The sequence below is a fragment of the Butyrivibrio sp. AD3002 genome, assembly GCF_000420905.1.
In the GTDB taxonomy this organism is placed as follows: Bacteria; Bacillota; Clostridia; order Lachnospirales; family Lachnospiraceae; genus Butyrivibrio.
This window is the reverse complement of the sequence record NZ_ATVV01000028.1, coordinates 1-50,096: the sequence shown is the minus strand read 5'-3', so window position 1 is coordinate 50,096 and position 50,096 is coordinate 1. Positions and strand designations below refer to the sequence as shown.

The window sequence follows — 50,096 nt, the reverse complement described above, 5'->3', positions numbered from 1 at the left end:
GATCTATTTCAGGTAAATACTGCTTTTGAAAGGGATAGCCTCCCAAATAGAAACCTCTGGATAAATCTTTGATTGTGTATTGAGAAAGGTCTTCTTCCAAAATCCCAACCTTTTCTAACACTTCTTTAAGGCATTCTGGAACTGGTTTGGTTTTCCACTTCTCAAACATTTTCACTTTAAACGCAAAAGTAAAATGAATAGTATTCCGGGTAACTTCCTCGACAACTGTATTATTTTTCAATTTTTCGATATTCATTTCCCTGAATATACTCATAGCAAAGCCTCCAATAAAAAAATACCCAGACAATGGGTATTTCAACTGTCATGTTGAAGTCCATCATCTGGGTATCAGTTTAGATGCCGAGTGTTATCAGCACCATTTTTCAATCTCAAATACTATAATCTTTTGACTTCAGAATCGTATAATGCCCGTCAAACACTTCCTTGCAGATCCTGATTTCCAGTTCCTGCCTGTGCCTGAAATGATCAAGTAAAGCCTCAGTACCTGACAGCCCATTTTCTTTTGCATAGGGCGAATTGTCGAAATACCAGGTCATCAACGGGAACCACATCTCATTGCCCTTGTCGTCGGACCTTTCTTTTCTTATAACATCAATATTTGATGCTATGTCGCCAGTCTGAAGATACATTATCTGATATTCCTTTCCGGCAAGAGCTTCTTTCACTTCCCTGTAAAAATCAATAATCTCCTGATCGCTCTTTTTCCGAAACAATATCATATCCTCAACAATGTTTTGGAAAATAGAACACTCAAAGATATTTTTATCACTATCCCAATTTTGAAGCCTTCTCAGAACAATCTCTTTAAAGCTTTCGAAATCCACCCTTCCATTATATATTTCATACTTCTCCAGATCTTTATGAAAGCCCGGAATGTCTGTAAGAATCTTCGTATAGCAGATGATCATGTGGTCATCTTCCGCAAAGCTCTTCTCTTCTATTTCACTGCGGATGTCATTGTACTTTTCAAGAATAGCGATGTAAGTCTCCTTGTCCACATAGGCACACCATGCAAGCTCCACAGGCGAATAATCCCCTTCACATACAGCCGAATAATCCGGATATTTTTCGGAAAGCCTCCTAACAAGCGTACTCTTTCCACTCCCCTGTAATCCTTCAACAAAATAGTTCATGTATAACCTCCTCCCTCAAAAATCATCTATCTTTTTATTATAATTCATTTCAATGATATGCTCATAGCTTTCCTCTTCAGCGGCGGGTGAAAGTCCCTCTTCCGCACTAAAAAACCGGATAGCATTCGCTATCCGGTTTTTAGTGCGGAAGAAGGGACTTGAACCCTCACGATGTAGCCATCACAAGATCCTTAGTCTTGCTCGTCTGCCAATTCCGACACTTCCGCATCTATCTTATTTTCGCTGCCGCTTGTTTATCAGCGACAGCTTTTATATAATATCAAATCTGAAAAATAAGTCAACACCTTTTTTAAATAAATCGTTAATATGATTATATTTGAACTATATTTAGATATGTTCATTTTCAACAAAAACTTCCCATTCAGCTTAGATACTACTGATAATTGTCATTCGGACACTGAACGCGCTATAATAGTTTCGCACTATTTCTTTGAAAGGATTCAAAACAAATGAAACAATTAAAGCCAATCACAAACAAATTACTCTGGATTTTCGCTATGGGACAGTTCGGATGGAGTCTCCTCTCCGGAGTCGTTTCCAACTGGATGGTGTACTACTACACCGGTGCTCCGAGCGAGCAGAACCCCAACACGGGTCTTTTTGCTTCAGGAATCACCCAGTCACCCATACTTTTTAAACTTACTCTCTTCGGTCTCGTTCTTGCAGCCGGCAGAATATTCGACGCTGTAACAGATCCGCTCATCGCAGGATGGTCCGACAGAAGTAATTACAAGGGCGGCCGCAGAATCCCATTCATGCGCGCGATGGCAGTGCCTTTTTCGCTTTGCACTATCGGGCTTTTCGTTCTTCCGCAAACCCAGAACATCACCCTGAATGATACAATACTCTTCATTCTTCTGATGGTATTCTATCTTTTCATGACTATGTTCTGCACACCCTATAACGCACTGATTGCGGAGCTTGGTGACACTCAGCAGCATAGGATTAACGTTTCTACCTTTATATCATTCACGTTCATCCTTGGTCAGAGTATCTCTTTCCTTCTTCCGAATCTGGCAGGTGCGCTTGAGGGGGCAGCAGGTCAACAGGGTTCCATAAGACTTTCGGTAGCAATCATGGCCACTGTCGCATGCCTTGCAATGCTTATTCCCGCATTTTACATAAATGAGCGTGACTACATCGATTCCAAGCCCAGTGATACAAAGCCCTTCCAGTCCCTTGCCAAGACCTTTTCAAACGGACAGTTCAGACGCTTTGTATACAGCGATGTAATCTACTTCTTCGCGCTCACACTTTTCCAGACCGGTCTTGCATTTTATGAGACACAGCTTATGGAAATTGAGGACACCTGGACCTTCGTACTGACAGCTACAATGACAGCAATCAGCGTACTGCTCTATCCCATCATCAACGTTCTTGCGAAGAAGATTGGTAAGAAGAACCTCATCATCACCGGTTTCTTCGCTTACTGCTGCGTATTTGCCATCACAACCATATGTGGAAAGGGACTTCACTGGGGCTTCATAATTGCCGTTACAGCAGCTATTCCAATGGCAATTCTCGGAATTCTCCCTCAGGCCTGCGTTGCAGACGTAGCTGAGCTTACAAGACTCGAGACCGGCGAAGACAGAAGCGGGATGTTCTTTGCTGCAAGAACCTTCGCCTTCAAGATGGGTCAGGCTATCGCCATGGTAACCTTCACCTCTGTAACTGTTTCACAGACAAAGGGGAGCTACCGCACCACCGCCGCAATTGCATTCGTAACATGCTTTATCGGCGCCTGCATCTTCTTTACCTTTAATGAAAAAATGATACTTGGAAAAATCAGAGAGCTTAAAGGAAGCGACGAAATCTAAAGAGTTATTCAATAACAAAAGTAAAGCTGCCCGGGGTATTCACCTCGCGGCAGCTTTTTATTATCCCTATATTTAGTTTTCTTAGTTCTCAGCCTTGAGAGGAAGGAGCTGTAAGTCCTTTGTTCCGAAATACAGACTATTCCTTATCATACCTATACGATAAAGGCTGATAATGTAGTACAAGGATTTTGTAACCATAACAAACCCAAATACCTCCACCAGTTCTTCCACAGTCGGCGGATAGCCCTTTCTTCTCGTATAGTTCCCAACAAATTCTGCTATGTACGTATCGTTAATTTTCATGTCACGACATCTCCTTTAGCAAGTCTGTGACAATCATACCGTTAAAATGTTTCCTATTTGTGAGCCATTTATAAAAATTCTATAAACAATGTTTTGAGCCCCCTCATCCGCCCTTCGGGCACCTTCCCCCCAAGGGGAAGGCAAAAGAAAAAAGCCTTCCCCCTCTGGGGCGCTCGACGTCCGGGGGACGTCGGTTCAGCGCGGACCGTAGCGAAGCGGAGACAGGTGGCACGAAGTGCCGGATGAGGGGCTACTCTGCGTAGCCGATGTATGGCTGTTTGAGCTCCTTAAGATTCGGTATCTGTCCGGGCGGAACTGCCTGAGTCTTAATCTCTGTGGAGTGTTCGAGCTTACCTGCCCAGCGAAGTCTTGATCTGTTCTGCTCTTCCTCTGAGAAGCTGACATCAAGAGCACCGCCCTCTCCAAGCTTGAAAGTTCCTCTGATGCCGCATACAGGGCACTCTATAGCCTTTCTGTCAGGTGAAACAGTAAGCATATTCATGTGGCAAACCGGGCAGATTCCCTGCTCGTCTCCGCGCCACTTCATGCGCTTAACTTCATCATTTTCATCCTGAGCCTTGAGAGCCTCGAGGATGTTTTTACCCATCTGTCTTGATCTCTCCATCTCGGGTTCGTTTCCGAGAACATGCTCGCAAGCCATTGCACCGAAATATTCATGTGCATCGATCACATCGATTCCCATAGACATTGTCATCTGGTACATCGTAGGAAGAGTGAATGCAAGCCAGTTCTTGGTCATTGCTCCGCCTACAGAAATGAATGCGCCAACTCTCTTCTTAAAGCTTCTTGCATCCGGAAGCTCATCTTCACTCTTGCCGGCAGCTTTTCCCTCATCGTAAGTCGCCTTACGGAAGGTGATGTCGTGTGAAGGACCAAGTCTGTCGCAAACCGTCTTAAAGCGGCCTGTGGGCGAGCACTCATAAGTAGGTGTTCCTATGATCACTGCGTCGCACTCCATAATAGCTTCGTCAAGAATATGAAAATCATCCTGAAGCGGGCAGCCGCCTTTTCCGCGTCCCGTAGTCATTCCCACAACGCATGAGATGCAGCCTGTGCAGGGCTTGATATCCATCTCGTCAACTCTGAAAAATTTGACCTCGCAGCCCTCCTTCTCGCACTCCATAAGCGCTGTTTTTACCATAATATCCGTGTTGCTGAGCTTTCTTCCGAACGAAAGCCCCAAAACTTTTTTGTTCATAACTTCCACCATTTCCCAAAATTTCTGTTACGACAAATAATTCTCAATTTGTCCATGTTACGTTACTAATTTACATCTTTTATTGCCCGCGCTCTTTTTCACCGTTTCTTATTCTTTGTCTTCTCTTGCATATGAAAAATGGCTGCACCATATCGTGCAACCATTCGCAATGGGTTATTGCATTAACTTTTCATAATCAGCCCTATCAACTCTTCTATTGCCGGGTTCCGGTGTTTATCCTTATGAACAAATATCTGTGAATAAATCGGAAAATCTGCGCCTGCCCAGTCGATCTTCTTAAGTTTCTTTTCCTTTACCTCCGTGGTGGCCGTCATGGCGGGCATAAAGGCAATTCCAAGTCCATTTATAGCAAAAGCTTTTAGAATCTCCTTGCTGCTCGTTTCAAGTTCAATCTTAGGCGTCACTCCCTGCTCCCTGAAATCCTCAAGAAGCATACGCCTGAAACTGCAGGTATGGGATGTCAGTAAAAGAGGAACATTTTCCAGATCCTTTTCTTTTACCTTCTTCATTTTTGCGATCGGATGGGAAGGGTTTGCAAAAAAGCTAAGGGACTCCTTCTTTTTACAAACCATTTTAAGCTCAGAATTCTCTATCAACGGATTCAGGGTGTAGACCACATCGAGCGCTCCGCTCTTAAGAAGCGCAGGAAAAGTATCATGATCTATAAACTGAATTCGTATATCCATGCCGGGATATTTCTTCTTATACTCCATCAGTTTTTCCGGAAAATTCCTGTAGCACAGTGACTCCGATACACCAAGCTTTATTATCCCCGAAGGAATCTCAGCAGCCGAAACCTCCAGGAGCATCTGCCTCTGAAGCTGCAACATCTGCTCCGCATAGGATATGAGCTTTTCTCCTTCCGCAGTAAGGACAAGCGTCTTCCCAAGCCTTTCAAAAAGAAGGCATCCAAACTCTTCCTCCAACAGCTTAATCTGCGTCGTCACAGTTGACTGAGCGTACCCCAGCATATTGGCTGTGGCTGTAAAGCTCCCTGTTTCAACAATTTTCAAAAAGGTTTCAAGCTGTGTGTTATTCATATCGACCTCTTCTTAATATCAATTTATTTGATGATTATAATCTGTTATTTCAATTTTACTGATGGGTTGTTTAATGATATTTTACATTTAAGGAGATTCAAAATCAAGTCATCGATATCGTCAAATGTTTTATGGAAGCAGCTAAACCGGAGGTAACAGGGATATGAGTATTGAAGTAAATGATCTTACCAAAATATATAAAATGAAGAAGCATCAAAAAAAGATTGCGGTAGACAATATCTCCTTTTCCATTCCAAAAGGAGAAATCATCGGATTCATCGGCCCTAACGGAGCAGGAAAATCCACCACCATAAAAATGATGACCGGAATACTCTCCCCCGATAATGGTTCTATTTCGATAGATGGTCTGAATTTCAAAAAGAACCGAAAGCAGATCATGATGAAAACCGGCGTGGTCTTTGGTCAGAAAAGTGTTCTGTGCTGGGATATCCCGGTCATAGATTCTCTAAAGCTTTTTAAGGATATGTACCGTGTTCCCGATGTCGTTTTCAGAGAGAATATGGATAAATTTTCAGAAATCCTCGGACTTGATGAATTTATCGGACAGCCTCCAAGGCTCTTAAGTCTCGGGCAGCGGATGAAGGCAGACCTAGCATCGTCACTTATCTATAATCCGGATATTCTGTTTTTGGATGAGCCCACCATTGGAATAGACGTACTCTCGAAAGAACGAATCAGGCAGTTTATAAAAAGAATAAATGAAGAGCGGCACACCACCATCATTCTGACCACGCATGATGTTTCGGATATCGAGTCATTATGTGAAAAGATGATCATTATCGATAAGGGATCTCTTATATATGATGGAACGCTTCCACAATTAAAGACTATATACAGGACTACAGATCTTGAAGAGATTATAAAAAGGATCTACCTTGCGGGAGAAGAAAAAAATGCGAAAATATGCTGACCTTGCAATGATTGGAATAAAAGAACATACTGCGTACTTAAACTCTGTATGGGCGAATTTTCTTTCTAAAATCGTATACCTTTACATGCAGTTTTCATTGTGGAATGCGCTGTTTTCATCGAACGCGGGAAGGAGCATCCCGCTTAGCCGGGATGAGACCATCAGGTATATCATTGTAGCCACCCTAATCTCCACATTTATGGAATGTGATGTCATAGCCTGGATCAACGGCCAGATTCAGTCGGGCGATGTAGCAAATCAGCTGATAAGACCGATTGACTATAAGCTCATGATCTTTGCAAAGCATATCGGTACAAGCCTTGCAAGAATTGTGATATATACGCTTCCGCTTGGGATTGTAATCTCCGTCTTTTATCACGGAAAACTATTCTGCGAAGAACAACTTTTATATGGAATCATATCCATCCTTCTGGCGTATATGATTCAGTTTTTATATTCCCTGATAATAGGTCTGATGGCGTTCTGGCTGATTGTGACCTGGCCGCTTAACATGCTGCTTGCGGCAATTTACAAACTGCTCTCCGGTTCGTGGATACCTGCTGCGATGTTCCCGGAATTCCTTGCGGCGATAAACGCATTTCTACCTTTTCGTGCGATATATGCAATACCGGTTACCATCATCACTACACCGATGTCCTTTGAAAATATCTGTGAAAACCTCTGCGTTCAACTGATATGGATGGCTGCCCTATTTTTATTATCCGAAGTCTGCTGGATAGTGGGAAAGAACAAACTTGTAGTTCAGGGAGGATAAGTCATGTATCTGCTAAAAATGTACAGACATTTCGTAATTATATATATGAAGGGAAAACTGGCTTACCATTTTTCTCTGGTCTTTGAGCTCATTGCAAATACGATTCAGATTGGGATCTATTTCGCAGGATTTCTGGTTATATTCCATAACTTTGGTAACATTGCGGGATGGACTCAGAATGAAGTCCTTTTCATGTTTACTACCAGCTGGCTCACCTACAGCCTTAGCTGTTTCTTTTTCTGGAGTCCCATGAAGGATATGGGAGAGCTCATCCGCACCGGCAAATTTGACCTGTATCTTACAAGACCCCTCGGCCCGATGCTGTATATGGTACTGCAGCAGTTCCAGTATACTTTTATCCCGCGCCTTGTTTTGTCTGTGATTTTCTGGATCTACAGCATGCGATCGCTTTCTATTGAGTGGACAGCGGGTTCGCTTATATTTTATGCCGTAAACATGGTTTCTTCATTTGTGATATTCTCCGCGATTACAATATTTACCGGCACCATCAGTATTTGGACAATAAAAAGTGAGGAGATAGTATCTCTCCTCACCAACAACAATTATGGTCTAAAAAACTATACTGATTATCCGATTACCATTTACGGTAAAGGAATCGGATTCCTGCTTACTTTCGTAATCCCATACGCATTTACAGGATATTACCCTGTCGGGCACCTTCTGGGAAAAAGTCTGGCTCATCCGGAATATGCTTATCTGTCACCTTTTGTGGCACTGATTGCTGGCGTAGCGGCTTATCTGCTATGGAACTATGGTCTTAAACATTATAACAGTGCAGGGGCTTAATCTTTCTCGTAGAATACAATGTCCATGCGATCGTTGATCTTATCTATTTTTCCGGTCTGATGATACCCCATCTTCTCGTAAAGATGAAGATTTCCCTTTTCCTGTAATATAGTGTCCAGGCACCAGTTTTCTGATCCGTATATCTTCTCCACTTCCAGCATTGCCTGCTGGGCATATCCTTTATTCCTATGCTCCGGCATAATCCAGATAGGCGATATACGCTTTCTGTTGCCATCCTTTTTATCTATGACGCGAACAGCACCAGCCTTTTCACCTTCTGCCATAATGAAAAAATATGTAGTCCATGGCTGCTCGAATCTGGCCATTACCTTATCCATATTTTCAGCCGCAGGACTCATATCATAATCCTGATATTTTTCCAAAAGCCCCGAGAATGCCTCTACCTGCATCTTCCAGAGTGTTTCAACATCATCCCGTTCTACAGGTTTCAATTCTATACTCATAGTTCCAGTTTCTCTCCAATCACAATGGCTTTTGAATCATGTCCGTGTCCGATTTCTCTTGTTTTTGCGACAGGTAATGAATCAGAAATGTGCATTTTTAAGAGATCATATATTGTCAGTTCCAAATCAGCTTTTTCATAATTGGTAAACGTCCCAAGAAGCACTCCTCTGACCTTATCAAAAACGCCTATCTGCTCAAGCTGCGCAAACAGTGTTGCCATCTGTCCCGAGCCTCCACCCAGGGACTCAAGCAGAAGGATTTTCCCTTCCATATCAGGCCAGTACTTAGTTCCCGCAAGCTTGGTGAAACATCTGATGTTGCCTCCAACCACTATTCCTTCCATGTGATCTCCCTGAAGAAAATCATACTTTAGATCAAACAATGGCGACTTATTCCCTTCCAGATAATCTGCATATCTCTTTCTCTGCAGTTCTGCCTCGGAGTATACCATGTTCTTTACCTGATAAAGAACCGAAGGTTTTCCTGTCATTGTATAAATCGCGTTTATTATCGTGGTCAGATCGCTGTAACCCCAAAACGTCTTATCTGCCCTTGCTATTACATCAAAGTCCAGATATTTTAGAACACCGTTTGCGAGATCACCACCGGAGATATCATATATCGCCTCAATGGAATCATCCTCGTAAAGGCGCATAAGATCAGCGGCTCTTTCCTCATCTGTCCCACTAAAATCATCTACTTTAGCCTTTATGTGCGGGGCAAGAAGGGCTTCGATGCCAAAGCCTTTCAAGACCTGAACCAGTTCATCTACCTGATATTCCCATTCCTTTATATGCCCGTCTGAACAGGCTGATAAGCCAACTTTCATCATACATTCTCCCATTTCATGAAATGATAATTTATTCCGGATGAATTTTATTCTTTATTCTCATGCAAGCCTCGATATGCATAATCCAATGTCTGGAGAAAGGCATCTGTATCAATCCTCTAACATCTTTTCCGCACCAGTAATCAATTAGCCAATATGCCTCTTCAGAAGTGCTGACAACATTTAGCGATTTCAGGCGCTCTTTTCTGTCATCCGAAATCTTGAGCTTTAGATCATCGTAGGAAAGTCCTCTTACTATTCCCTCCGTACTCTTCTTTACATCCATTACATAAGCATACAATTCATCCAAATCAAGTTGCCCGGAAAATTCTGCTATATGCTCTTTTATAAGTTCATTTCCCGTAGTGATGATGGGTGACTTGACCCTTTGCTGATAATTCCCCTTGAAGAATACCTGCTCATCATCAGCAATAAGTGTATGCGCAACTATATCTTCTATACGAAAAATGTGCCATATTGAATACCCGATTGTCTTGCTGTGATATCCATCAGCATTTATAAACGGTATCGCATCAAATTCTTCCCTTGAAAGATTTTTCTTAAAACCATTAAGCGTATCCAGAAGCTGATTCCTCAGTTTTTCTAAGGTCACTACCCCATCCTGCCAGGTGTCACGCTTTTTAAGCTGAAGCTGTATCGTTTTATTCAGTTCCGACCATTCCTTATTCATATAATTTTCCCTCGCCTATGCTTAGTAATTAGTGCAGCACACTGAACGACTCATATGTATGTTCTTTATCTTGCGGATAATAGTATTATATACTACGAAATATCATCAACAAAGATATTTCACAGTATAATTGTCATGAACATAAGCACCACAATTGATCTCGACAAAATCCACAGCCAGCCCCATGTATCCGGCATTCTGAAAGATTGCAAATTCTTCATTGGTGATAACTCCGGCATCATGGGCAGTTTCAGCAAGAAGCTGATTCCATTGTTTAATATCTCCGCGGACAACGAGCCTTCTGCGGTCCTCGTCCAATTGATTAAAGTGATCTGCCAGTTCTTGCCTGTATGTCTGGATTGCAAAATAAGTCTGCCCCAAGGCAATCACTTCCTTACGGGAATCACCATTCTGAACAATAAGGTAGCAAGCATATCTTGTGAGTTCATAATCAACCTTTTCTCGTGGAGCTACACCGCCTACTACCAAATTCCCGACCTCGGGAATTTGGTCTAAAATACTGTGTCCGGCGTTTTCACACGCAATCATTGCTCGCTTTATCACCTTATGAAAATTATCCCATTTTGCGTATTCCAAAACAGGCGCTTATCTGACCTTTTTAAGACGTCTTTGCCAGTCAAAAGGATTCTCTGTGACAAACAATCATGCCCTGAGGGAACCCCTAGGGCCCCCCTGAAAATCGTTCCATTTTTCAAAAGAGAAAACCCAGAACACTTGATTTCTCAAGCTTTCTGAGCTCTCTATCCGCGTGCGGAAGATGGGGTGAGGTGGATAAAGAAAAAGGTCCGGGGGACCTTTTTCCCACCGAACCGACCGACGAAGCAGCTATGCTGCGAGGAGACCTTGAACCCTGGGTTCAAGGGGCTCCTCGGCACGATACGAAAAAGGGATTAGCATTTCTGCTAATCCCTTTTTGTATCGTGCGGAAGATGGGACTTGAACCCACACGATGTAGCCATCACAAGATCCTTAGTCTTGCTCGTCTGCCAATTCCGACACTTCCGCAATTCAAGTATTAAACTGTGTTCTGTGGTTTGACCCCACTCGAACAATAATATAGTAAAAGCTTCTTGTAGTCAAGCAACTTTTTCTATAAATGCAGGAAAAGGGACTTGAACCCTCATGATATTGCTATCACACGGACCTGAACCGTGCGCGTCTGCCAATTCCGCCATTCCTGCAAGCGACAATAGATATTGTAGCTATTTGACGATGTTTTGTCAACAGCATTTATCACTTAAACAGAATATCCGCTGCCTTGTAAAGATCATTGAAAACCTTATACTTCTGGGTATATTGAATAAGAACTGCAATTAGAATAAGCACACCTGCAAGGCACACGAAAAGCATAGGTGCGGAAGGATACGACAAGAGTCCGACCACCGCTATTGTAATCGAAACAATCACTGCCGCGATAATGATAATCCGCCTTAGCAGTTCCTGCTGCATTGCCTCAATCAGAAGCGTTATCTCCTTCTTCTCAGCGAGTATCTCCTCGTCCGATAAAAGGTCCATATCAAGCTTCTCAATACGTTTAATTCTGTCCCTGATTCTCTTTTCCATACCAATCCCCTTAGTCCACTTGCCGCACCAAAGCGCATTCAAAAAACTCAGCACTTCCTACTCGACAAAGATTTTGATAATCATGGAATTAACTTTGTTACTTGCCTCGATACCCCGCTCAGAATAAGCATCTGCGGAATCAGACAGGCTCTCCCCACAGACATCTACTGACAATATACCACTTCCGAACCGCTCCTTCAAATAAATAAGCGATTTTTCAAGCTCGGAGATTGTCATATTTCCCTGATCCCAGTTGGTTGCAAGCTCGTCCTCATCAAGTACATCCTTATCTATCGATAGATAAATATTCGAAGAGGCCGTGTCCGGAAGCTCATTTACACTTTTCAGAAAATGCACTCTTGTCCCGGATGCCAACCGCGGGTTTGATGCATTTTCACCGTCATCCCCGAACAGCTCCGGATTCTCCTCCATAACCTCAGCGCACAGCGAGGGATCTGCACCTATTATGAAAACCTGCCCCAGTTCCTTTCTATCCTTAAGCGCATTAAGCACCCAGCTTCCGCAGGATAAAACCTCGCCGTAGGAAGTCCACTTCATATCGGGATGGTGGTCAAAAAAGATGAGATCAAATTCAGGCGAAGAGTTACTACCTTCAATGCCGGATTTTTCACACAAGACATCCATCAGAAGCTTAGACATATAATGATAATTCCCATTGTCAAAAAAGCTTATTACAGGTTCGCGCGAAGAAGATGCATCCAAAGCCTTCACCTTTTCCCTGATCTCTTTGTAAGCGTAGTCGTCGCATATGCAGTTGGTGCCGCTTATATCTTTTAATGAGCAAAAAAGAGAACGAGCGCCCTCTTTTTTATAAAAGTCAAAGCCCTCGTTCTCGTAGATTCCCGTAAAATCGTATACCGTCACATTCATGTTATTTTGCCAGCATGTCCTTTAAGTGAAGGAGTGCGTCCTCCTTAATAATGCATTTAGCGGTTTCCTCAACGTGTGTCTGCTCAGGGGAGTTCATCATGAGCTCCTCGGCGTACTCAAGTCCGCACCTGCGAAGATCGTATACTGCGTTCTCTCCGTCGGGCTCAAGCACCAGTGTTACGAAGTACTCGTCGTTTTCCTTGTAGAGCTTGGATCCTGTAATAGGAAGACTGTAGGATACCTTCGCGAATCTGGCTGCGGAATTGATGTCCTTGAATCTCGCCATATATTTCTCAGTGTTGACAATGGGCTTAGCCATCGCTTCAATCTGAGGATCCTGCTCCTCATCCTGATCATATATCTGTTCAATGAGCTCTGATACATGTCCGATCATCTCATTGAGTGCCTGTCCCTTATCAAAACCGGTCTTAGCCTTGATGGAGTCTACTCTCTCCTGGGTCATCTCTCTCAAAATGGCCTCTGCCGATCCACGGATCCTGTCTGCGGATTTCTGGATGTCCTCGTTGGACATCTTAATTGCAAAAATGCGCACACTTCCGTCCATCATCATGTTCTTGCTCATCATGAGCACTTCTGTTTCGGGATTATACCCAAGCTGCTCGCCAACTTCCCTGTTCAGCTGCGCCATAAACGGAACGGTCTTCTTCTCTCCGTTCATGATTGCTTCCGGGGTGAGGCCGATTTCACGAAGTTCCGACGCAGCGATACTGCATTCTACTGTCGTATTGTTCATTTTAACGATTACCATATAGCCTCATCTCCTTTCCCTTTGAAAAATGAATTGCTATGTTTAGTGATTGTATCACATGATGTTAGCACTGTCTAGTGTTGAGTGCTAATTGTCGCAAAATTCATCTTCTTCTACCTTTATTGTACTACATATTTCGGCTCAAAGCACCTATTTTATTACATAATTTCCAAACGAATATTTGAAAAATTGGTGAACGCAATTAAAAACAGCCCGCCAGATATCCGGCGGGCGTATTATTACAATCCTTATCTCTTGAGTTGTCTGAGTTCGTCCAGGAGGGTGTCCGATACGGTGATGACACGGCTGTTGGCCTGGAAGCCACGCTGTGTGATGATCATATCAGTGAATTCTGTTGACAGATCGACGTTACTCATCTCCAATGTTCCGGAAGTCATGTAACCACCGTCATCGTTAACCCACATCAGCTGTGCAGGTCCTGAGTTGCCAGTTACGGAGTAGAGGTTTTCACCCTCTTTGTTAAGACCGGTTACATTTGCAAACTCTGCAACTGCGATTTTTCCTGCAACTCTGTTTTGTCCGTTGCTGTAAAGTCTTGTGATGGTACCGTCTCTTGCGATAGCTACACCGTTCATATCGCCTTCGGGATAGCCCTCGCCGTTTCCTTCTCTGTCGCCTCTGTAGGTTGCAAGTGCGGAACTGGACGCACCGTTAAGCGGTGCATAATTTGTTGTTCCTGAGAAATCAAGAGTGAACCCGCCTGCTGCTGCCGCATCGCCTTCAAATTGAAGCTGAATTTGTCCGTTTGCATTTCCGTCAGCACCGGTAAATTTTCCGGTTTCAGGATCATAAGTAAGGGCTACCGACAAATTCTCGGGAACGCCGCCCTCTATCATCTGATGATTTTCATCCATAATGCCCGTGATGTTTGCGCGATAGGTTGAGTCGTTGTCATCACCCGCATTATCGAATTTCATTCTTACTGTATAAGTTTTGCCATCTGCTCCGTAGAACTCGAGGTCTACGGTTCTACCCTTATTGGGATCAAGGAGGTCATCGGTTCTGCTGATGTTTCCTGTAACTCTCGCGTAGGAAGTTGCTTCGCCGTCCATTTTTATAAGGTTCCCATCCTCGCCGATAGGAAGAATCTGCAGTCTGTCTGTTGCTCCTGCTGCAAGATCCTCGGCTGTCTTGGCATCATCAGCTGCCTGTATACCTCTTACATAGTAGCCGTCGGCTCTGGTTACGAGATAGCCCTGCGCATCAACTGTGAAGGAGCCGTCTCTTGAGTAGTTCATCTCGCCCTTATGATTTTCAATTACGAAAAATGAATCGCCTGTAATACTAAGGTCAAATACGCTGTCTGTCTGCTGTATTGAGCCCTGCTTTGCGATATTGGTCATAATGGCCGAGTATTTCGCACCGAGACCTACCTGCTTGGCGTTTGTTCCGCCTCTTACTTGAGTAGGACCGTTTGCTCTTCTCGCATTCTGGTATAAAAGATCTCCAAAGGTGGTTTTCTGAGCCTTGTAGGATGTTGTATTTACGTTAGCTACGTTATTACCGATAACATCCATCTGAATCTGGTGTGTTTTAAGTCCGGCAACTCCGGACCACAATGATCTCATCATAATCTCACCGCTTTCGTGTAAACATAAAAGTGCAGTCTTATACCTACATCTTTTATTTCGGTAAGCAGCAGCAAATTCTTTAGAATAAAAATAGCACCGTGAAAAACAACTTTCACAGTGCTACTTTATTGATCATATTTAATTAGAAATCCTTCGAGCTTCCGTTCTTGATCTGAAGCTCCTGGTTCTTAATGCTTACTCTGGTTCCGGGTGCTACGGAAGATGTGAGGAATGCGTTGGATCCCACTACGGAATCGTGTCCGATTACCGTCTCACCGCCAAGGATAGAAGCTCCGGCGTAGATAGTAACATTGTCCTCAATCGTGGGATGTCTCTTAGCTCCCTTAAGGGCCTGTCCACCCTTTGTAGAAAGCGCGCCGATGGTGACACCCTGATATACCTTTACATGCTCACCGATGATGGTTGTCTCACCGATAACTATGCCTGTTCCGTGATCTATCATAAAGTACTTGCCGATGGTTGCTCCGGGATGAATATCGATTCCGGTCTTCGAATGAGCGTACTCTGTCATGATTCTCGGAATAAGCGGCACCTTCAGCAGATAGAGCTCATGAGCCATACGATTTATCGCAGTTGCGAGAAGTCCCGGATAGGACAGTATAATCTCCTCCTTGCTAAACGCTGCGGGATCACCGTCAAAAGTCGCCTGCAGATCGGTGTCTATAAGCGCTCTGATGTCCGGAATCTTTTTGAAAAATTCATGCGTAATGCATCTTGCTCCACAGGTCAGAGTTTCATCGGACGCATTTTCATAATCACCGCCGTGCCTGTAAGCTATTGCCACCTGCTTCTGCAGATTGTAAATCGCATCCTCTATGATAACCGCAACCCTGTTGTAGTCGTTATAGCTTCTATAAATCTTATCTCTGAAATATCCGGGATAAATGACACGCAGCAGCTTTTTCACAATATCAATGACCACGTCTCTGTCGGGCTGGTTGAAAATGTCCATCTGATCAACATCTCTACCCTTGTTGTAGTCATCAAGAATAAGCTCTACGATCCCCTCTATCTCGGTTCTCAGATTCTGACGCTCTCCAATATCCATCTCTCCTACCTGCTCTCCCCGGTCAGCCTAATCCGTCTGCCGGTATTTATAATTTGTAACAGAATAACCCATTTAGGATTATTAGTCCATCATTTTGTCTTTACTTCTTTTGTTTCCGACTTCTTCCCGTAAATTCTTTCGTCATGGGCCACTCTGTAAGGAACTATATAATAGTAATACTTCTTTTTGCGCGAAACCTTTCTGTCAGTGTACTCAAGCTTAAGCTGGCTCGTAATCGTGCCGACTTTCTTAAAGCCGCCCTTTTTCTTATCAGACCTGTAAATCTCATAGCCGGTGGCTCCGATTGCCTTGTTATAGGCCATGACCACTTTTCCCTTAAAACCGGCAATAGCCACAAAGGACGTTTTCTGCGGGGCGTAGTCCGATATCTTCGCGCCCAGGGATTTAAGCGTCTTCTTATAGGAAGAAAGGTCGTCCGTCGAGATATACATATTGACTTTCTTGGTAGTGCTTACCGTCTTGGTGTAGTCGGAATCATCCGTTGTATTTGCGAAAAGCTGTACCCAGTAGTGCACTCCCTTTACCTTAGCGTGACCGATGGCACATACATTGTAATTGGGATTTAGCATGTTTCTGCGGTGGCCCTGACCTGCGTACTTTTCATTCACTTCCTGAAAGGCCTCAAAAGCTGCCTTCGCGGTCTTGTAACCATAGGCGATATTTTCACCGGCATAGGTATAGTTGTAGTCGCTCTCATCCAGCGCACTGAAACACATCCTGCCGTTTGGCCTCTCGTGATTGAACTTAAGCGCAATCTCCGCTGCTCTTAGCATCGCGATTTTTTCAAGCTTATAATCATAGGCAAGTTTATTAAGGTCATAGGTATAAACCTGCTTGGTGTTGGTCTCATTCCAGAGCCAGGTGTCCTTACCCGTTCTGAAGTCATTTATCATCTTCTGCATGTTTCTCGCAGATTTCTGAGCATACTTTATATTGATTCCAACCCTGGAAACCGGGAACCTTGTCGCAGTCTTAGGCGCGGATTCCTCTGAAAGAATCTCACCGTTGTAGCCCTTAAGCATATAGGTGTAGATGCCGCCTTCTTTCATCGCATCCTTATCAAGATATGAAAGCGTATCCCCCGGCAAATCAGCCTGAAGCTCCCAGGGGGCAGAGGACTTCTGCCTTCTGAAAACATAATAGCCCAGAGCATTATCCGCCTGTTTCCAGCTCACCAAAAGGCCCTTGTATTCGTTGCTGACATCGGTAATAACCGGCTTTGCAACTACGAGCTCTACGGTCTTCTTAACTTCCTCCTTCGCACCTACGTTAAGTGTGCCGCCGCAAGGAGCAGCAGGTGACAGCAAAAGAGCTGCCGCCAGAAGGATGGACAGAATTTTCTTGTGGGTAAAAAGTTTTGAGTTTTTCATACCGGACTCCCTCATGTATATATGATTATTTTCAATTATAAAACGAAGGGGATGGATTTTCTATAAGCCCCCTTATCTCATCCTCGGTTCGCTTCACTTCGTACCAGAAGTCGGAAGCACTCATTCGCATAGCACCGGCGCCGTAGATTATGACCTGCTCGATGGCATCGGAGGTGGCGACGGTCACGCGATTTTTCTTGCTGTACTCATGAGCTGTACGCTCAATGTACTGATCGGCGGTCTCGGCCTCCTTAGTGAATACCACATCGAGATTGTGATATTTAAGCACGTGCTCCGTTCCGCCGGGAACTCTATAGGCGTCGAATACCAGGATCACCGTCTCTCTTCTGTAGCCCTGGAAATTCGAGAGAATATCCATCAGCTTATCGCGCGCGGACTTCATATCTGATTCCGCCAGGCTTCTAAGCTCATCGTTTGCATAGATGATATTGTAGCCATCGACGAGAAGGTAGGCATCATCCGGTGAAAATTCCTTCTGCGCGCGGTATTTCTTCTCCGGTGCTTTGTTTGCAGCCTTTCGCCTTCTCTCTTCGTCGGCCTTGGCATCGTAGCGCGGCTTAACGGGTCCGTAGGTTCGTTCAAAAATATTATCAAGCTCCTGAATTGTGGCATTGTACTGCCTGGTGCGTTCCTCGTAGGTCAGCTCTTTTTCTCTTCTGACCTCCTCTGATTTAAAGCTCTGCAGCTTATCGCCAAGGCTCGTAAGATCTGTCTCTACTGAATTCTTCCCGGCATCTGTCGACCAGCCGGTATCGACATGCATATGGTTTCTTACTTCGTTCCAAGGAATAACGGTCCCCGCACCATGTGAGCAAAAAACACTGCCTGTGGGCTGTGCAATATCGCGCTCGGGATCGTAGTCCTTTTCGGCGATAACTTCTTCAGCGTTATGACATGGCTCGAAGCCGCGAAGTGAGAGGCTGATTCTACCCGCGCCATGTGTATAGGAGATAATCTCTCTCGCATAATCCGAAAGCTCGGAAGCAGGCACTGAACCTGTAACGCTCGATGTTCCGTCAGGAAGCATCTCAGGAGGATTTGTCGTTCCGTTCATTTTCTGGATATCACTTAGCAGCCTTCCGATGTTTTCAGAAGGAAGCTCAGCTGTAAAATCATAGACCGGCTCAAGCAAAATGCTCTCTGCCATCATAAGTCCCTGCCTAACGGCGCGCATGGTCGCTTCTCTAAAGTCTCCGCCCTCGGTGTGCTTTAGGTGGGATCTTCCGCCGATCACAGTGATTTTCATGTCTGTGATCTCAGAACCCGTGAGGACTCCGCGAATCCTGAATTCTTCTAAGTGGGACAAAATGAGGTTCTGCCAGTTAATCGCAAGATCATCCACCGGACAATCAGCTTCAAAGGAAAGTCCGCTTCCGGGCTCTCCGGGTGTAAGAAGCAGATGAACCTCTGCGTAGTGCCGCAGCGGCTCAAAGTGTCCAACACCCTCGACAGGTGCCTTGATTGTCTCCTTATAGACGATGCTCTCATCGCCAAAATCTATATCAAGTCCAAAGCGCTCCATGCATCTGTGCTTTAGGATTTCCATCTGAACTTCGCCCATAACCCTGACGGAGAGGTCGCCTGTTTCTTCATCCTTTTTTACTGATAAGAGCGGCTCCTCTTCGGACAACTCGAGAAGCTGTTTGTAGGCAGCAAAAGCATCTGCGCCTTCCGGAAGGATGATTCTGGACGACAGAATCGGCGAGAGCACCTCGGTCAATTCTCCTGTGAGGGCGCCAAGTCCCTGCCCGGCATAGGACGTATCAAGGCCTGTTACGGCCACAATTCGGCCTGCCTCTGCCTCCTGAAGGAGTTCATACTTTTCGCCCGAATAGATGCGAATCTGATCGATTTTGGCTGAGATGGGTTCTCCTGCCTTCGCCCCTCCCGCTGCGGGCATGGTAAGGACATCACGCACATGTAGGGCTCCGCCCATGACCTTAAGCCAGGTGAGCCTTGTGCCGTTTGTATCTCTTGAAATCTTGTAAACTCTGGCCGCAAAATCCTCCGAATAATCGGGAGCTTTCGCAAAGTCGTCAAGAAGAGCTATCAGTTCCTTAACGCCCCCCATTTTCAGCGCACTTCCAAAGAGGCAAGGGAAAAGCTTCCTTGAAAAGATTAGGCTGCGAATGTCGTCCTCTGTGACTTCTCGGCCTTCTTCCAGATAGGCATTTAAGAGGGCTTCGTCGCAGACAGCGAGGGATTCCTGGAAGGCATCACTACCTAAATCCATCTCCGAAAAATCCACCACGTTGTCCGAAAGCCTCTTTTTAATGTCTTCGAGGATGCGGTCCTTGTCAGACTGAGGCTGGTCCATTTTATTTACAAAAATATAGATTGGGACTTTGTAATGAGAAAGAAGCTTCCACAGTGTATGAACCTGGGAAGTTACGCCATCGGCGCCGCTAATGATAAGAATCGCGGCATCGAGCACCTTCATGGTGCGCTCGGTCTCGGGGGCAAAATCGGCATGCCCGGGAGTATCGAGAAGCGTCACATGCGTATTTTCAGACAGATCAAGCTCCGCCTGCTTAGAAAAAATGGTGATACCCCTTGATCTCTCCAAAGAGTATGAGTCAAAAAAGGTATCACCATGATCCACGCGGCCGGATTTCCTGACCGCCCCTGTGAGGTACAAAAGTGCCTCCGACAGGGTAGTCTTACCGGCGTCAACGTGGGCATATATTCCAATGTTTAAGTGTTTTTTTCCTGTAGTTTCCATAACCACAATAATAGCACAGTTTTGATATAAGCGGTATTTCCTATTGCTATCAGTTCATCATCATCATCATATAGGAGAACCCGATAACTCCTGCAACGCCGATTACTGTTGCAATAATAGCCGGAAGCGTAAATACAGGCGCGCTATCAGCCTGCTCGGAACCGTTCTTTTTAAAAATCGAATCAAACTCCTCTAAATTTCCTTCATTCCTGGCAATTCCCCTCATAACAATCTTTGCAACAAATGCAAAAGCTATCGCAAGGAAAAAGAATACGATGGTGGGAACCAGCATGCTCTGTCTCTGCGATTCAGCAACTGCCGAAAGATCCTGCCCCATCGTATTAGCAGCAAGCATTGCGGCATAAACCAGGAGCATGTTAAAGGAGTTGATAAGGAAATGCATGATCATGGATGTAATAATGCTTCCGCTTGCAACATTTACGAAAGCAAAGATAACTCCAAGCACAAACGCATAGCAGAACTGGTTAAAATTCAAATGAATGAGTCCGAAGAAAAGCGCGGAAATAAGCGCAGCCTTCACAATAGTAGACACTCTTTTGTAAGTTCCGAAAAGCAGTCCTCTGAAAGCAAACTCTTCAATAAAAGGCGGAAGCAGCGAAACAACCAGAATTGCAAAACCTGCCGAGCCGGATAACATACTATTCGCACTCTGAGCAACCGTGTTGGGTACAAAGAGCTGTGAAAAGAAATTAGCGAATACCCATATCGGTGTGATAACGATATTTAGAACTATTGTCAGAAGTACGGTCGATATCTTGATCTTATGAAGGCCCATGGCTTCCGTAAAAGACTGACCACTTTTAAATACATAAACAAGGACCGGAATAAGAAGTGCTGCTTCGCAGAGTACGGAGCCCCAAATTCCCACTTTAACGCCCTTCATAGCGATGAACGTTCCGCCAACGCTAACGATGATGTTAAGAAGAAGTACTACAAGAAAAACAATCCCCATATTTTCAGATTCTTGCTGTTTTGTCATATTCATCCCTCCAAATACTTTTATCATAGTTCAGATGGACCACCCTCACCGACTCCACATCGGAAAGGGTTTCTGTTATGCCGCTTCGCGGCATGAACCTGCAGTATGCTCTACGCATCCTGCAGAACAAGGCATGTCCACTATGCCTCTATCCCATTGTGTTACCTTTGGGAATACTTTCCTTAAGATATTTGCAGCTCCGTTTATATCTGCGTTTGTCACTGTTCCATCGAAATGTCTGTACAGCCCTCTCTTTATTCTTTTCCCTGAAAAGACATACTCTGTATTATCGCCTTTTTTATATACCGGAATATCATCCTGTGCAAGGAAATCAGCCTTTGAGGTATAGCTCTCCTCTGTCAGGACAAATCTTATCCCGTATTCTTCAAGCTTATAGCGGAGCATATCAGCAAATACCAGCATTGGTATCTGCACAAAATTCTGGTTTCCTATATGTCCGATCCCTATCTCCTGCTTCTGGAATACATTGTGTCCCATCACAACCACATCCACATGGTTATCCCTTGCATAGTCAGCTAACTGTCTGCTTATCTTATGGAACTGGTCTTTTATTCTTCTGTTTCTCTTACCGGTAAGGATTTCCATCCTTCTCGTGCGGTATCTCTGATTGCAGGTCATGGCACATGACGAGAGCCTTCCGATCCCCTTGTTATAGAGCTGGTTGATGGATTTGACGATGCCTCCCTTTATGACGAACGGCCTGTTACCAAAGTTATTGACAACAGCGGCGATGTTGTCTGTTCCGGGATCTATTGCCATCACTCTCATATCTGAGATATCATCCATCTCTCTTAATTCCTTTAATATAGAGCTGTCATCTTTTGGCTCAATCCCTTTGTTCTCCATCTCCATTACGACATCGATCACGAAATCCCTTCCGCTCGGCTTTATGCGCACTTCCTTGAGTTTCCATGAAAATGATACATCCCCAAGTTCAAGTATCTCTTTTGTCCCCGGAAATTTGAGAAGTTTTCCATCCTTTATCCTGCATATCTGATTTGTAAGGACTGCTGTCTTCATCTTTCCATTGCGGACATATCCCGGCATATGCGGTCTTCCTGTAAATGCAGACTTATCCCTGCCATATGCCTTCACTGCCTCAAAGAAGGACTTATAGTCACGCATCAGTAGTTTCAGTATCTGCTGATTTGCCTGTGAGGGCATGCCATAGTATGCCCTGTCATTGGTACTCTTTAACAGATAGTCCATGGAATTGTAGGAAAGCCACTGCCCCTTTGGCTCATATTTGGTTCCGTAAAGGGAATCGCTCACGATTCTGAAAACCTTCATCTGGTTTTCAAAAAGGGGCTTGTATGAATTCATGGCCTCTACTGCAGAAGAGTACTGCCTTAGGATGAAATTTGCACGGTTATACAGTGATGCTGATGCAAGACAGATATTGCAGCAGTAGTCATATAGATCATTGTTTCTGTTTATCCTGTACTGCCTTGTCCTGTACACGGTTGATTTCTCCTTTGGCATAGCTTATATTTAGTATTATAGCATATTTAATGCTAAACATCAAACAAATGTTCTTTTAAGGGGAGTTGTTTATGGACAATTACAGACGCGGATCACATTCAGTTTATCTTCTTACTTACCACATCATTTTTGTAACTAAATACAGAAAAAGAGTCATTACCGACGAGATGGGTGATTTCATTAAAAACCATGCAGAGTATCTTTGCGGCAGGATGAACACCAAAGTGCTGAGCATAGAGACAGATGGAGACCACATGCATCTGCTTGTTTCCATGCCACCGGATGTTGCACCGTCTAAGCTAGTAAACATGCTCAAGTCAGGGCTTTCAAAGGAAGTCCATCTGAAATACAAAGGACATATACAGAAGTATCTATTAGGTGATACCCCGTTCTGGAGTTCAAGCTATTTCTGTGCCACAACAGGGTCTGTCTCAATTGAAACAGTTAAAAAGTATATCGAGGAGCAGAGGACAGATGAACACCATCGCAAATATGTCCTATCCGGAAAATACAGCAAATCCAAGCGGTGATGTGCGATTCATCCCCTACCGACTCGTCGGAAGGGGTTTTCTCGCTAGTCTTTTATAATACCTTATCAAGAAACGATATACAACACTTATTCAGCGAAATACATGGTTTTAATTGTTTTTGCGGAAACTAATACTATTTATATAGAAAAAAAGACTTTGGAATCTCTTCCAAAGTCTTAAGTAGTCGGAGTGGCGGGACTCGAACTCGCGGCCTCTACCTCCCTAAGATAGCGCGCTAACCAACTGCGCTACACCCCGGCGACAAATGGTATCTTATCACGTCACGGGGAGAAAAGCAACTACTATTTTTATTTTTTTAAAAATATTTTATTTTATTCGTCACACCATATTTCTATGAATCTGTCAAATCTTGGAAGCTTTGGTTCCAGGTAGCCTCTCTTGTCAGCAGAAAAGAAATGCTTGTCAATCAGGCGGTCTTTGTATGTATTATAAGTGTCCGGATTAGACATATAGGCTTTTGTATCTTTTGCTTTTCCGGTCTTCCCCTTATAAAAGCTTCTAATAAAATCCTGTTCCTTATCAGTCAGTTCAGGCCAATCAAGATTATAAGATTTAAACAGCGTTCTCTCATAGTCAGGAATCAGATCTTCGAGCGTTTCTGATTCTTTTTTATTAAAGTATAATGAGCCCAACACTTGATATGCATACGCATAGCCAAGAGTCATATCATATAATCTCTTTGCCTCTAAAGCGTCCACGCCAAGATATTTTTCGTAGTTATTTGCGATATCAAATTTATCCAGTGGCTTTACTTCTCTCGTGTCTCCTCGCCTGAAGAATGACAGACTTTTGGAAACCGTCTCACTCCTTGGATCTTTCTTACTAATTGTGAAAAACTCTTCTATGTTCTTTGAAAGTCCACTTACAACAAGATACACCCGTCTGCCCCTGTTAAACATAGTCCCCAATATAGAAAGGAGTTCTACTGTGCTTTCCGTTCTGGAAATATCATCTATCATAACGAGGACATTGCGATTTTTCTTGTTTGCCTTGGCAATCATGCTTGCCAGAGTTGCCTCCTTATCATAAAAAACATTATTCTCGGCATAGGTTTTGGTTACTTCTATGCTTCCCTTTCCGGATATAATTGGAATGCCCCCTTCGGCAGTTGCACTCGTTTTTATGGATGTTTCTGTCTTTTTTTCGTTTATGAAATCTTCCTGACTAAGATATGAAATGAGCGTTGTTACCCCACTTCCCTCTGCTGCGAGAGGATAGACAAGCCAGTTTTCATCCTTCTCAAGCGTCTGCAGAACCTTACCATATTCTACAGACTTCCCCGAGCCTCTGAGTCCGGTTATCTTATATACGAACTTTGACGATTCACTGCTCTTAAAATTTGTAATGATTTCATCTGCTATACCACAGTCGATATAGGGCTTTCCCGCAACTCCCGGTGTCAGAGTGAATGGATCAATTTTAACAGCCATAATCTCTCCTATCTTTTTACTATTATTATTTATATTTTCTATTTTTTACTATTTTTGTATATTATTTTCTTATTTTTTCTATTTTTTCTCTTTTTTACTATTTTATTCTCTTTTTTTCTATTGGTCAAATAATTTTACGCTTTTTAGCGTGTGATTCGCCTTTCTCTAGATGAGGGGCATAGCATGTAAAACACACAAAAAATCCACCCTGTAGAGTCTCCTACAAGGTGGATATATAACCTCTTAAACATGGAATGTACTTTTTAATCTACTTTGGGCAGCTTGGCGAAACTTGCCTCCAGCTCTGCGTCGGTCGGGATGTAGTCGGACATCTCACCGTCATTGAACTTCTGGTATGCCACCATATCGAAATAGCCGGTTCCGGTAAGGCCGAAAAGAATTGTCTTTTCCTCGCCTGTTTCCTTGCACTTAAGAGCCTCATCGATAGCGGCCCTGATAGCATGGCTGCTCTCAGGTGCGGGAAGGATACCTTCAACTCTTGCAAACTGCTCTGCTGCCTCGAATACTGAGGTCTGCTCTACGGATACTGCCTCCATGTAACCATCATGATAGAGCTGTGACAAAACGGGGCTCATGCCGTGATAACGAAGTCCACCGGCGTGGTTTGCGGAAGGAATGAAGTTGCTTCCGAGTGTGTACATCTTGGCAAGAGGGCATACCATTCCTGTATCGCAGAAATCATAAGCGAATTTTCCTCTTGTGAAGCTCGGACAGCTTGCGGGCTCAACAGCAACTATTCTGTAGTCCTGCTCACCTCTGAGCTTCTCTCCCATGAAGGGTGAGATGAGACCGCCGAGGTTTGATCCGCCTCCTGCACAGCCGATGACAACGTCGGGCTTGATGCCGTATTTATCAAGGGCAGCTTTTGCCTCAAGGCCGATGACAGACTGATGTAAGAGCACCTGGTTCAAAACGCTTCCAAGAACATATCTGTAGCCTTCAGTTTTGGTTGCTACCTCTACAGCCTCTGAAATTGCGCATCCAAGGCTTCCTGTGGTTCCGGGGTGCTCCGCATTTATTTTTCTTCCGATCTCGGTATCCATCGAAGGTGAAGGTGTTACGCTTGCCCCGTAGGTACGCATAACTTCACGTCTGAAGGGCTTCTGCTCATAGGATACCTTTACCATGTAGACCTTGCAGTCGATGCCAAGGTATGCAGATGCCATGGAAAGAGCTGTTCCCCACTGACCTGCGCCGGTCTCGGTGGTCACGCCCTTAAGGCCCTGCTGTTTTGCATAATATGCCTGAACAATTGCGGAATTGAGCTTGTGGCTTCCGCTGGTATTGTTACCCTCGAATTTGTAGTAGATCTTAGCAGGTGTATCGAGCGCCTTCTCAAGACAGTAAGCCCTAACCAGGGGTGACGGTCTGTACATCTTATAGAAGTCCTGGATCTCCTGCGGAATATCGATATAAGCTGTAGTATCGTCAAGCTCCTGCTTTATAAGCTCATCACAGAATACCGGGCGAAGCTCATCAAAACTCATAGGCTTAAGGGTTCCGGGATTAAGGAGCGGAGCCGGCTTATTTTTCATATCAGCTCTGACGTTATACCATTGCTTCGGTATTTCATCCTCACTAAGATAGATTTTATAAGGGATTTTTGCTTCATTACTCATGACTGTTTCTCCTTTGTCGATTCTTCAACACTTTAAACCATTAAAGCACAGTCGGAGTTTATCAGTCAAGCGTTTCCTAATAAAACAAAAAAGACCCCGGAGGGGAAATCCCTCCGGAGCCGTATTAAATTTAACTCTCTTGAATGTCACAATACTTAAATCAAATATTAGTCCTGCTCAACGATCTTAGCTTTCTTTCCGCCGGCCTTCTTAATCTTCTTGGAAGCACTCTTAAATACCTTCTTGGAAGATGCTTCAACGTTTATGACATTCTTTTTCTTAAACTTCTTGAATGCGCCTGCGCCATAGGTCTTAACCTTATCACCGTTTACTGTGAGTTCCTTGCACTTTACGCAGCCTGCAAATGCAGCGGCACCAATCTGCTCAACATCTGTGCTGGAGATATCAAGGCTTGTGAGCTTCTTGCAGTTCTCAAATGCAGAAGCGCCAATCTTCTTGAGTTGAACAGGCACTGTTACAGATACGATTGATGTGCCCTTGAATGCTCCGTCAGCAATCTCAACAACATCGTATTCAGTATTATTGATGAATACTTCGCTAGGGATAACAGGCTTATTTGTAACCTTAACCATTCCTGCATAAGCAACTTCATGAGCGTTCAGAATCTTGTAATTTGCTTCGCCATAATCGTCAGGTACTACTGAACCTACAGCTTCCTTGATGTGGAATATATAATAGTGTCCCCAATGTTCAACATTATTCTCAGCTGTCTTATATCCGAAACGAATACTTATATTTCCAGCTGCTTTCGCTGTAAGTGCTTTAGTTGTCTTGTCAAAGGAAGCAATTGATCCTGAAAATACTTTTTTTGCATCATCCCACTTCGCATCATCTCCAAATTCTTCACCAAAATCATCATCGTCGAACTCTATGAATGATGCGTCTACCTGTGTTCCTTTTCTGTATGTAACAGGAGGTGACGGAATTGTAAAGGTCTCACCAACAGCAAGGTCAACTTGTACCGGAATTACATAATCATCAACCGGTGCCTTTTGTACATATATCCAGGCACCAATATTTATAGGCGCCTGTGCTACACCATTCGCATCAGTCCAAGTATAGGATGCCGAAATCCAAGCCGATCCTGAGGATACACCAGTAACAACACCATTTGTTACCGTTGCTACAGCTGGTGTATCAGATTGCCAATTTGTGAAATCAGCTACGGAAAGATGCTTATATGTTTTTGTCGTACCAGTTTCTATCGGACCAAAATCTCCCTCATCGTCATAGCCCAAATATGTTTTTTTATTAATAGTATCAGTAGTAGTTGTTTCAATCGTCCCGCCTACAATGGCTGTTCTCTGCTCACCAATCGCAATAGTTGATGAAGTATTCTCTGCATGATAAGGATCATTCTCACCTACCAAGTGATCAAAACTCATAAATGCATCATTCTGGTAACTAATTGTCGTTGTAACCTGTGCGGATACAGGAACCGCAGTAGTGAAAACCGCTGCTATGGCCATTGCACTTGCCATGCCCAATGCTATAATTTTTTTATTCATATATTAACCTCCGATATATACGCTCAAAATACTACTTAATACTTCTTAATTCTCTTATTAATTACATAATAGTAGTCATAGTATTCTTTATCTACTTTGTTATATACAGTGACCTTTATCATTGTAGGAGCAACATTCTCATCATTTAGTTTATTATCTGTCATACTACCAGAATAATTCTGACTAGCATTTGCGTTATTGTATGTTGCTGATTCATTATAAGATGAATTTGTATACAAAGGAAGCTTACCTAATGTAATCTTCTTATTATTTTTTACTGTCTTATACCTGTACTTGACTGATCTTTCTGACATACCATTAACTACATCATCATAATCACCATCACCATTAAGATCTACAGGGTGATTCTCTGTGGTTTCGAAAGCATAATTACTGGTAAATGTACCATCTGATGTAGAATAATTATTCTTTCCATTTTCAGGATCCATATTGCTATCCCAGTTATATTTCTCAAGAACGCCTACCTGAATTCTTAGAAGCTTAGTATTCTTTCCAACTTTAACCTTAAGCTTGCCAGCTTTCTTTGTTGTATAATCATAAAATGTATTAATATCTTTGCCCTTATAAATGTACTTATTATCGGTTTTACCTATAATATCACCCTGCTCAAGGCTCTTTCCTGCAAAGGTAATGCTTTCAATATCCTTATCCTTGCTTGATACTACTGTTATCTTAGCAGAACCTGTCTTAGCACCATTCGCATCGTAAATATCAAAGCTTATAACAGACTTTCCGGCCTTTCTTCCAAAAACTCTTAAGCAGATATCTGCGTAGGATGCATTTACCTTTGTATCCACACTGGGAACATAAATCTTCTGCTTGGAACCTTGATTTGCTGTATAGTAAAAGCCTCTATCATCTTTGCTAAGCTCTCTAATGCTTGTGGTTTTATTTACTGTTGTAGCTCCAAGTCTGACCTGAACTGCCTTTTTATTACTGGACTTAATATTTCGAATTTCAACATTTCCACCATCAAGTCCAATATGTATATCAGTAAACATTCCTGTATATACAGTCCACTTTAACGGAATATCATTAGGAGTTTCTACCTGCCTATTTCCACCCGATAGTTCAGCACGATCATAGGACATCTCTCCGGTAATATTATTCTTATACTCTGTATAGGTAAACCTGAGAATACATGTAGTGGATTTATTATCAACGGCCGGATCATTTGTAGAAGTATGAGTGTATCCTCTACTTGCATATCTAAAATAGTGATGAACAGTTTTTACCGGTGTAACACTCGTATCTGTTATGTCAACATAATCGTCCCAATTTGTTTCTGTACCAGCAACAGCAATCCCCTGGGCAACAGCATTATTCCATGCTGCAAGCTCAGCCTTATTAGCATCCCAGCCGCCTGCAGTACCATCGCCATTATCAGTTCCTGTTATGGTTATTTTCTTATTGTATTCATCAATTACTGTTCCCGCACCGGAGCCATAGTCATGCCACTGTTCTGCCTTAACACCAACCGGAGTCAGTAATGTAAAGGACAGTGCAACCGCGAGTGCAGCCGCACCAATTCTAGAGAGTTTCATCATATAAATTACCTCCACTCATAAAAAATTTTGTTTACGGTTTTTCGTAACCGAGGTTTCGTGACATTTTCCATTGTAACATCTTGAATTAATTAGTCAATTCGCTCAACCATGCATTTTCATGACATTTTATGAAGTTTATAAAATGTTTATAATTACGTTTATATGAAAAATTCAGTAATGACATAGCTTTTCAACTCACCAATCATAATCATATAATAAGAGCACATTACAATAATTTATAATTATTATATTTATATGACTATTACATTGTTTACAATAAAAAAAGATGGTCACATTTAAGGCAAACATGACCATCTATAAACGCATATTTTCATTTCTTTACAGTCCCTGCATCATATCAATGATAATGCGGAGTTCGTTTAGAGTTACTGTCTCATCTCCTACCGTAAGTTCATCCTCCTCGTCGTATTTCTCTGAGAGGTAATCAAGGAACTCCCACATGTTCTCATAGCTATCAGGATCTTCGATTATAAACGTCTCACCGCTTACGGTGATTGTGCCATCGTCCGCAAGGTCCTTTCTGATGACCTCCATTATTTCTTCGGCGCGATCGGGTGAGATAGCATCCGGGATACCTGCCAGAGGTGTGTCCTCATCGCCAATGAATGTGGTTAAATCTCCTTCTGCTAAGGTAGTCTCCGGAACATTCTGATCTTTCCAGGTGTTTCCGACTTTCTTGAAGGAAAATAGCACCTCAGCATCCTCACCGATCTCAGGATCGGGATCCAGCGTTATTCCGACATCCATATTTTTCTTGTTCATCCCCCCGCAGGCTGTAAGAGTAAGCACCGCCGTAAGGACAAGTAATCCACTTAAAATTCTCCTCATACCAGACTCCTTTTTGACTTTCCTTAGTATTAGTCTGTCCTTTAGACCTAAACCTATTGTAAAACACAAAAATAAAGCCACATTTATGCGAATGTTAATGGCTTCTTAAAAGTTTATAAAAAGAGTCTGAAGTTTGAATTTTTATTTAAAAATATTTGTTTTGATAATTAATATTCGAATTTATGATACAATATAGAGGCAACAATTTTCCAAAGGAAAGGAGAGATTAGTATGAAATTAGTTTCAAAAATCAGAAGGGTTGTCTTTTCACCCCTCGCACTTATAATGGCAGCTGTCATCATATTGTCCGGTGTTCCGGTAAACCATGTAAGTGCAGCATCTTCCGTAACTGTTAAGCTCGGAAGCAACAAATCAGTAAGCCTTAAGAAGGGCACCAAGAAGCAGATCATTGCAAAGAAGGGCAGCAAGACTTTAGGCAAGAAGGCTGTTAAGTATTCTTCAAGCAAGAGTTCGGTCGCAAGCGTAAGTGCAACCGGACTTATCACAGCTAAGAAGGCCGGCACAGCTAAGATCACTGTTAAGAAGGGTTCAAAGAAGTCTGTTATCACAGTTAAGGTTACAAGTAAATCGGATGATGATGATGACGATGACGACGATGATGATGACGACAAGAAGATTACCGGCATCTATCTCACAGAATCCGAGATCAGACTTAAGGTTGGCTTCTCAAAAGAGCTTTCCTGCAAGACAGCTCCCAACAACAAAGTAACCAAGGCTAGCTGGGATGTTGAAGATGAGTCCGTTGCAGTTTATGAGAACGGCAAGGTTGTAGCTAAGAGCGTAGGCGAGACAATTATTTATGCTCGCGCATACGGCAAGGTAACTGCCTGCAAGGTTATCGTATACGAATAAAAATAACTGAATAAGATAAAGGCGCACCTAATCGGTGCACATATGAAAAGCCGCCAAGCAAGGCGGCTTTTCTTTTTATATAGATGGGTTTGTCACTCGATATGATTTATCATAGATGCCAGATACCCGGCACCGAAACCGTTATCAATATTAACTACGCTGACTCCGCTGGCGCAGGAATTGAGCATAGAAAGAAGCGCCGAAACTCCGTTAAAGGAAGCTCCGTATCCGACACTGGTTGGCACTCCGATCACAGGGCAGTCAGCAAGTCCGCCGATGACGCTTGCGAGGGCGCCTTCCATTCCTGCTATCGCAATGATGACTCTTGCGCTCATGATTTCATCCATGTGACCAAGGAGTCTGTGAAGTCCCGCAACTCCCACATCGTAAAGTCTTACAACTTCATTTCCGTAAACCTCTGCTGTCTTAGCGGCTTCCTCAGCCACCGGGATATCGCTTGTGCCGCCGGTCGCAACCACAATCTTTCCCTTTCCGTCTTTTTCAGGAAGCTCTCCCACTATTCCGATATGGCTAAGAGGATCATATTCAAAATCTTCTATATTAATCTTAAGAAGGGTCGCTGCCTCCTCCTTCATCCTTGTTATGAGGACGGTCTTTTGCCCATGCTCTCTTAATTTGTTCGTGATATCAAGCACCTGCTGCGGAGTTTTCCCGGCGCCGTATATTACCTCAGCTGCGCCTTGTCTTAAGCCCCTGTGAAAATCGGGCTTGGCGAACCCCATATCCTCGTAGGGAGCTTCTTTAAGTTTTAAAAGTGCTTCGTCAACTGAAGCCTCTCCTGATGCCACTTGCTGCAGAAGTTTTTCCATCTCTTTTTTATCCATTACTAATCTTTCCTCTCAAAATATTCCTAGTGTAGTAAAATGCCGGGAACAAAAATACGTCAGCAAGAATCCATGCCAGAGGACTGGCAAGGCAGATTCCCGTATATCCTATGAGCGGGACAAGAAATAGCGATGCCGCTGCTCTTGCAATCATCTCACACACTCCGGCAAGGATAGCCAGCATACTGAAGCCCATGCCCTGTATAAGGAATCTGACAACATTGACAAATACAAGCGGTATGTAGAACAGGCTGTTCCAGATAAGATATGTATGCGCGTAATCAAGAACAGCACTTTCACCCGCGCTCATAAACAGCATTGCAAAGTATCTTCCAAAGAAATACAGAACTCCGAAGGCGATAACCGAGTAAATACAGCCGAGAATGCCTGCTGCCCACATACCTTTTGAAAGTCTGTCAATTTTTCCTGCACCCACGTTCTGACCGCCATAGGTTGACATCGTGGATCCCAGCGCATCAAAGGGGCAACAGAAGAACATTCCCACCTTGCCCGCTGTGGTAACCGCTGCCACAATGTCAGCTCCCTGACTGTTGACCGCAACCTGCAGCAGCACACTTCCAATAGCTGTGATCGAGTACTGCAGTCCCATCGGAATTCCCATGTTGAAAAGCTTGAAAACGTGGTGCCTCTCCAGTGTAAGGTCGCGCTTTGTAATATGAAGAATGTCCACACTTTTCACAATAAAAACAAGACACATAATCCCCGAGATAAGCTGAGATAAAACTGTAGCCAGCGCCGCCCCTGTCACACCAAGTCCGAAAACTATTATAAATAGAAGATCCAACCCTATGTTGATAAAGGATGCAATTACCAGAAACATAACCGGATGCTTGCTATCCCCGACTGCTCTGAGGACGCCCGAGAGCAGATTGTACATATATATAACCGGTATCCCGATGAATATCACGACTATATAGCCATAGGCGTGCTCCATTACTTCATCCGGCGTGTTCATGAGAATGAGTATCTTTTTACAGAAAATGGTTGAAAGGAAAGTCATTATCACAGCCAATATGCTGCATAGGACAATGGCATTTCCCAAATATCTTTTCAGGCCGTTAAAATCCCTAGCTCCGAAGGTCTGAGCAATCGGTATGGAAAATCCTGCAGATACTCCCATGCAGAAGCCTATGATCATGAAGTTGATGGAACCGGTGCTGCCCACGCCGGCAAGGGCGTATTTTCCCAAGAACTTACCTACAATCATGGTATCCACCACATTGTAGAACTGCTGAAAGAGCATTCCCATAAGCATGGGCACGGCAAATCCCAGAATAAGCTTCATGGGAGATCCGTTTGTTAAATCTTTTGTAGCTGCTTTTTGCATATTATGACCTCGTTCATAGGTTTAGTATCTTTATAGGAGCGGGGATGTATCATAGTTTAGTATCTCGTTCATGCTCCCTGTTCTGTAGCCCTGAAGATCGAGGGATACATAGGAGAAACCGAGTGCTTTTATCCTTTTGAAAATTGTTTGCCTCGTCTCATCTTCAAGAAGCTTTTTTATCTCGTCTTCAGGAACTTCTATCCTCGCCATGTCGCCGTGAACTCTGCATCTGGCCTGTGAAAAGCCGCTTCCAAAAAGTATCTCCTCCGCTGCTCCTGCCATCTTTATCTTTTCTTCGGTTATCTCCTCGCCGTAGACAAATCTTGTAGCAAGACATGCAAAGGATGGCTTCGACCAGGTGGGAAGTCCGAGCCTTTTTGAAAGTATCCTGATTTCTTCTTTGGTAAGTCCCGCCTCTTTCAGCGGACTCTTGACTTTCAGCTCTTCTATTGCTCTCATCCCCGGCCTGTAGTCTGTCGTATCATCGGCATTTGAGCCTTCAGCAATAGTGGTTATTCCCAGTTTTTTTGCCTCTTCTATAATTGATGAGAAGATCACCTTCTTACAAAGGTAACATCTATCCGGAGGGTTATTCGCAAAGCCCTCTATTTTCATCTGGTCAACACTGACTATCACCTGTTTGATGTCATTTTTCTCGCAGAAATCCTCCGACTCCTTGTGCTCTCTCTCAGGAAAGGAAATGGATTTTGCAGTGATGGCAACAACATTGTTTTCAGGTGTCTTGCTTGCTGTTTTAGCTTGGAGGACGTCCGCCGCCACCTTAAGAAGAAATGTGGAATCTACGCCTCCCGAAAATGCCACCGCCAGAGTGTTGTAGCTATGGATGATATCTTTTAGTTTTTGGTATTTCTGATCTATATTTTCCATGTTGGTCTCTTTATGTCCGCACAAATTCGATTGAGCTCAATAATATGTTATTAAACAATTATCTCACAATATAAATACCTACGGAAGTGAGTTAGAAAATTCTTTATAAAGATATTTGTTTTTTTGACGCAATTTCGATAACCGTAAATCTAATCTCTCATTTTTCTATTTTAGACTTACGTTTTGAAGCTTGTTTACAAGATAATGTCAACATTCTATCTTCATGCCGATTATATATTGGATTCAAAGGCCTTTTTTTCACAAATTTCATTCTTAATATTGATAATTGGTAAATCCATTTTAGCAAAATTGAAAAATTGACTTACGCCTTCACAAGACATTTTAAATAACGAGCAAAACAATTCTAAAATACGTTCAAAGCAAGAGACAATATCCTTAATACTAGAAACAACACCCTTAAAGCAAGGATTATTATCTAAAACAAGAATAATCATCTAATACAAGAACAATCCCCTAAAACAAAAATAATGCCCTATGACAAGCCAATAATGTCATAGAGCATTTTTTTATTCAATCTTCTCTCTTATTTCCCCAGAAGAAAAGAGCAATCGTACCGGGGCCGGTGTGGCTTCCGATGGTGGTGCCGATGTCGTAGACCTCAATGCGTCCCTTTACTCCGGGGATGAGGGCCTCAACTTCTTTTATTAGTTGATCGGCGTCGCCTCTGCAAGCGGACTGTGAAATATAGCACTTGCCGTTATACTTGTCGCCATATTGGGCATTCTCAAGCATCTTCTTTGCACAAGCTCTGATAACTGCGGGCTTTCCGCGAAGCTTCTGTCTGGCGATAAGGCGTCCCTGATTATCCACGTTGAGAAGCGGACAAATCTTTAGCGCACCGCCAAACCAGCCTGCTGCCTTTGAAACACGGCCGCCCCTTACAAGATATGTAAGGTCGGTTGTGAAGAACCAGTGGTTAAGCTCAAGTCTGTGCTCAAGTACCCAGTTCTTAAGCTCGTCTATGGTCATTCCGGCGTCGCGCTTATCAGCGATAGTATCCATTAAAAGTCCATAGCCTGATGATGCTGCCAGGGAATCTATGATGTATATCTTCCTCTCAGGATATTTCTCCCTGAGCTCATCAGCTGCGATATTAGCTGAGTTAATGGTTCCGGAAATTCCGGAGCTGAGTGTCAGATGAATGATATCCTTACCTTCCTCAAGGAATGGCGTAAAGTGACTAATATATTCGTCAACATTTATCTGGGATGTTTTGGTCATCGCTCCCTTTGCCATAGCGTTATAAAAATCCTCTATAGGAAACTCACCATCATCCAGGTATGGTTTGCCGTCAATTTCAAAATGAAATTTGGCAACTTCTAAATCCCTCTTTTTAAAGTGATCAAGAGTAAGATCGGCTGTTGAACAACAGCTGATAACGTAATCAGCCATAATATTCCTCCCTTATAAAACTACTAAAAAGTAACATATAAGAAGAAATTATTCAAGGAAACGATTTTGGAGAATTCAGTCCCCTCATCCGGCGCTGCGCGCCACCTGTCTCCGCTCCGCTCCGGTCCGCGCAAAGCCGACGTCCCCCGGACGTCGTGCGCCCCCGGAGGGGGAAGGCTAAAATCACTCTACCCTCGCGAAGACGTAGAGGCGGGCGTCACCGGTTCTGAACATGCGGGTGTCCTCGCCGTAGCCGGTTCCGCCGTAGTCGGGATTGAGGCGGACTCCGCAGGAGTTCAGCATGCTTCCTGTCGCAACGGCTTCGTCCTTCTCGCCGTTCATCTTGTAATGTCTTGCAATTATGCCGTGGATGATTCCGTCCTGTTTTACATGAATGGGAGCCATAGTATTTATGAGGCTTCCGAAAGCCTTGATGTTGACGCTGACCTGTCTGTTTGCAACCTCATAAACCGCATCCTCATCAAGTCCCATGGTCTTAAGTGCCAGATAATCATTGTTGGGTCTTGACTCTTTCTGGAAAATCAAAGCAACCGCTGCCGACTTGTCCTTAGAAACCACCATGAAGCGGTATTTATCAAGTCTGTAGAAGTCTCCGAACTGGAAGACCTTTCTCCACTTTTTATAGAACTCAACCTGATCTGCCACCTGCTTTCTCTGCTGCTCGGAGAGTTCTCCGAGATTCAGCTCATAGCCAAAGCACCCGAAAGCAGCCACCGAGAATCTGGTCTCAAGCGGCACGGTGTGAAGTGTCTGGTGATTGGGAACAGCGGACACATGCGCACCCTGCGTATTTGCGGGATAGCCGTAGCTGTAGCCTCTCTGAATGTCCATGCGGCATACTGCATCGGTATCATCACTTGCCCATATCTGAGGGAAAAAGCTGAGGATACCAAGGTCAAACCTGTTGCCGCCTGCTGAGCAGCCTTCAAAAAGGATCTCGGGGAACTTCTTAGTAAGTGTTCCCATAATCCTGTAAAGCCCGATGTAATATCTATGCTGGAACTCCTTCATTCTCTCAGCCGGAAGTTCAAGTGAGAATCTATCCGAGAAGATTCTGTTCATATCCCACTTAATATAGGAAATGTTAGCTGAGGAGAACACCTTTGACAGAGCATCGATGATATAGTCCTGTACATCGGTCCTGGTGAGATCCAGTATCATCTGCGTTCTTCCAACTGAGTGAGATTTTCCGGGAATTCTTACCGCCCACTCGGGATGCGCTCTGAAAAGATCTGAGTCCTCATTCACCATCTCAGGCTCAACCCAGAGTCCGAATTTCATGCCCATTGCATTTATCTTTTCAGCAAGACCGCCGAGCCCGTCCGGGAGCTTCTTGGTGTTAACTATCCAGTCGCCAAGTCCTGCATGATCGTCGTTTCTTTTACCGAACCATCCGTCATCCAGGACGAACAGCTCTATTCCTGCCTTTGAAGCTTCCTTTGCAATTTTAAGAAGACTGTTCTGGTTAAAATTGAAATAGGTAGCTTCCCAGTTATTAATAAGGATTGGTCTCTCCTTATCACGCCAAACTCCGCGCACGATGTGCTTTCTTACAAAGTCGTGCATGCTGCGGCTCATTCCGCCAAAGCCTCTGCCGGAATAGGTCATGACAGCTTCCGGTGCCTCGAACTTCTCGCCTGCTTCCAGTAGCCACTCAAAGCCTGTGGGCTGAATTCCGCTAACAAACCTTGAAAGGAAGGTCCCGTTTGAAGAAAGAGAGCTATAGTGATTGCCGCTGTATACCAGGTTAAATCCGTAGCAGTCACCTGCTGTCTCGGTAGTATCGGGCATGCTTACCATTGTAAAAGGATTGCTTCTGCTTCCGGATTCACCGGCAGCGAGTTCCTCGTTAACAACTTTTCCCGCATTGCAGACGGAGACTGTCTGTCCCATCTCATCTGCCCAGCGTCCGTGGAAGCTTGTCAGCTGATATCCGCTTTGCTGAAAATCAATCTGATTGGAAAGAAGGCGGTCCACCTTCACTCTCGCATCGCCGTCATTTATCAGAACTGCGCTTCTTGTGATGGTATCGCACTCGGGATAAACCTTGTAGATCATCTTAAGTCTGATATCGTAGCCGGTGTCCTTAAGAGTAATCGTAAGCTGCTGCGCGTGGTCCTTCTCCCATGGAGCTGCCTTATCCTCTTCGCCCGCACTTTCAGCGCCTTTTCCAAGGTCATCATAAGAACTCGGCAGTGTCTCAAGGCTGCCAAGTTCATCGGATATCTCCGCACTTTCGAATAAAAAGTCGCAGGTTGAGGAACCGTCCGCAAAGGTCAGCTCCACCAAGGGTTCTCTGATGTCACCCTTACCGAAGCCCGACATCTCAAGCGGCATAACCTCGAGGCAGAGAGGATAGCTCTCCTTCGAGTAAACAACCATGTTTCCGCCCTCGTTTTTGTGCTTAATCTCAAGAACTTTTGCCATGTCTGACAAAAGTCCTTCCTCTGCGCTCTCGTTTTTCATGAACTTCTCATACTGCATATCAGAGATGAGCGAGGCGCCGTAATGTATGTGTTCTATATGCCCCGAAGGCAGCACCTGCATAAAGTAGCTGCTGCCTTTCGTCTGTAGTAAAAATATGTTGCCATTTCTTAAAATCATCTTACGCAAATTCCTCTCATTATTATGTCTATCATTACTTTAAGGGCGTCATCGTAGCTTGTGTTGCCCTCAATAAGCACGTTCGAGCTGAGGAACCTCTCAATTGAGGCCTCGGTCATCGCTTTAATTACGGGAATCGGCAGCGGTCTGATAACGCCTTCGCGGATTCCTTTTTCAATAAGCATGATGGTATCTTCCCAGTCATTCTCAAGTCTGTTCTGAACCTTCACATAAATCTTAGGGTACTTTTCTTTAAGTGTAAATACCATGCGAAAATCGACATCCCTGTACTTGTCAGGCATGCAGATCATTATCTTCTCAATCTGTTCAATGGTGGAAAGAGACTTGTCGGCAAGAACCTCCGCCTCCTTCTCCTTAATATTATCAAAACAGTAGTCTACAAGTGAATCGAATATTTTTTCCTTGTCATCAAATTCCTTGTAGATTGTCTTCTTACTCATGTGGAGATCGCTGGCAACGTCGTCCATTGTGAATTTTGAGCCCTTTTTCTTGAACTCCGAAAGAACAGCCTCAAGTATCTTAATTTTTGTGTCGTTCATAATCCCTCCTGCGCTAATTCAGCTTATTTGTCCCGTCAAAAAATTCCTCTATTGATTTAAGCAGTTCATTCTTTGGCATATTTTTAAGAAGATATCCATTGGGCTTTAGCCCTACCACCTTCATCACGCTCTCCCTGTCTCCCTTGCCGGTAAGGAAAATGATCGGCGTATCGTATAGTCTCTCATCACTTCTTATCATCTCAAGAACCAGCGGTCCGGGTGTCACAGGCATCTCGTAATCCAAAAGAATCAGGTCCGGCATGTTCGTCGCAAGGTAAGTAATTGCCTGGGTTCCGGAACTTACTATCGTAACTCTGTATTTTTCCTCAAGCCAGTTCTTTGCAAGCTTTAGAAACGTCGGATCATCGTCGACCAGAAGGATATTCCGCCTCTTTGCCATCTCATTGTTCAGCTTACAGAGATCGCGCATTCTCTCCGAAACCAGCTTCATGTCAACCGGTCTGTCGAACTTCTCCGCTATGGAGTCTGCAGTCAGGGTAGCGCCTACAACCTCATACTCTGCTTCATCTCCGATCATGCACAGAATCTTGTTTTTCTCAAGACAGATATCTCGAAGATATATGAGAACATCCGGAATCTCATCGACAAATTTCCCCAGATAGAACAGGAAAACATCCGGCCCGTCTCTGTATTTATCGAGTTCATCCACAACCGGCTCACATTTTACAACCACCAGCCCCGCGTCTTTAAGATTCTTCGACAGGGCATCTATCATAAAAGTTGAGCCGCTACTTATAAGAAGAATTCTGTTATCCATATCTTCCTCCATTTTCAAGTAGCCTACGAATCAATTACCTTTTTATACGCATTTAAAGAAGTCTATTTATCTCATCCCAATCCGCATTTGCAACAGCTTTCTGCAATGCTGTGAAAAACTCCCTATGCCCTTTGGGAACTCGATAACCTTTTACAGTTTCCATTATATAATTAATACTGTCATAGTCAAAGGTTCCGGCGATTTCTTTTAAAGTATTTTTTAATTCTGTAACGGCATCTTCTTCCATAAGCGGAAGGTCGTCCGAAGAATTGTCCTCCGCTCCATCATCTCCAGAGAAGAAGGCTTCCCGAAGTTCCCTGTACATCTTAAGAAGCTCCGGTGTGTCCTTTTTTATCCTGTCAATATCCACGGCATCGCCTGCTGCCTCTAGAGCCTCAGCCAGCGCCGAGAGCTTTTCTGCTCCGATAATTCGCGCTGAGCTCTTAAGGGCATGAACCTTGATGGTGTAGTTTTTAATGTCCTCATCTTCAAGGAATTGCTCTATCGCTTCGTAGTTATCATCCATGGAGTCCTTGAAGGTTTGGGCCGCCTGCACGAAGTTCTCCGCAGAACCGCAGTTTTTAATTCCGGTCTTTACATCGATAGGCGCTTCCTTAAGCCAGCCCGGAAGCTCTTTTTCCTCATCGTCAAAATTATCCTTATCGCTCGAAGACGCTACCATGCAAACCTTATCCTCAGGCAGATACAATACCATCATAGCCTCCAGTTTTTCTGCCATGATGGGCTTTGTCATATAGTCATTAAAACCGGCCTCGATATACATATCCCTCGCACCCGAGATCGCATTGGCTGTAAGACTTATGGCAGGCGTATTCCGGTTAGGATTATCCTCCTCACTCTTTAGCTTTGTAAGAGTCTCTATTCCGTCCATAATGGGCATTCTGTGATCGAGGAAAATGAGATCATATTTCTTCAGCCTTGTCTTCTCAAGGCATTCCTGACCACTCTCTGCCGTATCAATCTGCACCAGGGTTTTCTTAAGGAGTCCCTCAACCACAGTAAGATTCATGGGTGTATCGTCGACCACAAGAACTTTTGCCTCAGGCGCAGTAAATTTCTCGTGATACTTTTCCTTATCGATAACAGCCCTCTTGTAGGCATCCATGTAATCGCCGATGGGCTCATCCTTTATCACCTTCTGAGTGATCGTAAATGAAAATTCCGAGCCCTCGCCGTATTTACTTTCAACCGCGAGCCTGCTGCCCATAAGAGCAAGCAGTCTCTTCGTTATGTTAAGACCAAGTCCGGTTCCTTCGATGGTCCTGTTTCTGACCTCGTCAACTCGCTGGAAGGCATGGAAAAGTCTCTCAATATCCTCTTCCTTAATTCCTATTCCCGTGTCCTTAACCCGGACTGTGAGATTGATCAAATCCTCTGCGATTTTTTCATAGGTCACGATAAGTGATACGCTGCCTCTCTCCGTATATTTGACAGCGTTGGTGAGAATATTCGTTATAGCCTGCTTGATTCTGATCTCATCTCCGAAAAGCACGCTCGGAAGATTCCTGTCCACATCGACCACAAGCTCAATACCCTTAGCCGTGATCCTTGGTATGATCATGTGAACAAGGTCATTAACAAGTGATGAAAAATCGTAGTCCACGGGAACGATGTCCATTTTTCCTGCTTCAATCTTGGAAAAATCGAGGATGTCATTGATAAGTCCAAGAAGTGTACTTCCTGCAGACTTGATATTCTGCGCATACTCCACTATCTCAGGATCTTTGCACTCACGAAGAATCATCTCATCCATTCCCAGCACAGCATTTATAGGTGTCCTGATCTCATGAGACATATTTGATAAAAACGCAGACTTAGCTTCATTTGCAGCCTCTGCCTCGTATACAGCCTCAACAAGCTCACCTGTCATAGCCTTCAGGAAATGGGCAAGTCTTGCCGAAAGTGGAATCACCCCCTCCCTCTGCGCAAGATCATTCCGCTTATCGCTTATAGGCTTGTAGGTCGCCTCCCCTCCAAGTCCTTCTCTCATTCCGATAGCAACAAGCGCAGAGTTTAACAGTCCGCCTTTTCCGTTAAAGCGATAAATTTCACCCATACCAAGGCAGAGCACAGGTTTCTCATAGCGCCCCTCGGTATAGTAGTCTATCTCAAGATGGTAATCATCCTGAAGGAAGTTAAGTCTGTTGCCGCAGATGATAAGGTTAAGGTATTCTGCACCAAAAGCCCTCATTCTCTCTGCCCCGGCCTTTGTTCCTTCAAGAATCCTGTCATATTGTCCAAATGAAAAGCGCACCTTCTCACCCTCAAGGATATCCGCTTCGAGGTAAAGTTCGCCATTTTTCCCCAGTGCAGCAGGTGTTCTTCCTATGGTGATTCCGTCACGCTCCACCACAAGCGGAAATTCACCGATATTCATGACAAAATTCTTATTCTCATTTACTCCAAGATATTTCTTATAAACTTCAGCCGGCTTTACTCCGTCAAGACTTGTTGCAACAATAAGCCCCTTACTGAAATCCGTCGAGACCTCTATATCCATGGATCTTCCTATAGGTTCCCACCCAAAGAGATAATCCACATAGGTATAGAGCTCTTTCCCGTGAAAAATGGCTATTGCCGCACCTCTGCCCATCTCTTCACCTGCTATTACAAAGGTATCCTCCTTGTTAATAGCGGAAAAATAGCCGTCTGTACTTTCTCTTTTATTCACCCCTGCTATCGCACCGTATATCGGAATATCCGGGAGTTCCTTGGAAAGATCTCTTATAAGCACAGGCGATGGCGCACTTCTGCCTGCAAGAAGGATCTGAACCCCCTTGGCATATTCTATATTTCGTATAAATTCTGCAACTTTATGGGCATATTCAGATGCAATATCCAATATTTCTTTATTGTCCTTATACACGCCTGCGAAGTAACTGAGTACTGTAACGTCGGCGTTTTTCATCAGTGTAAAGGACAGCACAATTCCCTTCTCGATGTGATAAATCGCATAAACCGTAGCAATCGAGGACATCCCGACAACTTTAAAATTCGGAAAAGAAACAGCAAGTTCCTTAAGAACCGCCTTTATCTCTTCCTCATCTATATTTCCAACCTGCATTTCAATCAGGCCGGAGTTATACTCATGTGATTCAAACTCCATCTTGATAAACGGAGCTTTCTTCTTGAGGTCATCCAGACTCTCAATGATTATATTCTTTTGAAACATGGGCATTCCTCATTTTGCTACATGGAATCAATCGCCGGGAATCTCTATGTTTATTCAATCATCTCTGCAAGCCTGTCTCTCTCTGCAATAACTTTTGTGATATATTCCGTGTAGTCCATGTCTTTGCCGGTACGAAGGATCTCGGTCATCTCACTTGCTGGCTCATAAATCGGTGTGAGTGCAAGGTTTCCCAGTACCCCCTTAAGGGCATGAGCTGCCTCGAAAGCTGCCGGTATGTCCTTTTTTTCAAGAAGCTCCTGAAGCTCCTCGTAGCGTTCACGCTCCAGTGCTTCAGGGATGAGATCAAGATAAAATTCCTCATCGTCAAGGCATCTTGCAAGTCCTTCCTTTGTGTCGGCTCCAAACTCGTTAAGTATGTCTATTGTTAGCATTTTATACCTCCTATTACCCCTCATCCGTCAGCTGCGCTGACACCTTCCCCCCCTAGGGGAAGGCATATAATCGGTCCATCCCCCAAGGGGGAAGGCTTTTTAGGCCAGTGCTTCTTCAACTTCGCGTGCCAGTTCCTCGTTTTCCTTCTCAATCAGTTTTTCGAATTCCGGTCCTGCGCAGGGCATCGAGAAGTAGAAACCCTGGATTACGTCGCAGCCTGCTTTTTTCAAAAGGTCGTATTGTTCCCTGGTCTCGACGCCCTCGGCGACAACCTTGACCTTGAGGGATCTTGCTACGTCCATCATAAGCTCCACCATCTTCATGTCCTTGTTGCCCTCATGGATGTTTTTGACAAACTGCATGTCGAGCTTCAGAATGTCGATAGGAAGCGAAGTAATCATGTTCAGTGAAGAATAACCTGTTCCGAAGTCGTCCATTTCGATGGCGAAACCTCTTTCGCGAAGTCCCTTCACAACCTTTATGATCTGATCCGAGTTCTCGGTGTAGGCCGACTCTGTTATCTCAAGGTTCAGCATTCCCGGTGATATCCAGTTGTTCTGAACCACGGTAAAAATCTCTTCCTCGAGGTCCGGAGCTCCGATATCAACTCGGGATACATTTACGGATACCGGAATCTTGAGATCGTACTTGACCATCCACTCACCGATCTGTTTTGATACCTCATCCCACACATAGTGGTCCAGCTTATGGATAAGGCCGTTGTCCTCGAAAAGCGGAATGAATTTATCGGGTCTAAGAAGTCCCAGTTCAGGATGTTCCCATCGTACCAGCGCTTCTGCACTGTACAGGGAATCCCTGTCGCCCTGTATCGCATACTTTGGCTGGTAGTAAATCTTGAACTGGCCCTCTTTTATTCCGGCCTCCATATCGTTGATGAGACGCTCGTTCAGTGTCTCTTTCTCATTCATATCCTCATCGTAGACCGCAAGCTTCTCGTTGTAGCTGCCACGTATGCTGTTGCAGGCAACTCTCGCTCTGTCAAAGCGGTGTTCAACGGACAGGTCTCTGTTTACCTTTTTATAAACTCCCATCCTGAGGTAAACTCTGGAGTTATTGAGCAGGTCCTGAAGTCCCTCCTCTATTTTGCCTAGGAGTTTGGTCGGATCCGATCCGCTCGGAAGATAGAGCATGAATTCATCAGCTCCGCCTCTTCCTGCTATTCCACCCTTTTCCTCTGAGATGCGCTTTGCACTGTCCGCAATTTTTATAAGGACGTCGTCGCCCGCGCGCCTTCCCTGTAGTTCGTTTATCAGGTGGAATCTGTTGATATTAAGGACTATGGCGTCCATGTCGTGATTGTTATAATGCAAATCTCTGAAATGGGAATATTCCATGAAAAAGTCATGGGTAAGAAGCCCCGTCAGTGAGTCATTCTGGGTCGCATGAATAAGACCTCTGCCCTCTTTGAATTCGATGGCTCTGTCGATTCTGGCCTTTATGACCGCAGGATGATCATAGGGCTTTGTTATGAAATCAGCGGCTCCAAGCTGGAAACATTTGACTTCGGCTTCCTTTTCGGAAGTGCATACTATCACCGGGATGAGCTTTAATACTTTGTCCTCCCGCATAAATTCAAGCACTTCGAAGCCGTCCATATCGGGCATCATAAGGTCGAGCAGCACAAGCGAAAGGGTATCGCTGTTATCCCTTATAAGCTCAATTGCTTCGACGCCATCCCTGGCAAAAATGCCCTCATAATCTTTTTTGATTATGTTTTCAAGAATTTTCCGATTTATCGGTTCATCCTCAACAATGAGTATTTTTCTTTTTACATCAAGTCCACTATCCATAGTGTTTCCCCCGAACTGCACACATATTACCGATAACACTATTCTACCATGATATAGTTTCCAAGTAATTTAACTCCCTGTGAAATAAATATAAATTTTTGGGAAAGAGTACGCCCGTTCAAAAATATATGTGTGATTTTTATCTCGTTGCTTAAGCATAATCGATAAAAATCACACATATATTTTTTTCGGGCTTAGTTTTTCCAAGAATTATCATTTGATGCCGCGTTTTTTTACAAAGAATAGGTAATATACAAGGAACAGTAGAGAGGTGGCGCACCAGGTTACGCGATAGCTCATTTCTATCATTTCCACGGTTCGGTTCATGGGGAAAACTACCAGAATCCAGAGTACGCGGAGTATGCAGATTCCGCACAGGGTGATGATCATCGGAACGAAGGCATCTCCCATTCCCCTAAGGACTCCAGCAAATATCTCAACAAAGATATAGGTTATGTAGAACGGAGCGAGGTAGAGAATCATCTGGACTCCGATATTTATTACGTTTTGATTCACCACAAATATCTTAAGAAGAACATCTCCGAATATACAAAAGAAAGCACTCATCGGAACCGTGATGATTGCTGCTATTGCCAATGCCTGTCTGGTGCTCTTTCTCACTCTGTCGTATTTTCCCGCACCGTAGTTCTGGCCCGCAAAGGTGGTAGCCACTGTTCCGAGCGATCCGATGGTCATCCAGAAAAGTACGTCAATCTTCCCGTAGGCCGCCCACGCTGAGGCCACATCTTTTCCCAGACTGTTGATGGACACCTGGATAAGAGTATTCGACAGTGTGTAGGTTGTAGTCTGAAATCCTGCTGGTATTCCGATTTTTATGATCTTTGATAACATAGGAAAATCGAAGCGGATTTTCCTGATATCAAGCCTGTAACTGTCGCTGCTTTCAGCAAGGAGAATGAGCACAATTGCAGCGCTTATAAACTGGCTGAGTATGGTTGCAACCGCAACACCGGACACTCCGTAGACGTCTCCTCTTCTGCCAAGTCCGAGGACGATCACGAAGAGCACATCGAGAATGATGTTCACGATGCAGCTTATTACCAGGACGATCAGAGGTCGTCTGGAATCCCCGACTGCTCTTAGTATTCCGGCGCCCATGTTGTAGACAAGGTTCGGAATCATTCCGAGGAAGAAGATTCGAAGATACATTGTGGCTGCTTCGGCCTGCTCAACCGGCGTATCCATCGCGCTGATGATCCATGGCGATATCGCAACTCCTATTATGGTGAAAATTGCGCCGCCGACTATAGAGAGGGCAATCGCGGTGTGGACCGCTTTTTCTATCTCTTCGCGCTTACCTGCGCCGTAAAACTGGGAGATTACAACAGTCGCTCCGGAGGACAGCCCAAGGAAAAAGCCAAGAAAAAGATTGACCACCATCGCTGCGGATCCGCCGACCGCACCGAGCGCATCGCTTCCCACAGTTCTTCCGACAATGATCGCATCCACAGTATTATAAAGTTGTTGAAAAAAGGCTCCAAGAAGAAGTGCAAAAAAGAAAGACAGCATGTTCTTCCATATAGAGCCTGATGTGATATTTTTATTTTTCATAGCCATAGTATACTAACACTTTATGCTGCCGAATGCATCAAAAAATATAAAGAAACAGACTCAAATATATTTACAGTCTTCGAGAAGAAAAGGCTGTATATGCTATTTGAGTCCGTTATATTAATTCATCCTTAGTCCACTATTTTATATAGATATTCTGTATTGTAGGTTAGAACATAGAGGTATTCCTCTTGTACTATAAAGTAATATGGCGCTGATTTTACTTTGATTTTCTTTTGCACTTTGCCGTTATTCCTGTTCAGGATATAGATATAATCCGGCTCGTCGGTAAAGCCGTAGCCACAAACTATGCTGTCACCCAGAATCACGAAATTATAGGATCCGCAAACCTGATCGTCACTTCTCCAGAGTGTCTCACCTGAAACAGTATCAATAGCGACGATGTAGGATTTGTGCGGGTTGGCTGACGCATAGGTTCTGTGCCCGAGCGAAACGTAAAGTATGTTGTCTTTTACCAGCGCATATTGAATAGACGGCTCCGTAAAATCAGCAAACATCCCTTCTCCCTGATCGGGAGGGCTGATGAATTCATCAAAGTAATAATTGCCGTTTAGTGTCGAGGTCGACTCGTCAAATACCGTGAGCGACATCTCGCCGCCTTCCGCATTGTTTACTACGCTGTACTTGTATGTTCCATCAGAATACGGAAAACTCTCGGGGAGCGGTATTCCGGTATCCTTGGACCACTCATTCTCATTAAGCCAGTCTGTGGTATTTGTTTTTACCTCGCTAAGTTCAATCGAAGGTTCTCCCGCATTGGTGCTGATTCCATCCGCTGTCCACGCGCTCCAGCCGGGGTTCTTTACAACTGCATGATACCACCAGTCCTCGCCGTAGCCTTCCTCTTCACCCTCTGCGCTGCTGTCGTTATCTGCATTTTCGATATAGGGCTCAGCATCGATTGTTTCTATCTCAGCTTCCTTCAGTTCCATAGCAATCCTTGTAATATCAGGGATTTCTCCATCCTTATAATTATCATAGGTGTCTGTGAAAACATCCGGATAATCAGCGAACTTGATATAAACTGCACGCGCGCCTGCCGCATAAGTTCCCATAGCATAGTCTTCAAAATTTATCTGTATGCCATCGAAGCCAAGTGTCCACGCAAGAGCTCTCGCATTGTCCTTTAGTCTGTCGGGAATTCCGTTAACTAGGTTTTCCCTGTCCCCGGGACAGTCTTTAAAATATTCTTGCAAGTCATCATTTTGTTTTTCAATCTCTGTAGCGATGATTTCCGGAAGATCATCTGTATTCTTAACTACGTCAGAAAAAGCAATCTCTTTTCCTGTGACGGGATCATAGTTGTAGTTCGTATAATCCGCGTATCCGTGGGCGCCCGCAAGAAATGTGTAGTTTTCTACAACAAAAGAAAATACCCTTCCGTCTGCCCTGATGGGATAGAGATTATGAACAAACTCGTACGGCAGTCCCCAGCCGCTTTCAAAAATCCCATCTATTTCCGGAGCGCTTTTTGTGAGATTCTCTTCGATATCTTTCTTGCCGTCTTCGCCGAATTTCTCAAGTATTTTGATAAGCTCCGGGAACTTATCCTCCACGCTTCTTTCGAGTTCGATGGTGTAATAATTTCCGGTGCCATACTCGGTAGTGTCCTTCATGAGCGCGATCGGATGACTCTTGTACATGCAGTCGATCGGGTTATCAAGGTCGGCTTCTGTGAATGTTGCCTTAGGCTCTTCAGTAGCTGCTACATCTCCGGGGTCGACATCGTTGGTGTCTTCGTTATCGCCATTGTTGCCGCTATCCTTGTTGTCACCGCTGCCACTTTCGTCGGTGCCATTGTTATCGCCGCTATCACTATTATTGTCGCTGTTTTTATCGGTCGCGCCATTATTATCTCCGCTGCCCTCCGCTGATCCGTCTCCGGTATCAGCCTGCGTCCCGGCTTTAAGTCCTCCGGCATTCTGTCCGGCATCTCCCGCGCCTGAAGAATTTGCATCACCTTTTCCGCATCCGGCTGTCACCACCAGCGCAGCTGCCATGGTAATTGCCAGCATTTTTCTTAGTTCTAATAAAGCTCTCTTTCGCATATCCCCCTCCGAATGTGAATGATTGCATTACTTTGAATGATTGCATTACTTTTTCCCGGTTAGTATTCTGTCATTTTAGAATCAATATTCTGCCATCTCAGGATTAAGGGCGTTCATGTAAATCCCGCCAAAATCAGAATCCTGCCAGGTATCTCCGCCTGTATCCCAGGCATCTATGAAGGTACCGGTATTCTCATCATAGGTTACATTTTTATATGTAACATCTATTGTGCCGGCCAGTTCTTCTTCCTTGGAATAGTTGACGTTAACTATACCGTTTTTCCTATAGAGGATATTATCAACCTGATAGCCTTCCTTCTCTATCTCCAAGGCCAGGTCAAATCCAACTATCTTCTCGAGTTCCTTTGCAGTTATCTCTTTTCCTCCATACTCCATGAAGTCCTTCTTGTCACTGTCATAGTAGAAATAGTAGGGCTTCCAGGTATGTCCAGTCCACTCGCTGGAGTCCTCTTCGCCTTCGGTATAAGTGCAGAATCCATCATAGGTGCTAAAGGACATCTGAATGTTCTGAAGATCTGTCGCAGAATTGATGTCGCCAAACCTTGAAATATTGGACTCCTTCAGTCCTGACTCATCAATGTAATAAACATAAGACACCTCAGCCGTAACATAAGCTTCATTAAAGATGATGAATTTCCTGCTCCCGGCATCAACAACTCTGAAAACATTGCCATTTGTCATGGTAAGGGTTCCATCGTATATCTTTTTGCATTTTTCACCGCTGACATAGTATACCGCGCCTTCACACCACCCGAATTCATCATCGGGTCCTGCGCCAACATAAACCACGCCCTCGTATTTTCCATCTTCGTTGAAATCATCAATGGCGCAGCATCGCACATCCGAAGCATCAACGTCGGTTTCTGTAATCACAGTATCCAGGAGTGCTTCCATCTCTTCCTCGGAGATAGGTGTGCTCTTCATTTCCGGCTCAGATGTCTTCGGAACCTTTTCATCAGATATATCAGCGGTACCATTTTTACCTGCATTTTTACCTGCATTTTTGCCTACATTTTTACCTGCATTTTTGCCGTCTGTACCCGTAGTTTTGTCATCTATACCCGCAGCTGTACTGACAATCTCAGCCTGCGCATTCAAAGTCTGTGTCGGCTCAGTATCACTTTTAGCCTTAAGTCCGCATCCTGAAAATAAGCCTGCCGTCAGCAATGTCATTGGAATAATCAAACATATAGTCATTTTTCCGGATTCATATCTGCCAGTCATCATCTACCCCCTCTCTTTACTGTTTTCCTATGCTTTTTACCTATTTTTTTGATTTTTCTTCATTATCAAGGTAATATTCTTTAAGCCTTTACCTGATTTTCCTTTTTCTCTCAACATCATGGTAATCTCACCCATCCATTGATGCCAGAATCTGTGATTTAAGCTTATCTTTCCATTTCACAGATATCTTGACAACTGTTCATCTGTGGTTTTCACCTATCCTTTTATTTCACAGATACCTCAGCAACTATTCATCTGTGTTTTTCATCTTTTCCCCTATTCCACAGATTCTACCTCAACC

Annotated in this window: 42 protein-coding genes and 4 tRNA genes; 6 read left to right on the top strand and 40 right to left on the bottom strand. The window is 44.0% G+C overall.

The window, feature by feature from the left end:
• The 3 genes from G596_RS0116525 to G596_RS0116515 all read right to left on the bottom strand — a co-directional run.
• The coding region (locus G596_RS0116525) for a hypothetical protein (RefSeq protein WP_026671395.1) at positions 1-274 on the bottom strand (274 nt) is incomplete at its 3' end.
• 115 nt (positions 275-389) lie between these two features.
• Entirely contained in the window at positions 390-1,154 is a 765-nt protein-coding gene (locus G596_RS0116520) for a hypothetical protein (RefSeq protein WP_022762930.1), read from the bottom strand.
• Positions 1,155-1,297: 143 nt separating this feature from the next.
• A tRNA-Leu gene (locus G596_RS0116515) sits at positions 1,298-1,381 on the bottom strand.
• Positions 1,382-1,624: 243 nt separating this feature from the next.
• On the opposite strand from G596_RS0116515, the gene G596_RS0116510 reads away from it, so the two are divergent.
• Positions 1,625-2,992 (top strand): MFS transporter, encoded by a 1,368-nt coding sequence (locus tag G596_RS0116510; RefSeq protein ID WP_022762929.1) that lies wholly within the window; start codon positions 1,625-1,627, stop codon positions 2,990-2,992.
• A gap of 81 nt (positions 2,993-3,073) precedes the next feature.
• Here the strand turns inward: G596_RS0116510 and G596_RS0116505 are convergent, their stop codons facing one another.
• The 3 genes from G596_RS0116505 to G596_RS0116495 all read right to left on the bottom strand — a co-directional run bounded on the left by G596_RS0116505 (position 3,074) and on the right by G596_RS0116495 (position 5,575).
• Positions 3,074-3,295 carry a hypothetical protein gene (locus G596_RS0116505; RefSeq protein WP_022762928.1) on the bottom strand — a complete coding sequence of 74 codons (222 nt, stop codon included), beginning with the start codon at positions 3,293-3,295 and terminating at the stop codon, positions 3,074-3,076.
• 250 nt (positions 3,296-3,545) lie between these two features.
• Complete coding sequence (locus G596_RS0116500) at positions 3,546-4,514, bottom strand: flavodoxin family protein (RefSeq protein ID WP_022762927.1); 969 nt, start codon at positions 4,512-4,514, stop codon at positions 3,546-3,548.
• Between the two features lie 182 nt (positions 4,515-4,696).
• The gene (locus G596_RS0116495) at positions 4,697-5,575 is read right to left on the bottom strand and encodes a LysR family transcriptional regulator (protein ID WP_022762926.1); all 879 of its coding nucleotides are present in this window, start codon (positions 5,573-5,575) and stop codon (positions 4,697-4,699) included.
• 163 nt (positions 5,576-5,738) lie between these two features.
• Here G596_RS0116495 and G596_RS22635 point away from each other — a divergent pair, with 163 nt between their 5' ends.
• The 3 genes from G596_RS22635 to G596_RS0116480 are packed head-to-tail and all read left to right on the top strand — an operon-like array spanning position 5,739 to position 8,088.
• A complete protein-coding gene (locus G596_RS22635; protein ID WP_022762925.1) occupies positions 5,739-6,506 on the top strand; it encodes an ABC transporter ATP-binding protein in 768 nt (255 codons plus the stop codon).
• On the top strand, positions 6,490-7,281 hold the full coding sequence (locus G596_RS0116485; RefSeq protein WP_022762924.1) for an ABC transporter permease: 792 nt from the start codon (positions 6,490-6,492) through the stop codon (positions 7,279-7,281). Before G596_RS22635 ends, G596_RS0116485 begins: the two co-directional genes overlap by 17 nt.
• 3 nt (positions 7,282-7,284) lie before the next feature.
• Positions 7,285-8,088, top strand: a complete 804-nt coding sequence (locus tag G596_RS0116480; protein WP_022762923.1) for an ABC transporter permease — start codon at positions 7,285-7,287, stop codon at positions 8,086-8,088.
• On the opposite strand, the gene G596_RS0116475 is transcribed toward G596_RS0116480, so the two are convergent.
• The 15 genes from G596_RS0116475 to G596_RS22610 form a co-directional block, all read right to left on the bottom strand.
• Positions 8,085-8,552: a GNAT family N-acetyltransferase gene (locus G596_RS0116475; protein WP_022762922.1), complete on the bottom strand. Its 468-nt coding sequence runs from the start codon at positions 8,550-8,552 to the stop codon at positions 8,085-8,087. The genes G596_RS0116480 and G596_RS0116475 overlap by 4 nt on opposite strands.
• Positions 8,549-9,385, bottom strand: coding sequence for an LD-carboxypeptidase (locus tag G596_RS0116470; protein WP_044928926.1), 837 nt, complete (start codon positions 9,383-9,385; stop codon positions 8,549-8,551). Before G596_RS0116470 ends, G596_RS0116475 begins: the two co-directional genes overlap by 4 nt.
• A gap of 28 nt (positions 9,386-9,413) precedes the next feature.
• Positions 9,414-10,073 carry a hypothetical protein gene (locus tag G596_RS0116465; RefSeq protein ID WP_022762920.1) on the bottom strand — a complete coding sequence of 220 codons (660 nt, stop codon included), beginning with the start codon at positions 10,071-10,073 and terminating at the stop codon, positions 9,414-9,416.
• Between the two features lie 105 nt (positions 10,074-10,178).
• A complete protein-coding gene (locus G596_RS22630; protein WP_242829208.1) occupies positions 10,179-10,622 on the bottom strand; it encodes a hypothetical protein in 444 nt (147 codons plus the stop codon).
• A 393-nt stretch (positions 10,623-11,015) separates the two neighbouring features.
• Positions 11,016-11,099 (bottom strand) — tRNA-Leu (locus G596_RS0116455).
• A gap of 92 nt (positions 11,100-11,191) precedes the next feature.
• Positions 11,192-11,275: transfer RNA gene (locus G596_RS0116450), tRNA-Leu, on the bottom strand.
• 52 nt (positions 11,276-11,327) lie between these two features.
• Positions 11,328-11,657: a hypothetical protein gene (locus tag G596_RS0116445; RefSeq protein WP_022762918.1), complete on the bottom strand. Its 330-nt coding sequence runs from the start codon at positions 11,655-11,657 to the stop codon at positions 11,328-11,330.
• Between the two features lie 57 nt (positions 11,658-11,714).
• Entirely contained in the window at positions 11,715-12,548 is an 834-nt protein-coding gene (locus tag G596_RS25325) for a hypothetical protein (protein WP_022762917.1), read from the bottom strand.
• 1 nt (position 12,549) lies between these two features.
• Positions 12,550-13,317, bottom strand: coding sequence for an adaptor protein MecA (locus G596_RS0116435; protein ID WP_022762916.1), 768 nt, complete (start codon positions 13,315-13,317; stop codon positions 12,550-12,552).
• Positions 13,318-13,565: 248 nt separating this feature from the next.
• Positions 13,566-14,909, bottom strand: coding sequence for a flagellar hook protein FlgE (locus G596_RS24070; RefSeq protein WP_022762915.1), 1,344 nt, complete (start codon positions 14,907-14,909; stop codon positions 13,566-13,568).
• Between the two features lie 142 nt (positions 14,910-15,051).
• Complete coding sequence (locus tag G596_RS0116425) at positions 15,052-15,978, bottom strand: serine O-acetyltransferase (RefSeq protein WP_022762914.1); 927 nt, start codon at positions 15,976-15,978, stop codon at positions 15,052-15,054.
• A gap of 89 nt (positions 15,979-16,067) precedes the next feature.
• Positions 16,068-17,369 (bottom strand): CAP domain-containing protein, encoded by a 1,302-nt coding sequence (locus G596_RS24065; protein ID WP_022762913.1) that lies wholly within the window; start codon positions 17,367-17,369, stop codon positions 16,068-16,070.
• A 31-nt stretch (positions 17,370-17,400) separates the two neighbouring features.
• On the bottom strand, positions 17,401-20,112 hold the full coding sequence (locus G596_RS22615; RefSeq protein WP_044928936.1) for a translation factor GTPase family protein: 2,712 nt from the start codon (positions 20,110-20,112) through the stop codon (positions 17,401-17,403).
• Between the two features lie 49 nt (positions 20,113-20,161).
• Positions 20,162-21,112, bottom strand: a complete 951-nt coding sequence (locus tag G596_RS0116410; RefSeq protein WP_022762911.1) for a CPBP family intramembrane glutamic endopeptidase — start codon at positions 21,110-21,112, stop codon at positions 20,162-20,164.
• 75 nt (positions 21,113-21,187) lie between these two features.
• Positions 21,188-22,615 (bottom strand): RNA-guided endonuclease InsQ/TnpB family protein, encoded by a 1,428-nt coding sequence (locus tag G596_RS22610; protein WP_242829207.1) that lies wholly within the window; start codon positions 22,613-22,615, stop codon positions 21,188-21,190.
• 71 nt (positions 22,616-22,686) lie between these two features.
• Here G596_RS22610 and tnpA point away from each other — a divergent pair, with 71 nt between their 5' ends.
• Positions 22,687-23,145, top strand: a complete 459-nt coding sequence (gene tnpA / locus G596_RS22605; protein WP_022762909.1) for an IS200/IS605 family transposase — start codon at positions 22,687-22,689, stop codon at positions 23,143-23,145.
• 184 nt (positions 23,146-23,329) lie between these two features.
• On the opposite strand, the gene G596_RS0116395 is transcribed toward tnpA, so the two are convergent.
• The 6 genes from G596_RS0116395 to G596_RS0116370 all read right to left on the bottom strand — a co-directional run bounded on the left by G596_RS0116395 (position 23,330) and on the right by G596_RS0116370 (position 30,182).
• A tRNA-Pro gene (locus tag G596_RS0116395) sits at positions 23,330-23,403 on the bottom strand.
• A gap of 74 nt (positions 23,404-23,477) precedes the next feature.
• A complete protein-coding gene (locus G596_RS0116390; protein ID WP_022762908.1) occupies positions 23,478-24,596 on the bottom strand; it encodes an ATP-binding protein in 1,119 nt (372 codons plus the stop codon).
• A 263-nt stretch (positions 24,597-24,859) separates the two neighbouring features.
• Positions 24,860-26,236 carry a TrpB-like pyridoxal phosphate-dependent enzyme gene (locus G596_RS0116385; protein ID WP_022762907.1) on the bottom strand — a complete coding sequence of 459 codons (1,377 nt, stop codon included), beginning with the start codon at positions 26,234-26,236 and terminating at the stop codon, positions 24,860-24,862.
• 167 nt (positions 26,237-26,403) lie between these two features.
• Positions 26,404-27,765: a leucine-rich repeat domain-containing protein gene (locus G596_RS0116380; RefSeq protein WP_022762906.1), complete on the bottom strand. Its 1,362-nt coding sequence runs from the start codon at positions 27,763-27,765 to the stop codon at positions 26,404-26,406.
• Between the two features lie 35 nt (positions 27,766-27,800).
• Positions 27,801-29,333 carry a hypothetical protein gene (locus G596_RS0116375; RefSeq protein WP_022762905.1) on the bottom strand — a complete coding sequence of 511 codons (1,533 nt, stop codon included), beginning with the start codon at positions 29,331-29,333 and terminating at the stop codon, positions 27,801-27,803.
• A 339-nt stretch (positions 29,334-29,672) separates the two neighbouring features.
• Entirely contained in the window at positions 29,673-30,182 is a 510-nt protein-coding gene (locus G596_RS0116370; RefSeq protein ID WP_022762904.1) for a hypothetical protein, read from the bottom strand.
• Between the two features lie 231 nt (positions 30,183-30,413).
• Between G596_RS0116370 and G596_RS0116365 the strand changes: the two genes are divergently transcribed.
• The gene (locus tag G596_RS0116365; RefSeq protein WP_022762903.1) at positions 30,414-31,055 is read left to right on the top strand and encodes an Ig-like domain-containing protein; all 642 of its coding nucleotides are present in this window, start codon (positions 30,414-30,416) and stop codon (positions 31,053-31,055) included.
• A gap of 92 nt (positions 31,056-31,147) precedes the next feature.
• On the opposite strand, the gene larB is transcribed toward G596_RS0116365, so the two are convergent.
• The 13 genes from larB to G596_RS0116295 all read right to left on the bottom strand — a co-directional run bounded on the left by larB (position 31,148) and on the right by G596_RS0116295 (position 49,798).
• A complete protein-coding gene (larB, locus tag G596_RS0116360) occupies positions 31,148-31,900 on the bottom strand; it encodes a nickel pincer cofactor biosynthesis protein LarB (protein ID WP_022762902.1) in 753 nt (250 codons plus the stop codon).
• Entirely contained in the window at positions 31,893-33,248 is a 1,356-nt protein-coding gene (locus G596_RS0116355) for an MATE family efflux transporter (protein ID WP_022762901.1), read from the bottom strand. The genes larB and G596_RS0116355 overlap by 8 nt, the downstream gene beginning before the upstream one ends.
• 30 nt (positions 33,249-33,278) lie before the next feature.
• Entirely contained in the window at positions 33,279-34,136 is an 858-nt protein-coding gene (larE, locus tag G596_RS0116350; RefSeq protein WP_022762900.1) for an ATP-dependent sacrificial sulfur transferase LarE, read from the bottom strand.
• Between the two features lie 531 nt (positions 34,137-34,667).
• Positions 34,668-35,549 (bottom strand): DegV family protein, encoded by an 882-nt coding sequence (locus G596_RS0116340; RefSeq protein ID WP_022762898.1) that lies wholly within the window; start codon positions 35,547-35,549, stop codon positions 34,668-34,670.
• A gap of 183 nt (positions 35,550-35,732) precedes the next feature.
• Positions 35,733-38,174 (bottom strand): alpha-galactosidase, encoded by a 2,442-nt coding sequence (locus tag G596_RS0116335; protein ID WP_022762897.1) that lies wholly within the window; start codon positions 38,172-38,174, stop codon positions 35,733-35,735.
• The gene (locus G596_RS0116330) at positions 38,171-38,734 is read right to left on the bottom strand and encodes a TetR/AcrR family transcriptional regulator (RefSeq protein ID WP_022762896.1); all 564 of its coding nucleotides are present in this window, start codon (positions 38,732-38,734) and stop codon (positions 38,171-38,173) included. The genes G596_RS0116335 and G596_RS0116330 overlap by 4 nt, the downstream gene beginning before the upstream one ends.
• Before the next feature lie 13 nt (positions 38,735-38,747).
• Positions 38,748-39,512, bottom strand: a complete 765-nt coding sequence (locus tag G596_RS0116325; RefSeq protein WP_022762895.1) for a response regulator — start codon at positions 39,510-39,512, stop codon at positions 38,748-38,750.
• Between the two features lie 52 nt (positions 39,513-39,564).
• On the bottom strand, positions 39,565-42,705 hold the full coding sequence (locus tag G596_RS24060; RefSeq protein WP_022762894.1) for an ATP-binding protein: 3,141 nt from the start codon (positions 42,703-42,705) through the stop codon (positions 39,565-39,567).
• A gap of 50 nt (positions 42,706-42,755) precedes the next feature.
• Entirely contained in the window at positions 42,756-43,097 is a 342-nt protein-coding gene (locus G596_RS22595; protein ID WP_022762893.1) for an Hpt domain-containing protein, read from the bottom strand.
• Between the two features lie 99 nt (positions 43,098-43,196).
• A complete protein-coding gene (locus tag G596_RS22590; protein WP_044928922.1) occupies positions 43,197-44,909 on the bottom strand; it encodes a two-component system response regulator in 1,713 nt (570 codons plus the stop codon).
• A 213-nt stretch (positions 44,910-45,122) separates the two neighbouring features.
• Positions 45,123-46,481 carry an MATE family efflux transporter gene (locus tag G596_RS0116305; protein WP_049944876.1) on the bottom strand — a complete coding sequence of 453 codons (1,359 nt, stop codon included), beginning with the start codon at positions 46,479-46,481 and terminating at the stop codon, positions 45,123-45,125.
• Positions 46,482-46,612: 131 nt separating this feature from the next.
• Entirely contained in the window at positions 46,613-48,550 is a 1,938-nt protein-coding gene (locus G596_RS0116300) for a hypothetical protein (protein ID WP_022762891.1), read from the bottom strand.
• An 81-nt stretch (positions 48,551-48,631) separates the two neighbouring features.
• A complete protein-coding gene (locus G596_RS0116295) occupies positions 48,632-49,798 on the bottom strand; it encodes a hypothetical protein (protein WP_155829332.1) in 1,167 nt (388 codons plus the stop codon).
• Between the last annotated feature and the right edge of the window lie 298 nt (positions 49,799-50,096).

Coding starts and splice junctions, on each gene's coding strand:
- G596_RS24060 (WP_022762894.1), bottom strand. CDS start 42,705: ATGTTTCAAAAGAATATAATCATTGAGAGTCTGGATGACCTCAAGAAG.
- G596_RS25325 (WP_022762917.1), bottom strand. CDS start 12,548: ATGAATGTGACGGTATACGATTTTACGGGAATCTACGAGAACGAGGGC.
- tnpA (WP_022762909.1), top strand. CDS start 22,687: ATGGACAATTACAGACGCGGATCACATTCAGTTTATCTTCTTACTTAC.
- G596_RS0116380 (WP_022762906.1), bottom strand. CDS start 27,765: ATGAATAAAAAAATTATAGCATTGGGCATGGCAAGTGCAATGGCCATA.
- G596_RS0116475 (WP_022762922.1), bottom strand. CDS start 8,552: ATGAGTATAGAATTGAAACCTGTAGAACGGGATGATGTTGAAACACTC.
- G596_RS0116325 (WP_022762895.1), bottom strand. CDS start 39,512: ATGGATAACAGAATTCTTCTTATAAGTAGCGGCTCAACTTTTATGATA.
- G596_RS0116340 (WP_022762898.1), bottom strand. CDS start 35,549: ATGGCTGATTACGTTATCAGCTGTTGTTCAACAGCCGATCTTACTCTT.
- G596_RS0116410 (WP_022762911.1), bottom strand. CDS start 21,112: ATGACAAAACAGCAAGAATCTGAAAATATGGGGATTGTTTTTCTTGTA.
- G596_RS0116500 (WP_022762927.1), bottom strand. CDS start 4,514: ATGAACAAAAAAGTTTTGGGGCTTTCGTTCGGAAGAAAGCTCAGCAAC.
- larB (WP_022762902.1), bottom strand. CDS start 31,900: ATGGATAAAAAAGAGATGGAAAAACTTCTGCAGCAAGTGGCATCAGGA.
- G596_RS0116435 (WP_022762916.1), bottom strand. CDS start 13,317: ATGGTAATCGTTAAAATGAACAATACGACAGTAGAATGCAGTATCGCT.
- G596_RS0116465 (WP_022762920.1), bottom strand. CDS start 10,073: ATGAATAAGGAATGGTCGGAACTGAATAAAACGATACAGCTTCAGCTT.
- G596_RS22610 (WP_242829207.1), bottom strand. CDS start 22,615: ATGCCAAAGGAGAAATCAACCGTGTACAGGACAAGGCAGTACAGGATA.
- G596_RS0116485 (WP_022762924.1), top strand. CDS start 6,490: ATGCGAAAATATGCTGACCTTGCAATGATTGGAATAAAAGAACATACT.
- G596_RS0116425 (WP_022762914.1), bottom strand. CDS start 15,978: ATGGATATTGGAGAGCGTCAGAATCTGAGAACCGAGATAGAGGGGATC.
- G596_RS0116480 (WP_022762923.1), top strand. CDS start 7,285: ATGTATCTGCTAAAAATGTACAGACATTTCGTAATTATATATATGAAG.
- G596_RS22630 (WP_242829208.1), bottom strand. CDS start 10,622: ATGATTGCGTGTGAAAACGCCGGACACAGTATTTTAGACCAAATTCCC.
- G596_RS0116375 (WP_022762905.1), bottom strand. CDS start 29,333: ATGATGAAACTCTCTAGAATTGGTGCGGCTGCACTCGCGGTTGCACTG.
- G596_RS0116305 (WP_049944876.1), bottom strand. CDS start 46,481: ATGAAAAATAAAAATATCACATCAGGCTCTATATGGAAGAACATGCTG.
- G596_RS0116335 (WP_022762897.1), bottom strand. CDS start 38,174: ATGATTTTAAGAAATGGCAACATATTTTTACTACAGACGAAAGGCAGC.
- G596_RS0116390 (WP_022762908.1), bottom strand. CDS start 24,596: ATGGCTGTTAAAATTGATCCATTCACTCTGACACCGGGAGTTGCGGGA.
- G596_RS24070 (WP_022762915.1), bottom strand. CDS start 14,909: ATGATGAGATCATTGTGGTCCGGAGTTGCCGGACTTAAAACACACCAG.
- larE (WP_022762900.1), bottom strand. CDS start 34,136: ATGGAAAATATAGATCAGAAATACCAAAAACTAAAAGATATCATCCAT.
- G596_RS0116295 (WP_155829332.1), bottom strand. CDS start 49,798: ATGATGACTGGCAGATATGAATCCGGAAAAATGACTATATGTTTGATT.
- G596_RS24065 (WP_022762913.1), bottom strand. CDS start 17,369: ATGAAAAACTCAAAACTTTTTACCCACAAGAAAATTCTGTCCATCCTT.
- G596_RS0116355 (WP_022762901.1), bottom strand. CDS start 33,248: ATGCAAAAAGCAGCTACAAAAGATTTAACAAACGGATCTCCCATGAAG.
- G596_RS0116495 (WP_022762926.1), bottom strand. CDS start 5,575: ATGAATAACACACAGCTTGAAACCTTTTTGAAAATTGTTGAAACAGGG.
- G596_RS0116300 (WP_022762891.1), bottom strand. CDS start 48,550: ATGCGAAAGAGAGCTTTATTAGAACTAAGAAAAATGCTGGCAATTACC.
- G596_RS0116365 (WP_022762903.1), top strand. CDS start 30,414: ATGAAATTAGTTTCAAAAATCAGAAGGGTTGTCTTTTCACCCCTCGCA.
- G596_RS0116520 (WP_022762930.1), bottom strand. CDS start 1,154: ATGAACTATTTTGTTGAAGGATTACAGGGGAGTGGAAAGAGTACGCTT.
- G596_RS0116330 (WP_022762896.1), bottom strand. CDS start 38,734: ATGAACGACACAAAAATTAAGATACTTGAGGCTGTTCTTTCGGAGTTC.
- G596_RS0116370 (WP_022762904.1), bottom strand. CDS start 30,182: ATGAGGAGAATTTTAAGTGGATTACTTGTCCTTACGGCGGTGCTTACT.
- G596_RS22590 (WP_044928922.1), bottom strand. CDS start 44,909: ATGGATAGTGGACTTGATGTAAAAAGAAAAATACTCATTGTTGAGGAT.
- G596_RS22635 (WP_022762925.1), top strand. CDS start 5,739: ATGAGTATTGAAGTAAATGATCTTACCAAAATATATAAAATGAAGAAG.
- G596_RS0116505 (WP_022762928.1), bottom strand. CDS start 3,295: ATGAAAATTAACGATACGTACATAGCAGAATTTGTTGGGAACTATACG.
- G596_RS22615 (WP_044928936.1), bottom strand. CDS start 20,112: ATGGAAACTACAGGAAAAAAACACTTAAACATTGGAATATATGCCCAC.
- G596_RS22595 (WP_022762893.1), bottom strand. CDS start 43,097: ATGCTAACAATAGACATACTTAACGAGTTTGGAGCCGACACAAAGGAA.
- G596_RS0116510 (WP_022762929.1), top strand. CDS start 1,625: ATGAAACAATTAAAGCCAATCACAAACAAATTACTCTGGATTTTCGCT.
- G596_RS0116470 (WP_044928926.1), bottom strand. CDS start 9,385: ATGATGAAAGTTGGCTTATCAGCCTGTTCAGACGGGCATATAAAGGAA.
- G596_RS0116445 (WP_022762918.1), bottom strand. CDS start 11,657: ATGGAAAAGAGAATCAGGGACAGAATTAAACGTATTGAGAAGCTTGAT.
- G596_RS0116385 (WP_022762907.1), bottom strand. CDS start 26,236: ATGAGTAATGAAGCAAAAATCCCTTATAAAATCTATCTTAGTGAGGAT.